The sequence below is a fragment of the Xanthobacter tagetidis genome, from assembly GCF_003667445.1.
GTDB classification, from domain to species: Bacteria; Pseudomonadota; Alphaproteobacteria; order Rhizobiales; family Xanthobacteraceae; genus Xanthobacter; species Xanthobacter tagetidis.
The window spans coordinates 53,723-109,781 of sequence record NZ_RCTF01000014.1 but is presented as its reverse complement, the minus strand read 5'-3'; the positions used below and the strand labels follow the sequence as shown (position 1 = coordinate 109,781).

The window sequence follows — 56,059 nt, the reverse complement described above, 5'->3', positions numbered from 1 at the left end:
CTGCGCGAGATCGGCGTCGAGACCGGCGGCTCGAACGTGCAGTTCGCCGTGAACCCCGAGGACGGCCGGCTCATCGTCATCGAGATGAACCCGCGCGTGTCGCGCTCCTCGGCGCTGGCGTCCAAGGCCACCGGCTTCCCCATCGCCAAGGTCGCGGCCCGCCTCGCGGTGGGCTACACGCTGGACGAGATCGAGAACGACATCACCGGCGGCGCCACCCCGGCCTCCTTCGAGCCCACCATCGATTATGTGGTGACGAAGGTGCCGCGCTTCGCCTTCGAGAAGTTCCCCGGCGCCGATCCGGTGCTCACCACCGCCATGAAGTCGGTGGGCGAGGCCATGGCCATCGGCCGCACGTTCCAGGAATCGCTTCAGAAGGCGCTGCGCTCGCTGGAGACCGGGCTTTCCGGCCTCGACGAGATCGAGATCGAGGGCCTGCACCAGGGCGACGACAAGAACGCCATCCGCGCCGCGCTGGGCACGCCCACGCCCGATCGCCTGCTCTATGTGGCCCAGGCCATGCGCCTCGGCCTCACCGACGAGCAGATCCATTCCGCCTGCCGGATCGACCCGTGGTTCCTCGCCGAGATCCGCGGCATCGTCGAGATGGAGCAGAAGGTGCGCCGGCTCGGCCTGCCGGGCACCGCCGGCCAGTTCCGCCGGCTGAAGGCCATGGGCTTCTCGGACGCGCGCCTCGCCACCCTCGCCGGCCTCACCGAGGCCCAGGTGCGCGCGCGGCGCCACGCGCTCGACGTGCGCCCGGCCTACAAGCGCATCGACACCTGCGCGGCCGAGTTCGCCTCGCCCACCGCCTACATGTACTCCACCTACGAGACGCCGTTCGCCGGCGCCCTCGCCGACGAGGCGCAGCCCTCCGACCGCGAGAAGGTCATCATTCTCGGCGGCGGGCCGAACCGCATCGGCCAGGGCATCGAGTTCGACTATTGCTGCTGCCATGCCGCCTTCGCGCTGAAGGATGCCGGCTATGAAGCCATCATGGTCAACTGCAACCCGGAGACCGTCTCCACCGACTACGACACCTCCGACCGGCTCTATTTCGAGCCGCTCACCGCCGAGGACGTGCTGGAGCTGATCGACCGCGAGAAGACCAACGGCACGCTCAAGGGCGTGATCGTGCAGTTCGGCGGCCAGACCCCGCTGAAGCTCGCCAAGGCGCTGGAGGACGCGGACGTGCCGATCCTCGGCACCTCGCCGGACGCCATCGACCTCGCCGAGGACCGCGACCGCTTCAAGAACCTGCTGGAGCGCCTGAAGATCCGCCAGCCGGCCAACGGCATCGCCTACAGCGTGGAGCAGGCGCGGCTGGTGGCCGGCGAGCTCGGCTACCCCATGGTGGTGCGCCCCTCTTATGTGCTGGGCGGCCGGGCCATGCAGATCATCCGCGAGGAGCGCGAGCTGGGCGACTATCTGCTGGAGACCCTGCCCGGCCTCGTGCCGCAGGAGATCAAGGCGCGCTACCCCAACGACAAGACCGGCCAGATCAACACGGTGCTGGGCAAGAACCCGCTGCTGTTCGACCGCTACCTGTCCGACGCCATCGAGGTGGACGTGGACGCCCTGTGCGACGGCAAGGACGTGTTCGTCGCCGGCATCATGGAGCACATCGAGGAGGCGGGCATCCATTCCGGTGACAGCGCCTGCTCGCTGCCGCCGCACTCGCTCTCGCCCGAGACCCTCGCCGCGCTGGAGAAGCAGACCGCCGCCATGGCGCTGGCGCTCGGCGTCGGCGGGCTCATGAACGTGCAGTACGCCATCAAGGGCGATGACATCTACGTGCTGGAGGTGAACCCGCGGGCCTCGCGCACCGTGCCCTTCGTCGCCAAAGTGATCGGCACGCCGATCGCCAAGATCGCGGCGCGGGTGATGGCGGGCGAGAAGATCGCGAGCTTCGGCCTCACCCCGGCGCGCATCGAGCATATCGCGGTGAAGGAGGCGGTGTTCCCCTTCGCCCGCTTCCCGGGCGTCGACACGGTGCTCGGGCCGGAGATGCGCTCCACCGGCGAGGTCATGGGCCTCGATACCGACTATGGCGTCGCCTTCGCCAAGAGCCAGCTGGGCGGCGGCACCAAGGTGCCGAAGTCCGGCACGGTGTTCGTCTCGGTGCGCGACGAGGACAAGGCGCGCATCCTGCCGAGCATCAAGATGCTGCAATCCCTCGGCTTCAAGGTGATCGCCACCTCGGGCACCCTGCGCTTCCTGGAGGAGAACGGGGTCGCCGCCGCCAAGATCAACAAGGTGCTGGAAGGCCGTCCGCACATCGTCGACGCCATCAAGAACGGCGAGGTGCAATTGGTGTTCAACACCACCGAGGGCGCGCAGGCGCTTGCGGACAGCCGGTCGCTCCGGCGGGCGGCCCTCTTGCAGAAAGTGCCGTATTACACCACGCTGTCCGGTGCCATCGCAGCGGCGCAGGGGATCAAGGCCTATGTGGGCGGAGACCTGAAGGTGCGCCCGCTGCAGGGCTATTTCGATGCCGACGGGCACGCCGCGCGGGGTAAGGCTTCCGCGGGGTGAGCCGTCGGCTTTTTCGGCGGGCGCGGGCGGGATCAAATCCGGCCGCGCGCGCCTTCATATGTGCCGGGCCTCTCCGGCGGATCCGGAGCGCGGATGGCCCTCAGGGCGCGGCTGCGGACGGCACCGGGAGGCATGACGGCATGGCGGCGGTCCGGCGCAACGCGGCGGACCGGCGCGACAGTCCGGACGGCGCCGCCCCAGCGGGCGGACCGACGGCCACAGGTTCAGGAGGTCTGGAAAGGACCCATGGAGAAGATCCCCATGACGGCGGCAGGCTATGCCGCCCTCGAAAAAGAGCTGAAGCAGCGTCAGCAGGTGGAGCGCCCGCGCATCATCACGGCCATCTCCGAGGCGCGCGCCCATGGCGACCTCTCCGAGAATGCCGAATACCACGCCGCCAAGGAGCAGCAGTCGCTCAATGAGGGCCGCATCGCGGAACTCGAGGACAAGCTCTCCCGCGCCGAGGTGATCGACGTCTCCAAACTCTCCGGCGACGTGGTCAAGTTCGGCGCCACCGTGACGCTGGTGGACGAGGACACCGAGGAAGAGAAGGTCTGGCAGATCGTCGGCGACAGCGAAGCCGACGCCAAGGCCGGCCGCATCTCCATCTCCTCCCCCATGGCGCGGGCCCTGATCGGCAAGCAGAAGGGCGCGACCGTCGAGGTGGTCACGCCCAAGGGCGCACGCTCGTTCGAGATCGTCGGCGTGCGCTGGGGGTGAGCGGGCACCGCCCCCGCCCGCCCCATCAGGCGCGGCGGCGGGCGGAGCGCCTTTCCGGCCTTGCGCAAAAGCGTGCGCAGAACCTCGCTTGAGCCGCCCCGGCCCCGGCCGCCTTATCCTGCATGCGCGCTGCCGATCAGCAGCACCAGCATGGTCGCGATGCCGATGGGCGACCAGTATTGCATGGGCACGCCCAGCAGCGCGTGCGGGTTCTGCTCCAGCCGAAGCTGCCCGGTGCGGAGATCGACCCGCACGCGCGCTTTCTCCGGTGCATTGAGGCCGCGCCCGACCACCCAGTTTGCGATCGAGGCCGCCAGCAGGCCGGTGGCCAGACGCAGATTGTCCTCGACGCCGAGCAGCGGCCCGAGCATGGGCGACACGACGAGGCAGAGCGCGAACGTCGCCGCGGTAACGAAGCCGTAGCCCGACCAGATCGCCATGCCCACCCCCGTGACGGCGGCCAGCCGCCGGGCACCGAAGGGCCGGCCCGGCACTGGACGGGCAACGCTAGCGGCGATCGCGGCGCGCCCGCATCCTCCAATTGAGGGATGGGCGGCGCGCGTTACCGGTAGAGCACCCAGAACAGGCCGACGGTGGGATTGGCGGCGCGCACGGCGGCGTCCGACGAGGAGAAGAATTTCGGTCCCGCCACCCGGCCCTGGACCTGGTCCGAGAGGGTCGCCGGCAGCGCCAGTTGCAGGCCGAGCCGGCAGCCCGAGCCGAGATTGGCGAGCCGGCCGCCCTGCCAGTCCGCCACCACGCCGCCCGCCGGGCCGCTGAAGCCCTGGATGCGGAACGGGCGGCCGTTGGCCTTCTCCACGTCGGCGAGGCTCGCGCCGATGCCGATGCCGTTCACGCTCCAGGCGGTCGCCTCGGTGAAGGCGACGCGGCGCGGGTTGGTCATGCCGATGGCGTCGCCCCAGGCGATGTCGAGGCGCAGCGCCGGATCGCCCGGCAGCAGCACCGTGCCGTTCGCCACCGAGCCGTCCGGCTCCATCACCGGCGCGGAGATCACGTTGGCCTGGCCGAAATCGGCGGCGATGTTGATGGCGGTGGTATTGGGTGCGAACGGGCCCTGGCACACGAACTGGCGCGGACCGGCGGTGGGCTTGGGGACCGAGACCACCGTCTCGGCATAGTCGCCGAACCCGTCCGTCTCCTTCACGACGCCGGTACCCCAGCTGTCGGGCGAGCCCTGGCAGGCGGCGAGCGCCACGGCGAGCAAGGCCGCCGCCGACGCGGCGCACGCCGAGCGCGTAAGGGAACGGGTGACGCGACGCTCGGACATGGGTTTCTCCCGCAACTTCGCCGTCTTACCGGTTTCGCGCCGGCCTCGCCAGAGGGGCGGGCCTTTACACGGCCGTCATCCTCTCCGGCGCATAGTCCGCGCGAACGGAGACAAGGCCTATGGCAGCGCTGCATGGACCCGCGCGGGATGAGGCGCAACTCGGCCAGGGCGCCCCCGTTCCGGCCGCGCCGCCGCAGGGCCGCTCGGTGCAGGACGGTATGGACGAGGCGCCGACCTGACGCTAGGGCACCAGGCGCGCCTTTATCCCCATGACGGGCGTGCAATGGCGCATCTGGTGGCGGCGGCCGGGGCGCGCAGGATGCGCCTTGGACCCTCCGGCCAAGCCGGAGGGCGCCAGCGTGTGGCGCGTCAGCCGAAGCGCTCGGAGACGTAGGCCCAGTTCATGCGGTCGTCGAGCACCGCCTTTACGTGGGCGGTGCGGCGGTTCTCCCAGTCGAGATAGTAAGCGTGCTCCCACACGTCGACGCCGGCGAGCACGGTCTTGCCGTCCGGCAGCGGGTTGATGGCGTCCTTCAGGCCCACCACCTCCAGCTTGTCGCCGTTCTTCACCAGCCACACCCAGCCGGTGCCGAACACGCCGTCGCCGGTGTCGGTCATGGCCTTCTTGAGGCCGGCGAGATCGCCGAAGTCGCGCTTCACCGCATCGGCGAAGGCGCCCTTGGGCGCGGCCGGGCCGCCCTTGAACTCCATCCAGTAGAGGTCGTGGTTCCAGGCCTGGGCGGCATTGTTGAACACCGGCGCGTCGTTCGCCTTGCGCGCGGCGACCACCACCTCCTCCAGCGTCATGTCGGCATAGGGCTTGCCGACGACGAGGGTGTTGAGCTTGTCGTAATAGCCCTTGTGGTGCTTGCCGTAGTGCAGGCCCACGGTGCGCGCCGAGATGGTGGGCGCGAGCGCGCTCTCCTCATAAGGCAGCGGCGGCTGCTGGAACGGCGCCGCGGCGCGGGCGATGCGCGGCATGGCGAAGGTCGCGGCGGCGGCGCCCGCCATCACCAGCGCGTCGCGCCGGCTGACCAGAAAGGGGGCGGCGGCAAGGGCGCGGGCGGTCATGGCGTTTCCTCCCATTGGAGTTTCCTCAACCCCCATCAACGCGCCGCCGCGGCTCCGGTTCCGCTTGCGCGGCCGCCGCACGCGAAAAAAACCCGGCCTCAGCGCGTCGCCCGCTCCGCCGTGTCGAGCGCGGCCTCGGTGTCGCCCGAGAGGTCGGCCTTCAGGAAGGCGGCGGTCTCCGGCATGGCGAGGCGGAAGTCGTCGAGCCGCTCCATCTGAAGGCCGATGCCCGCCCCGGCGCAGCCGAGCACATGGCCGCCGCGGCTGAAGTCGGCGCTGATGAAATGCAGGTGCCAGCCGGGAATGCCGATGCCGCGCGCATAAGGCGGCGTGTAGAAGCCCACCATGGTGCCTTCCACGTCGGCGTGGCGAAATTCAGCCTGATGGCTGGTCGCCTCCACCAGCGTCTCGTGATCGCCCGCCTTGCAGGCGACGCGGTCGTGCACCAGCGAGAAGCGGCCGGAGAGGCGCACGGCATAGAAGATGTTGTCGCTGTCGCGCCGCGCATCGAGCAGGGCGAGAAGCGCGTCCATGGAGGCGAACGGCGCGAGCGTGCCCGCATCCGCGCCCGCGAAATGGGTGACGAGCGCGAACGGCACCTGCATCGCGTCGGTGGCGCGGTGGATGCTGCCGTCGGAGCGCATCTGGAAGTAGGCGCCGTCGAGCGCGATCATCTCGCCGTCGAGGCCGGCGAAGGTGCCGAGGCCGAAATCGCCGTGCTCGCGCAGGGTGCCCACCGACACCACGCCGCCGAACAGGCCCTCGACGATGGCGCCCGAGGTGGAGACCTGGAACAGCGTGCCGTGGTCCACCTGGAGCGCATCGGCGAGCGCGCGGGAGACGATGTGGTCGCGGCTCTCCCCGCTCTCGGCGGCGGCGCGGTCGAGCGCGTCGAGAAGCGAGGCGGAGACCTCGCAGGTGAGCTTCGGCATGGCGGCTCCGGGCGTTCAGATTCGCGCCGCAGCTTACCGGAGGCCGGCGGATCGGCGAAGCCGGGTGCGATGCCGGGGTCAGTCGGCCAGCGCTTCGGCCACGTTCCACCACGCATCCACCGCGTCGAGGCGGGCCGGGACGATGTGCGCAAGGTCGCCGACGAACGTCTCCCATTGCCCGCGCACGGTGGGCGAGACCGAGGTGAGCACGCGCAGGTCCGCCGCCACGGCGGCGTGGAAGGCGCTGGTGAGCCCCTGCCCGTCCGCCTCCTGGCGGCCGAACTTCGAGAGCACCACCACGGTGTCGGAGAGGTCGCCGCCCTCGGCGAGGCGCGCGGCGATGGCGCGCTCGACGCCGGCGGAAGCCGCCGCAAGGCCCGCGGGGTCGAGGCTGCAGCCGGCGGCGCCGGGGCCGAGGTCCTGGTGCAGGCGGTTGGTCTCGCCGGAGACGAGGTCGACCAGCAACACGTCCTCGTGGCCGCCGCCCTCGGGCAGATGCTCGATGACGCCGATCACCCGCGCGCCGGAGGACGCGAGGCGGCGCGCGGCCTGCGCCAGCAGCGCCTGGATCACCTCGCGGTCGGCGCCCTGAACGGCGAGGATCATGGAACGTTCGAGCGACATCTGCGTCCTTCACCGGCCATGCGGCACGCCCCGTCTGCGCGGGACGGATAGCCCATCGATCGCGCGTATTATGCGCGGTGCAGCAATCCTGTCAGCTTGGGAATATCCCGGGGCCGGAACGGCCGGTCATCGAGGGCCGGGGCGGTCACACATCCAGCGCCGCCCCACCCGTTCGCGTCCCCTCTCCCGCGAGGTGAGAGGGAGGAGCGGCAGGGATTGTGGGGGAAATTGAGCGGCTCAGCGCCAGCGCCGGGATGACCCTTCAAGCGGCGACGCGCTGGAGCGCGTCGATGACCGAATCCACCACCGTCTCCACCAGTTCGCGGTCCTCGCCCTCGCCCATGACGCGGATCACCGGCTCGGTGCCCGAGGGGCGGATGAGGAGGCGGCCGGTGTTGGACAGGCGCTGCTCGCCGTGGGCGATGGCCTTCTTCACCGCCTCGTTCTCCAGCGGCTTGCCGGAGCCGTAGCGCACATTCTTCAGGATCTGCGGCATGGGCTCGAAGCGGTGGCAGACCTCGGACACCGGCTTGCCGCTGCGCGCCACCACGGCCAGCACCTGGAGCGCGGCCACCAGCCCGTCGCCGGTGGTGGAATAGTCGGACAGGATGAGGTGGCCCGACTGCTCGCCGCCCACATTGTACCCGCCCTGGCGCATGCGTTCGAGCACGTAGCGGTCGCCCACCGCGGTGCGCGCCAGCTCGATGCCCTCGCCCGCCAGATAGCGCTCAAGCCCAAGGTTCGACATCACTGTGGCGACGATGCCGTTGCGCGAAAGCCGGCCGTCCACCTTGAAGCTCTCTGCGACGACGGCCATCAGCTGGTCGCCGTCCACCACATGGCCCTTCTCGTCGATGAGGATGACGCGGTCGGCGTCGCCGTCGAGGGCGATGCCGATGTCGGCCCGGACCTCGCGCACCTTGGCCGAGAGCGCGGCGGTGGCGGTGGAGCCCACGTCGCGGTTGATGTTGAGGCCGTCCGGCTCGACGCCGATGGAGATCACGTCCGCGCCCAGCTCCCACAGGGCCTCGGGGGCGACGCGGTAGGCGGCGCCATGGGCGCAGTCCACCACCACGCGCATGCCCTCGAACGACTGGTTCCGCGGCAGCGTGCCCTTGGCATATTCGATGTAGCGCGCATGCACGCCCTCAAGGCGCTTGGCGCGGCCGATCTCGGCGGGCTTGGCGAGCTTCTTCGAGAGGTTCTGCCCGACCAGACTCTCGATTTCCCGCTCCACCTCGTCGGAGAGCTTGTAGCCGTCCGGCCCGAACAGCTTGATGCCGTTGTCGTCGAACGGGTTGTGCGAGGCGGAGATCATCACGCCGAGGTCAGCGCGCATGGAGCGCGTCAGCATGCCCACCGCCGGCGTCGGCATCGGCCCGAGCAGGAACACGTCCATGCCCACGGAGGTGAAGCCGGCGACCAGCGCGGTCTCCAGCATGTAGCCGGACAGGCGCGTGTCCTTGCCGATCACCACCCGGTGGCGGTGCTCGCCGCGGCTGAACACGAGGCCCGCCGCCATGCCGACCCGCAGAGCGAGATCCGCCGTGAGCGTGGCGTTGGCGCGACCGCGCACGCCATCGGTTCCGAAATACCTGCGAGACATGGGACCCTCGTGCGAATGCTCGGCACTCTTGCCGCCATTTACCACTCGCTGCGAGGCCCCGCCATCCTTCTGCGTCAAGTCTGGGAACGGCATACCGCCGCTGCGGTCCGCGCCCGGCTCCCAGCGCGCCGCCGCGGCCGCGGGGGCCTCGTCGACGCGGGGGCTCATCTGATGGGCCTGTCTGTCATGCAGGCCGGTGTCCAGGCCGCCGCCCGCGGCGCCGGGACCCGCCTCGGCCAGCGCCGCCACGAGGCGCTCGAACGAGGCGACCGACTGGCGCACCTCCTCCGGGCTCAGGTCCCAGATCGATTGCCCGCGGGGCGGCTCCGGCGCCCGATGGCCGATGCGCTCAAGAAGCTCGCGCATGCTCTGCGCGACGGCGGACATGGCGCCCCAGCCCCCGCGCCCGTCGCGCATCTCCCCAGCCGCGAAACCAGAGGCCAGATCCGTCACCGATCGTTCTCCTCGTGGAACCCTGCGTGACCGCGCACGCCCCGGCGGCCCGGAAGGCCGCGATCGCGTCCGCTCCGGCACCCGCCGCGTGCGGCCGCCCAGCCTCGCCGCACGCCTCTTATTCTACCGGTAAAGGTTAAGACTGCTTGCACGACAAAGCCTCGGCGTGCACAAGACCGGCGATTCCACCGGAGACCACCCCGCCGTGACCAGCCCCAGCCTCGACGTGCTCGCCATCGGAAACGCCATCGTCGACGTGCTCGCGCGCGCGGAGGAGGACTTCCTCGCCAGCCACGGCATGGCCAAGGGCGGCATGACGCTGATCGACGAGGCGCGGGCGGAGGCGGTCTACGGCGCCATGGGGCCGGGCACCGAGGCCTCCGGCGGCTCCGCCGCCAACACCGCCGCCGGCATCGCCTCGCTGGGCGGCAAGGCCGGCTTCATCGGCAAGGTCAGGGACGACCTGCTCGGCAGCGTGTTTGGCCACGACATCCGCGCCGCAGGCGTCGCCTATGCCACCCCCGCCGCCACCGACGGCCCGGCCACCGCCCGCTGCCTGATCCTGGTGACGGCGGACGGCGAGCGCACCATGAACACCTATCTCGGCGCGGCGCAGAACCTCACCACGGCAGAGATCGACGCCGCCATGGTGCAATGCGCCAAGGTGACCTATCTCGAAGGCTACCTCTGGGACCCGCCGGCGGCGAAGGCCGCCTTCCTCGAAGCCGCCCGCATCGCCCACGGCGCCGGCCGCGAGGTGGCGCTCACGCTCTCCGACGCCTTCTGCGTCGACCGCTACCGCGCCGAGTTCCTGGACCTGATCCGCTCCGGCACCGTGGACCTCGTGTTCTGCAACGAGGCGGAGCTGAAGTCGCTCTACGAGACCGCCGACTTCGACGCCGCGCTGGTCGCCCTGCGCAAGGATGCCAAGCAGGCCGTGGTGACACGCTCGGAGAAGGGCGCCTCCTTCGTCACCCCCGGCGCCGTGGTCTCGGTGCCGGCGCGGCCGGTGGCGCGCGTGGTGGACACCACCGGCGCCGGCGACCTGTTCGCCGCCGGCTTCCTGGTGGGCCATGCGCGCGGGCTCGACCCGGCCACCTCGCTGCGCCTCGGCGCGCTGGCGGCGGGGGAGATCATCTCGCAGATGGGCGCCCGCCCGCAGCGCAGCCTCCTCGACCTCGCCCGCGAGGCGGGGCTGATCGCCTGAGCGGGGCCTTGACCGGCGCCGGCGGCGAGATCGAACCCGCGGCGGGCGAACCCGCGGACGGCGACGCCCAGTCTGCCCGCGCGCTCGCCGCCATCGACCGCGGCGCGCGGGTGGTGATGGTGCTGGGCGGGGCCGGCACCGGCAAGACCACCTTCCTGCACCGCCTGCGCCGCGAACCACGCGGGCGGCAGGTGTTCCTCGCCCCCACCGGCGTCGCCGCGCTCCAGGTGGGCGGGCAGACCATCCATTCCTTCTTCGGCATTCCGCCGCGCCTGCAGAACCCGGACGAGGTGAAGCCGCGCGTCCAGGTGCGCCGGCTGCTCAAGAAGCTCGACCGGGTGGTGATCGACGAGATCTCCATGGTGCGCGCCGACCTGCTCGACGCGGTGGACATCTCGCTGCGCATCGCGCGCGACAGTTCCGAGCCGTTCGGCGGCGTGCAGATGGTGCTGGTGGGCGACTTCCTGCAATTGCCGCCAGTGGTGCCCATGGCCGAGCAGGAGATGCTCGGCCGCATGGGATACGAGGGTCCCTTCGCCTTCCAGTCCAAGGCGCTGGCGGAACAGGAAACGGACGGCGTGCCGTTCACCCACGTGCACCGCCAGACCGACCGCGGCTTCATCGCGATGCTGGACGCGCTGCGCCGCGGGCGCGGGGCACGCGAGGCGGCCGAGGCGCTCAACGCCGCCTGCGTGCGGCCGCACCGCGACGGCGCGCAGCCGGTGCTGCTCACCCCCACCAATGCCCGCGCCGACGCCTACAACGCCCGCGGCCTCGCCGCGCTGCCGGGCGAGGGGCGCGCCTTCGGCGGCCTCGTCAAGGGCGAGTTCGGCCTCGACGGCGACCGCCTTCCGGTGCCCGAGCAATTGGTGCTGAAGCCCGGCGCCCGCGTGATGGCGCTGCGTAACGATCCGGCCCGGCGCTGGGTCAACGGCTCGGTGGGGACGGTGCTAGGCCTCGGGGCCCACAGCGCGGTGGTGAAGCTCGACACCGGGCCGATCGTCGAGATCGAGGCGTTCACCTGGGAGCGCATCCGCTACGGCTGGGACGAGCCAAGCGGACGCCTGGAGACGCAGGTGGTGGGCACCTTCACCCAGCTTCCCCTCGCCCCGGCCTGGGCGCTCACCATGCACAAGGCGCAGGGCCTGACGCTGGACGACGTGCGCATCGACTTCGGCGACGGCGCCTTCGCCCCCGGCCAGGCCTATGTGGCGCTCTCCCGCGCCCGCTCGCTGGAGGGCCTGTCCCTGGTGCGCGAGATTCGCGGCACCGACGTGCGGGTGAACCGCAAGGTCGCGGCCTTCATGGAGGCGTTCGAGCAGGGAGCGTGAGGGCGAGATTGCTTGACCGCTCCTGTTCATCTGCTGTGTAATCAAATTCCTAAGGGGGAGAATCGTCAATTGTCCCCTCCGTAGCTCGGCAGGGGAGCAGACGGTGAGCAATTCTCTAGCCCAACCGGAGAGAGACACATCATTGATGTGCATGGGGCGCTTAGATGCGCTCGCGCTGTTTATATTTTATATGCTCATCTTGTGTTACAGTATATACTATTTAATCCCCGCAATCTCAGAAGGCAGCACCTCCCCAATAAACAGTGAACTAGATGGAGTATATGTTTTAGTTTTTTCTTCATTTTGCGGTTCTACAATTTTTTATTCAAGAAAGCTATATAAAGCGGGAATTAACTACGAATATAATTTCCATCCAGATGGATTTACGATAGAACGAATATCGACCATTGCTTTTTTTATATTGCGCATTCCGTCATCTGCTATTTTTTCAATTATATTGTATGCAATTTGGCGACTGACAATATCAGTCTCTGGCGAAAATAGCTTCCAGTTTACCACTTCTTTGAAATATCTACTTATTTCGATGGGATTTTTTTCGGGATTTTCGGCTGGTCGTATCATAGCTTATTTCGAAAAAGACGGTTTCAGTCTAGCTCGAAATGGAGGCAGAGTGGATGGCTGACGCTGAGACATCTCGCCGAATTAATGACCTCGAACGGCTTGCCTCCAAGGTTCTGGAATTAAAGCGACGCGTCCGGCCACGGCGGCCAATTGTAATTGAATTTGCAGGATCGCCAAAAGCTGGAAAAACATCCGCGCTAAACTCTCTTGATATTTTCCTACGGCGCAATGGATTTCGTACTCGAATCTTAACGGAAAGAGCTAGCGTCTGTCCAATACCAAATAAGTTTGACCCTGTATTCAATGTATGGACAGGCTGCGCCGCCTTGAATCAACTATTAGATACTATTTCAAATAATGCATTGAAAATTGATGTTATAATTATGGATCGGGGATTTTTCGACGCCATATGTTGGTTTGAATGGCAAGCCCATAAAGGATTATTGAGATCAAACGATTTCGATAATTTTGTAAATTTTTTCTTGTCCCCTAGATTTAGAATGCTTATTGACTTAATTGTCGCATTCGAATCCGACCCTGAAACATCTATAGAAAGAGAATATCGCAATTTACTGACTCGAAAGGAAGGAAGCGTCATGAGAAAAGACGTGTTAGAATCCTATCGAGATGTCGTAAGTAAATGCATTCTGAAGTACGAAAAATTGTTTAGAGATGCCATATCTCTCAATACTAATAAAAAGAAGCAAGCAGAAGTTGGATATGAAGTTACACAATTTACACTTAAAAAATTGATGGAAATTGCCAATGAAAAAATTGGCTACATTCCATTATCATCTATTCCAAGTAACATGGAAAGCGTATTTGATTACAAAGTCATTTCAAACTTGGTTGAAAATGATCTATCATTTGAGGATAGAAATTTAGTTGAAAATAATAAAAATCTAATTCAAATTATTCCTATTGCTGTTATTAAGCAAAAGAACGAGATGCAGTTTGTAGTTGCAAGAAAATCGGAAAAAGCTCTTTCATCAAGATCTCCCGAGCGTAGAAAAGTTTTAACTTGGTTCGGCGGCCACATACGTCAAGAGGACTCTAATTTTCTTCCCAACTCAAGTTCACTTGAGGTTATAAAGCAGTGTCTTTATCGAGAGGTTAAAGAAGAAATTGATGTAGATATCAATCCAACTGAGACTAACCCTAAATGTATCTGGGTAAGAGACGGAACGCGATCCGAATGTCATTTGGCAATTGTATTTATTATTGAATGTGACTTAAAAACAACAAAGATAACCGTTGATGGTGAAGAGTTAGTTAAATATGAAAAAAAGAAAATGACAGGAACTGGCGAAATACTTACTGCGAGAGAAATTTTGAGCAAAGAGAAAATTGATAGTTGGTCTGAAATAATTATTAAAAATATTATCGGCTTCCAGAATATAGACGCCGATAGACAGACAAAGTTTAGCTTGTAACTTACAGAGTGTTTCTTATATTGGTATCTTCAAATTCGTTTGACTTTTCCGTGTGTCGCTGGGGTCAAAGGGCGTTTAATTTTATCCCCCCTCCGGCGCCACGCCCATCCTTCGCTCCGGCTCGGCGAAGCCCTCCGGCGCCGGGCCGGCCTCGAAGGGGGTGTCCACCTCCACGAAGGTGTCGGGATAGAAGCCGTTGAAGCGCGTGCGCAGCGACAGCGAGTAGGCGCCGATATGGCCGATCTCGATCCAGTCGCCGGTGTCCACGCTCTCCGGCAGGAAGAACGGGCGCGAGAGCACGTCCACGCTGTCGCAGGTGGCGCCGTAGATGCGGAACGGCTCGATCTTGTCCGCCCGCCCCGCGCGGCGGCGCCGCGCCGGGTCGGGGATGTGGCGCACCGGCAGGACGATCTTGCCGGTCCAGGAATCCGACAGCGACGCCCAGATGCCGTCATTGATGTAGAGCCGCTGCCCCTTCTTCAGCAGCACCCGGGCGATCACCGAGAAGGCGCGCGCGACGATCACCCGCCCCGGCTCGGCCACCAGCGGCGTGCCGGCAAAGCCGCCGCGCTCCACCGCGCCCATCAGGCGGGCGATGATGTCGGCGAGCGGCGGCATGGGGGGCTGCGGGCGGCGCGGGTCGGCCGCATAGGCGGCGGGAAAGCCGCCGCCCACGTCGAGCGCCGAGATCGGCACGCGCGCGGCGTCGCGCACCTCGGCGGCGGTGGCCACCGCCCGCTCATAGGTGGCGGCGTCCTCCACCTGGCTGCCCACGTGGAAACAGATGCCGCACCTTATGCCGAGCCCGTCGATGCGCTGGAGCAGTTCCGCCGCGTGCCCGGGCGCGGCGCCGAACTTCTTCGACAGCTCGTACGCTGCCTCGCCCTTGGAGGCGATGCGCACGAACAGGGTCAGGTCCTCAGGATCGAGGTCGAGCGCACGCACGATGCGCACAATCTTCGCCACCTCGTCCTCGTGGTCGAGGGCGGTGGCGCGGATGCGGTAGTGCTCCAGAGCGAGGCGGATGTCGGCCTGCGCCTTCACCGGGTGCATGTAGAGCAGCTCGGCCTCGGGCGCGACGGCGCGCACGGCGGCGAACTCGTGCGGGCTCGCCACGTCGAAGGCGGTGATGCCGGCGCGGGCCAGAGTCTCCAGCACCATGGGCTCGTCATTGGTCTTCACCGCATAGGCGGTGCGGCCGGGAAAGGCGTCGAGGAAGGCGCGCGCGTCGGCCGCGAGCACCGAGGGGCGGAAGCAGTAGACCGGATGGTCCGGCCGCAGCTCCAGCGCCGCCTCCCGACCGGAGGCAAAGCGCGGCAGCCGCCGGGCCGCGGCCTCGGTGCGGCGGCTGTCGGGAGCGGAGCGGAACGAGGTCATGGTGGTCTTCCCTGCGGTCATTGCTCCCGCCGGCCGGCGACGGCGGCGGCGCCATCATGCCTCATGGACGGGCATTCGGGCGACGGCGCGGCACGCCCGCGGGAAAACCTGCGCGCTTTTCTTTCCCGGTGTGTCCCGCCTGCGCTTGACGGACCCTTGACGCCCGCCCCATCGTCCGGCCGGAGCGGGGTGCGTGCGGGCGCCCCATTGGCGTTGGCGCGCCGCGGCGCGCCTTCTGGACGAAGGGATGCCGCGCGCGGCGCGCTCCCGCCATTTGGGTGGAGACGATCAATGGCCGATCGGGTGCGCGGTTCAGTTCCGGCGACCGCGGGCATGCGCCGCCAAGGGCTGCTTGGCAAAGGTCTTCTTGGCATGATGGCCGCCGCCGTCGCGGTGCTGGCCGTGCTCGCCGTCGCCGCGCCGCACGCGCGCGCCGCGAGCCTGCTGGAGAAGAACTTCTGGCTCTCGGGCCCCAACTACAGCGGCATCGTGCCCGCGTGCGACGAGCGGGAGGCGCTGAACCTCATCTCCATGCGCTTCTCGGAGACCGAGCGCATGTACTGGAACTCGAACCTCGCCATCACCGGGCTCGACAAGATCAGCGAGATCGCCTTCCGCCCCTGGGGTCCCGAATACCAGCCGCGCCGCTATTGCAGCGCCCGCGTGTACACCAACGACAACAAGCAGCGCGCCATCTACTACTCCATCATCGAGGACGGCGGCCTGATCGGCGCCTCCTGGGGCGTGGAGTGGTGCATCGTCGGGCTCGACCGCAACTACGCCTACGCACCCTCCTGCAAGATGGCGCGCCCGTGAGCCTTGAGGGCGCGCGCCGCCTCGCCGCGGCGCTCCTCGGCGCGCTGCTCCTCGCCGGCCTCCTGCCGGCAGGGGCCTCGGCCCAGCAGGACGTTCCGGGCCGGTTCGACTTCTATGTATTCTCGCTCTCCTGGTCGCCCAGCTGGTGCGAGACCCAGGGCGCGGAGGCGGACCGCGAGCCGCAATGCTCCCGCGCCCGGCCCTTCGCCTTCGTGGTGCATGGCCTGTGGCCGCAATATGCCCGCGGCTTCCCGCAATATTGCGTGCGCCCGGCGCCGTTCGTGCCCAATGACCTCTTGCGCTCCATGACCGAGGTGATGCCGAGCCGCGGCCTCGTGCTGCACCAGTGGCGCAAGCACGGCACCTGTTCCGGCCTCGGCGCCCAGGGCTATTTCGACCTGGTGCGGCGCGCCAAGGCCAAAGTGGCGATCCCGGCCGAGTTCCAGCGCCTCAACACCTACCGCATGGTCGCGCCGGCCGAGGTGGAGGCCGCGTTCCGCGCCGCCAATCCAGGGCTCGCGCCGGACATGATCTCGGTCGACTGCGACAGCCGGCGCCTGCGCGAAGTGCGCATCTGCATGAGCCGCGACCTTGCCTTCACGCCCTGTCCCGAGGTGGACCGGCGCGCCTGCCGCCTCGACAAGGTGGTGATGCCGCCGGTGCGCGGCGGCTGAGGCCGCGATGAACTACCAGCACGCCTTCCATGCGGGCAACGGCGCCGACGTGGTGAAGCACGCCGCGCTGGCGCTGATCCTGTCCTACCTCAACCGCAAGGACGCGCCCTACCGGGTGCTCGACACCCATGCCGGCGCCGGGCTCTACGACCTCGGCGGCGCCAACGCCCAGCGCACCAAAGAGGCGGAGGACGGCATCGAGAAGGTGCTCGCCGCCGATCTGCCCGCGCGCGCCGCGACGCTGCTCGCCCCCTATCTCGACGCCGTGCGAACGCTCCGGGCGGACGGCAGCCGCCGCTATCCCGGCTCGCCGGCACTCGCCTTGGCGCTCGGGCGGCCACAGGACCGCTTCCTGTTCTGCGAGACCAATCGCGAGGAGCGCGCGAAGCTTGAGAAGCGCGTGGGCGCCGACCCGCGCGCCAAGATCCTGCCGCAGGACGGCTGGCAGGCGATCACCGCCCACCTGCCGCCGCGGGAGCGGCGCGGCCTGGTGCTGGTGGACCCGCCGTTCGAGGAGCCGGGCGAGTTCCAGCGCCTCGCGGAGGGCCTCGCCGCCGCCCACCAGCGTTTCGCCACAGGCATTGTCATGCTGTGGTACCCGATTAAGGACCTCAAGGCGGTGGACGCGTTCCGCCGCGAGGTGGCGCGGGCGCGGCTGCCGAAGACCCTGAAGGTGGAGGTGGACTTCGCCGAGGTGCGCCGGCTCGACACCCTGTCCGGGTCGGGGCAGATCATCGTCAATCCGCCCTTCACGCTGGCGGACGACCTGCGAAGCGTTCTCAGCGCATTGGCGCCGATCATCGCGCGAGACGGCAAGGGGCGCGTGCGGGTATCCTGGCTCACCGGCGAAGCGTGAAAAGGGGATGCACATGGTGCTGGCATGTTTGCGGCGCGCGGTTCTCGCGGGCGGTCTTGCCGCCGCTTTGGCGGGACCGGCGTTGGCAGCCTGGGCGCCGACGCCGTTCACGCCCGAGGTCGGCAGCCGCTGGCTGGTGCTGGTCGAGGACAGCTCCGTGGACGCCGCCAGATCCACCACGCGGACCGCCACCTACAAGTTCGACCTCAAATACACCGCGCGCGAGGGCGACGGCTTCCGGATCTCCTACATGCTGATGGATGCGGGCCTGACGGGAAATGCCCCGTCGGTGATGGTGGCGCGCGGGGCGGTCGAGGCGCTGCGCGGCGTCATCGTGCGCGCCGTCACCGATGCGGCCGGCCGCCCCCTGCGGGTGGAAAACGAGGAGGCCGTGCGCAACTCCATGCGCGGGCTCAGCTCGCGCTTCCTCATCCCCTATCGCGGCAACCCGCAGCTCACGCAAATCCTGAACCAGATGTTCGATCAGCTCACCAGCGCAACCGGGCCGGCAGCGGTAGAGGCGTTTCTCGATCCCCTGCCGCTGCTCTCCGGCGCGCAGAACACCGCGCTCCAGCCCGGCGAGGTGCGCAGCGTCAAGAGCGAGCTGCCAAGCCCGTTCGGCGGAACCATCGCCAGCCTAAAGGTGACGCGGCTCGGCGCCGATCCCAAGCCCGAGGATTACACGGTGGTGGAGACCGAGACGTTCGACGCGGCCTCGGTCAAGGCCGCCGTCGCCGCGCTCTCGGAGCGCCTCGCGCCGGCCGCAGAGCCGAGCGGCGCCGACATCCGGGCGAAGCTGCCCGAGATCAAGCTTTCCGTGACGAAGACGCGCACCGTCGAGGTCAAGGACGGCATCGCCCGCGCCGCCCAGACCGAGGAGACGACGCGCGGCAATGCGGGGACCGTGAGCGTCGATAGCACCCGCACGATCCATGTCACGGTCATTCCCATTCCCTGAGATAATCGCGCGCGAAAAGGCGGCGACAGCGATGGCAGGTGGCGCGCGATCGCCTTATGCTGCGCCGCCCCCGCCTCACCGGCCGCCCGCCGGCCGCCAACGATCGACAGGAAACGCCCCCCGATGCTGCTGCGTCTGTCCCCCACTTCGCCTTTCGCCCGCAAGGTCAGCCTCGCCGCTGCGATTCTCGACATTCCGCTCGAGACCCGCATGGCCGACACCGCCGACACTTCCGACAGCCTCAGGACCGAGAACCCGCTCGGCAAGGTTCCGACCCTCATCACCGATGACGGCGAGAGCTATTACGACAGCCGGGTGATCCTGGCCTATCTCGACCACGTCGCCGGCGGCGGGCGGATTGTCCCGTCTGACCCCAAGGCGCGGCTCGACGCCATGCGGCTGGAGGCGCTGGCCGACGGGCTCATGGATGCCGGCGTGCTGGTGCTCTATGAGAGCCGCTTCCGCCCCGAGGAAAAGCATGAGCCGCGCTGGCTCGAGCACCAGAAGGGCAAGATGGCGCGCGCCATCGCCGCCCTGGAGAAGCTCGTGCCTGCCGGCGCGGAGATGAACAACGGCACCATCACCCTGGCCTGCGCCCTGGGCTTCCTCGACTTCCGCTTCGGCGGGGACTGGCGCAAGGCGCATCCGCGCCTCGTGGCCTTCCAGGATGCATTCTCGGCCGCGTGCCCGCGCTTCGAAGAGACCAAGCCCAAGGCCTGAAGCCTTTAGCGCCGACACAAAAGGACACGCCCGCGGCGGCGGTCAGATCGACCGCGCCGCGGGCGCGCCCCGCGCCCACCCGGCGGCGCGCTGGGGAGGGCCGCACGCCGGCCGGTTTCGGGCGACAGCCCTCACCGCCGTCAGTTGACGATGTAGACCACCTTGCGGGTGCCAGGCTCCACGATCACCCGCTGGTCGTTGACCACCGAGTATTCGTACTGGCTGTTGGGGATGTTGTAGAGCACCACCTGCCGCGGCAGGGGTCGGCCCACCACCACCTCCTCGCTCACCCGAACCGAGGGACGGCGCTCCTGAACCACGTAGGACCGCACCTCGGCAGGCGGCTCGGCAGCAGCGCCCACGGTCGCACCCACCGCGCCGCCGACCACGGCGCCCACGGGACCGCCGACCACCGCGCCCACAGCGGCGCCGCCGACCGCGCCGGTGGCGGTGGAAGCCTGGGCAAACGCGAGGCTGGGCGCCATCACGGCGAGCGCAGCCGCGCCGACAAGCATCTTGCGCATCATATGTCGTCTCCTCGTCCACTAATCACACGAGGAAGAACGAAGATGCGCGGAAGTCGTTCCAGCGTGGCCGTATCGCCTTGTTTCGGGCACAAGTGGTCTACGGCACAGCTTACGGAAGAATTCGCCGCCATAATACCTTCGGCCTTGGCCATATGCTTTGGCTTAAGCGCAGGCGCGATCGGCCGATGGGGAAGATCACCTTTGACGCCGCCGTGAGACTGGCGCCGCCGTGAAACAGCCCGGCGACGGCGCGCCATGGCGCGCCGTCCGGTCCTGTTGCGGGCGGCGGGTCAGGCGCGTGCCGGCACGCGCGGCACGGGCACCACCAGGCCCCGGCTGAGCAGCTCCGCATGGGTCAGGTCCAGCACGCGCCAGGCGGTGGCGACCAGTTCGTCCGCTTCCTCGTAGGACAGGGTGAAGGGCGGGGCGAGGATCATGCCGTCGCGCACCGCGCGCATCACCAGCCCCTCGCGGAAAGAGAAGTCGCGGCAGATCAGGCCCACCGTGCCCTCCTCCGCCGCGAAGGCAGCGCGCGTCGCCTTCTGCGGGGTCAGCTCGATGGCGCCGATGAGGCCGACCATGCGCGCCTCGCCCACGAGGGGATGCTCGGCGAGCTTGAGCCAGCGCTCCTGCAGATAGGGGCCGATATCGGTCCGCACCCGGTCCACCAGCTTTTCCTCGTGCATGATCTTGAGGTTGGCCAGCGCCGCGGCGCAGCCGCCGGGATGGCCGGAATAGGTGTAGCCGTGGTTGAAGTCGCCGCCGTGCGCGATGAAGCCTTCGGCGAAATGATCGCCGACAATCACGCCGCCCAGCGGGAAATAGCCCGAGGTCACGCCCTTGGCGAAGGTGATGAGGTCCGGCTTCACGCCCATGTACTGGCAGCCGAACCAGTGGCCGGTGCGCCCGAAGCCGCAGATCACCTCGTCGCAGACGAGAAGCACGTCGCGCTCGCGGCAGATCTTCTCCACCTCGGGCCAGTAATTGGCGGGCGGGATGATGACGCCGCCGGCCCCCTGGATCGGCTCGCCGATGAAGGCCGCGACGTTCTCCGGCCCCGCCGCGTCGATGGCGCGGGCCACTTCGCGCGCGGCGTAGAGGCCGAAATCCTCGCGGCTCATCTCGCCGCCCTCGGCCCACCAATAGGGCTGGGCCACGTGGATGATGCCGGGAATGGGCAGCCCGCCCTGCGCGTGCATGGGCTTCATGCCGCCCAGCGAGGCGCCGCCCATGGTGGAGCCGTGATAGCCGTTGCGGCGCGAGATGAAGATATGCTTCTCGGGCTTGCCGAGCGAGGCCCAATAGTGGCGCACCATGCGCAGCACCGTGTCCACCGCCTCCGAGCCGCCGGAGGTGAAGAACACGCGGTTCATGTGCGCCGGCGCCACCTGCGCGATGGCGGCGGCCAGCTCGGCGACGGCGGGATGGGTGGTCTTGAAGAAGGTGTTGTAATAATCGAGCTCGCGCAGCTGCCGGGCGATGGCGTCGACGATGGCGTGGCGCCCGTGGCCCACCTGCGAGCACCACAGGCCCGACATGCCGTCGAGGATGCGGTTGCCCTCGCTGTCATACACATAGACCCCTTCCGCACGCGTGATGACGCGCACGCCCTCGGCGTTGAGCGCCTTGGTGTCCGAGAACGGGTGGAGGTGGTGCGCGGCGTCGAGGGCACGCCAGTGGGCCGTGGAGTTGGACAAGGGGGCCGAAGCCGACGTCACGATGGAATGCTCCCGCAAGGCTGCATGATGGCGCCGCGGCCCGCTGGCGCCGAAGAGGCTGCGGCCCATGGCGGCCGCCCCCTCCCGGACGGCGAGTGCGGCGTTCCAAGTCCAGGAACCGTGCCCCCGAGACCGGTCTCGGCCAAGCTCGCGCGCCGCCTTGCGGCCGTCAAGGGCTGTTGCCGCGGCACATCGGTAGCACACCGGATGATGGCGCGGCCGCCAAATGCAGCTTTCCGATGATACCGCCCGCCGTCAAATGCGTTAACCTTATGGCAAGGGATGACGGGGACGGGGACGGGCACATGATTCGCGGAGCATTCCTCGCCTCGGCGTGCGCATTCGCCTGCCTTCTGGCGCCGGCGAATGCGCACGCCGCCGACATGGCGCCCGCGGCACCGCCGCCCACCGCGCCGGGAAGCTGGACCGGCTTCTATCTCGGTGCCTATGCCGGTTCCGCCGTGGTGGACACCTGGTGGGGCAAGGGGGACGGCGTGCTGACGCCGCGCTCCGACCAGATCCTGCCGGTGCTCGGCAGCGCCACGGCGGCCGTGGTGGGCGGGCAGATCGGCTACAACCAGCAGGTCGGCCAGATGGTGCTGGGGATCGAGGCAGACCTTGGCACAGGGTCGCTCCACGGCACCGCGCGCTGCGGCTTCGACTGGACCTCGGCGTGCACCTCGGACACCGACCTGATCGGCACGCTCGCGGCCCGCGCCGGCATCGCCTTCGGCAGCGTTCTGCTCTACGGCAAGGCGGGCCTCGCCTTAGCCCACACTGCGTTCTCCGCTTCAGGCAAAAGCTACCAAGGCGAGATCTCCGCATCTCAGACGGCCACCGGCTGGACCGCCGGCGGCGGCGTCGAGCTGGCGCTCACGCCTTCGGTGTCGGTCAAGGCGGAATATGCCTTTCTGGACTTCGGCAGCACCACGCCGACGCTGGCTGACGCAACCGGGCGGAGCAATCTCGACATCACCCAGTCGGCGCAGTTGGTGAAGCTCGGCGTGAACGTGCGCCCCGGCGGCGCGCCGCTGCCGGGCACGCGCGCCCAGCCGGGCGGCGCGGGCCAGGGCGCGACCCACGACTGGTCCGGCCTCTATGTGGGCGCCCATGCCGGCGGCGCCTGGGGCCGGGACGAATGGACCGACGCCACCGGCTTCCTCGCGGCCACGGTGAAGACCGGCACCATTCCGGGCGGTGGCGACAGCATGGGCATGTTCGGCGGCGTCCAGGGCGGGTTCAACCTCCAGGCGGGCGCGTGGGTCGCCGGCATCGATGCCAGCGCCAGCGCCGCGACCATCGGCGCCTATGCCAAGTGCCTGAGCGACAACGTCACCTTCGCCAGCTTTGCCTGCCGCACCACGGCGAAGAGCCTCGGCACCGTCGCCGGCCGGCTCGGCTACGGCTTCGGCGACGCGCTGGTCTACGGCAAGGCGGGCGCGGCGTGGGTGTCCGGCACCGTGGACCTGCACAACGCCTATAAGGGTCCCCTCTACGCCACGGACGCCACCCGCTGGGGCTGGCTGCTGGGGGCCGGCGTCGAATATGCGCTGACGGACCGCGTCTCCGCCTTCGTCGAATACGACCACATGGACTTCGGCACGAGCGACATCGCCATCACCGACGGGCGCCGCTCCGCCACCGTGAGCCTCGACCAGAGCCTCGATCTGGTGCGCATGGGCGTGAACTACCGCTTCGGCCCGGCCTCGCCCACCGCCGGCCCGGCCGCTCCCGCCGCCCCGGCGGGCTGGAGCCTTGAGGCCGGCGCGCGCTATTTCCTGAGCACGGGGCATGGCTCGCTCGACCTGTTCAGCCCCATGGACCGCAACCAGCTCAATTCCCGCCTGTCCTATGGCGACACCACCGGCCAGGCGCCGGAAACCTTTTTCCGCCTCGACCACGAGAGCGGCGTGTTCCTCAAGGGCTATGGCGGCATCGGCACGCTGTCGGGCGGCAAGTTCATCGACGAGGACTTTCCGCCCGGCGAGATACCCTATTCGAGCACGCGCAGCCTGCTGAAGGCCGGCAGCCTCGCTTATGGCGGCATCGATCTCGGCTACGATTTCATCCGCGGCCCGTCGGGCACGCTCGGCGCCTATGTGGGCTATCGCGGCTCGTACGATAAGGTCCTGGCCTATGGCTGCTGGCAGGTTGCCGGCAACCCGGACGTCTGCGCCGATACGAAATCGGGCAAGCGGCCGGTCCAGCTCGTGCTCGGCGAGACCGGCTCCTGGCAGGCCTTGGCGCTCGGCCTCAACGGGCGCCTCGCCCTCGCCCCGCGCATCGCACTGGAGCTGGACGCCGCCTATCTGCCCTATGCGCTGCGCGCCGGCTACGACAATCACTGGTGGCGCGGCGACATCAACCCGCAGCCGGAGACCGGCAGCGGCTGGGGGACGATGGCGCAGGCGGTGCTCACCTATGCGGTCAGCGACCGGTTCGACCTCGGCATCGGCGCGCGGTACGAGTTCCTCGCCACCACCACCGCCTCCACCCAGTTCCCGGCCGACGTTCCGCGCTCGCCCGAGACCGTCTACAGCGAGCGCTACGGGGCGTTCGTCCAGGCCTCCTACCGCTTCGGCGACATCGCCCCCGAGAGCGCGCCGCAAGCCGCCGCGCCGGTCAAGGCGGCGACGGCCCCGGCGGCCGACTGGACCGGCCTCTATGCCGGCGCCGCGCTCGGCGCGGGCAAGGGGCACACCACCTATGCCTCGCCCTTCGCGACGCCCGTGAACGGCGACGCGGTGGACCTGGGCGGCGCGCTCATCGGCGGGCAGATCGGCGCCGATGCCCAGATCGGCGCGCTGGTCGTCGGCGCGGAGCTGTCGGGCGCCTGGACCCGCATGGTGGGCACCAATACCTGCTTCGCCAGCGCGCCGGCGCCGGCGGGGTTCAATTGCGGCACCGGCGTGGAGGCGCTCTCGGCGCTCACCGCGCGGCTCGGCTACGCCTTCGGCCGCTCGCTCATCTATGCCCGCGGCGGCGCCGCCTGGGCCCGGCAGAACGATGCCTTCAACACCCACCCGCCCCATCCCCAGCGCCTGAGCGCGGTCGGCACCAACACCGGATGGACCGCCGGCGCCGGTATCGAATACGCGCTGCTGCCGGACCTCTCGGTGGGCCTCGAATACCGGCACTATGCGTTCGGCGCGAGCGACGCGGTCGAGGCCCCGGCGACGCCCACCCTGGCCGGCGTGAGCGTCGCGCCGGACACGCTGCGGCTGGACACCGTGGCGCTGACGCTGAACTATCGCTTCGGCACCGGCGGCGGGCGCTGAGCCCGGCCGCGTGCGGCGGGGAGAAAGCGAGCAGGATGGACGCGGATTTCTGGCACGCGCGATGGACCGCCAACCAGATCGGCTTCCACGAAGGCAAGCCGAACGTCCATCTGGAAGCGCACCTCGATCGCCTCGGCCTCGCCGCGGGCGCGCGCCTGTTCCTGCCCTTGTGCGGCAAGACGCGGGACATCGGCTGGCTGCTCGCGCGCGGCTTCCGGGTCGCCGGCGCGGAGCTGAGCCCGCTCGCGGTGGCGCAGCTTTTCGACGAGCTGGGCGTTGCGCCGGAGATCGTGCCGGCCGGGCCGCTGGAGCTGCACCGCGCCCCAAGCCTCGACATCTTCGTGGGCGACATCTTCACGCTGTCGGCGGACCGGCTCGGGGCGGTGGATGCGGTCTATGACCGGGCGGCGCTGGTCGCCCTGCCCGCGCCCATGCGCCGGCTCTATGCCGCGCACCTTGCCGCCATGACCGCCCGCGCGCCGCAATTGCTCGTCTGCTTCACCTACGACCAGACGCTGGCGGAGGGGCCGCCCTTCTCGGTCGCCGCCGAGGAGGTGCGCGCGCTCTACGGCACGGCCTACCGGGTGGACCGGCTCGACACTGGCCCCGTCCCCGGCGGGCTCAGGGGCAAGGTGCCGGCCCAGGAGGACGTGTGGCTGCTGTCGCGCGCGTGACGGTCGCCCGCGGACGGGCGCTCACAGCCGCGTCCAGACTGTCTTGAGGTCGGAATACTTCTCCAGCGCGTGCAAGGACTTGTCGCGCCCGAAGCCGGACTGCTTCACGCCGCCGAACGGGGTGGTGATGTCGTCGGCGTCGAAGCAGTTCACATAGACCACGCCGGCCTTGAAGCGCCGGGCCACCTTGTGGGCGGCGCCGAGGTCTGCGCTCCACACCGAGGCGCCGAGGCCATAGACGGTGCCGTTGGCGATCTCCACCGCCTCGTCGAGCCCGTCGAAGCCGATCACCGAGAGCACCGGCCCGAAGATTTCCTGCTGCGCCAGGGACGAGGACGGCGCCACGTCGTCGAACACGGTGGGGGCGACGAAGGCGCCGCCGCTGTCCTCGCGCACCGCCGTGCCGCCCGCCACCAGCCGGGCGCCCTCCTTCAGGCCGCCGTCGATGGCTTTCAGAATGCGCTGCTGGTGCTCGCGGCTCACCACCGCGCCTGCGGGCGCGGACGGGTCGAGCGGATCGGCCGGCATCCAGCGCGGCGCCAGAGCGGCGACGCGGGCCACGAGGTCGGCGCGGATGCGGTTGTCCACCAGCAGGCGCGAGGCGGCGGTGCACATTTCGCCCTGGTTGAAGAAGATGCCGCCGGCCACCGCCTCGGCCACCGCGTCGAGGTCGCTCACGTCGTGCGCCACCACGAAGGCGGTCTTGCCGCCGAGCTCCAGATAGACGCGCTTCAGGTTGCTGTCGGCGGAATAGCGCATGAAATAGCGCCCCACCTCGGTGGAGCCGGTGAAGGCGATGGCGTCCACGTCCATGTGGAGGCCCAGCGCCTTGCCGGCCTCCGTGCCGAGGCCCGGCACCACGTTGAACACGCCGTCCGGAATGCCGGCCTCCTGCGCCAGCTCGGCGAGGCGCAGCGCGGTGAGCGGGCTTTCCTCGGCCGGCTTCAGCACCACCGAATTGCCCATGGCGAGGGCCGGCGCCACCTTCCAGGCGGCCATGATCATGGGGAAGTTCCAGGGCACCACGGCGCCCACCACGCCGATCGCCTCGCGCAGGATCAGCGCCAGATTCTCCAGCGTGGTGGGCGCCACCTCGCCATAGACCTTGTCGGCGCACTCGCCGTAATAGGCGAAGCAGTCTGCGGCCGCGCGCGCGTCGATGGCGCGGGCATCCGAGATCGGCTTGCCCATGTTGAGCGTCTCGGTGAGCGCCAGTTCCTCGCGGTTGGCGCGGATCAGCTCGGCGAAGCGCTGAAGCGTGCGCTTGCGGTCGAGCGGCCTGAGGCCCGCCCAGCGGCGATCCTCGAACGCGCGGCGCGCCGCCTTCACCGCCCGGTCCACGTCCTGCGCATCGCACGCGGCGACCTCGGCCAGCACCTTGCCGTTGGCCGGGTTCACGGCGGAGAAGGTGCGCCCGGAGGCCGCCGGCACGAACGCGCCGTCGATGAAGGCCTCGGTCCGGAACGCGGGGTTGAGGTCCGCCGCCCGTTCAGCCACCGCCATGATGAGACGCTCCCAAAACCGAAGTACGCGCAACCTCGCGCAGCGCCACCGAGCGCGTCAAGCCGGCGCGCGGCGGAAACGCCAGCACGCGCATGGCGCGAAATATGGCGGAAATGCGATTTCTGGGTTCCTGTGCGGCAGCTTTCCGGTCTGATATAGAGGTATCTGTACACAGGGCAGGGTTTGCGATCATGATTCTCCGGCGTCGACTGATGACCTCCACCAGCCTCGCCGCATTCCTGATCGGCATCGCCGGCCTGCCGGCCGCGGCGGCCGACCTCGCCCCCAAGGCGCAGGCGGCGCCGGCCCCGGCCGGCACCTGGACCGGCTTCTATCTCGGCACCTATGTGGGCGCCGGCATCGCCGACAACTACTGGCTCGGCGCCAGCCCGCCGCTCGCCACCGCGCTGACCCAGCAGCCGACGCTCCATGTCCCGGGCTCGGGAGCGCTCATCGGCACGCAGGTGGGCTACAACTACCAGACCGGCCCGCTCGTCCTCGGCGTGGAAGGCGATATCGGCACGGGGTTCCAGAACGCGACCGTGCGGTGCATGACCAAGTGGGACCCGACCTGCTCCACCGACACCGACTTCCTCGGCACGCTCGCCGCCCGCGTCGGCTACGCGTTCGACAACGTGCTGCTCTACGGCAAGGCCGGCGCGGCGCTGACGCACCAGAGCTATGCCGTGCGGGCCAGCAAGCTCGGGGGCGAATTCACCGCGTCGCAGACCCGCTCCGGCTGGACGGTGGGCGGCGGCGTGGAGCTGGCGCTCACGCCGCAATTCTCCGCCAAGGCGGAATACGCCTATCTCGACTTCGGCGACAGCGACCTGACCCTGACCAAGGGCACGCAGACGCTCGCGACTGAGACCTCCGCCTCGGCGCAAATCGTGAAGCTCGGGCTCAACTACCGGCCGTTCGGCGCGCCCCTTCCGGGCACCGGCCCGGCGCCGGCCTCGCCCGGCCGCGACTGGAGCGGCCTCTATCTCGGCGCCTTCGCCGGCGGCGCCTTCGGCTGGACCGAGTGGGACGACCCCAGCGGCGTCCTGGCGCGGGCCTCGGCGGCCGGCAGCTTCCCCGGCGCGGGCGAGGCACAGGGCCTCGTCGGCGGCGTGCAGGGGGGCTTCAACATGCAGATGGGCGCCTGGGTGGCGGGCCTGGAGGCCAGCGCCGGCGCGTCGACGCTCGGCGGCTACGCACCATGCGCCTACGGCAAGAACGCCGGCACCAGCTTCGCCTGCCGCGACATCATCAAGAGCATCGGCACGCTCACCGGGCAGCTCGGACGCAGCTTCGGCGACGCGCTGGTCTACGGCAAGGCCGGCGCCGCCTGGGCGTTCGGCGAGGGCAACGTGCACGACACGAACCGGGGGCCGGTCTATTCCGACAGCGGCGTGCGCTGGGGCTGGCTCCTGGGCGGCGGCCTCGCTTATGCGCTCACCGACAACGTCTCGGCCTTCATCGAGTACAATTACATCGACTTCGGCAGCCAGGACCGCACCTTCACCGGCGGCGGCACATCGGGGGGCGCGAGCGTCACCCAGCAGCTCGACCTGGTGCGCGCGGGCGTGAACTACCGCTTCGCCGAGCCCCGTCCGGGCGCCGCGCCGGCGGCGCCCGCCTTGCCCGTCGGCTGGAGCGCGGAGATCGGCGCGCGCTATTTCGCCAGCACCGGCCGCTCGCAGAAGGACCTCTATATCCCGGTCACGCAGCAGCAGATGGTCTCGCGCCTGATCTACGACGACACCACCGGCCAGGCGGCCGAGGCCTTCTTCCGGCTGCAGAACCACAACGGCCTGTTCCTGAAGGGCTATGCCGGCCTCGGCACGCTCGCCGGCGGCAGCCTCAACGACGAGGACTTCCCGGCGGAGGTCCGCTATTCCAACACCCTGACGGAGCTCGGCGACGGCCACCTGTCCTACGGCGCGCTGGACATCGGCTACGACTTCCTGCGCCAGGGGCAGAACAGCCTCGGCGCCTTCGTCGGCTATCGCGGCATGTATACCCGCGTGAACGGCTATGGCTGCCGCCAGATCGCCAAGGACGAGGTCTGCGACGATCCGGCGGATCGTTCCAATTGGAGGGGCCTCGGCCTGAGCGAGACCGAGACGTGGCAGGGCGTGGCGCTGGGTCTCAATGCACGGCTCCAGCTTTCCGACCGCATGCGCCTCGAACTGGACGCCGCCTATCTGCCCTACGCCACCATGACCGGCTTCGACAATCACTGGTCGCGGCCCGACATCAACCCGCTGCCGCAGAGCGGCCGGGGCACCGGCGTGCAGCTCGAAGCCATCCTCAGCTATGCCGTGACCGACCGGCTCGACGTGGGCGTCGGCGCGCGCTACTGGGCGTTCCACACCAGCAACGCCTACGCCCAGTTCGACGATCCCAAGCCCCAGGCCATGAGCTTCTTCGCCGAGCGCTATGGCGGCTTCGTCCAGGCCTCCTACCGCTTCGGCGACGTGCCGCCGCTGGAGGGCCGGGCCGGCGCGATGCCGACGAAGGCGCCCGCTGCACCGCACGACTGGACCGGCGTCTATGCCGGCGGCACGCTCGGCGGCGGCAAGGGCCACACCACCTATGCCTCGCCCTTCGCGACGCCGGTGCGGGGCGACGCGGCGGACCTCGGCGGCGCCATGGCGGGGCTGCAGATCGGCGGCGACTACCAGTTCGGCGCGCTGGTCGTGGGCGCGGAGGCGAGCGGCGCCTGGGCCGACGTGATCGGCACCAACACCTGCTTCTCCACCGCCCCGGCGGGCCGGCATTCCGGCTTCAACTGCGGCAGCCGCGTCACCGCCCTCGGCACCGCGACCGCCCGCCTCGGCTACGCGTTCGACCGCTCCCTGCTCTATCTGCGCGGCGGCTTCGCCTGGAACCGGCAGGACGACAGCTTCAACACCGCCTGGTTCGACAAGCGGGTCGCCGTGAACGGCGCGGCCAATTCCGGCTGGACCATCGGCGCCGGCATCGAATACGCGCTGATGTCCAACCTGTCGGTGGCGCTCGAATACAAGCACTTCGAGTTCGGCGCCTCGGAGCCCTTCACCACCAGCGCGGTGCCGGCGCTGGCGGGGGTGAACCTCGCCCCCGACAGCCTCAGGCTCGACATGGTGGGCATGAGCGTGAACTACCGCTTCGCCGGCTTCGGCGGGCGCTGAGGGCGAGCTGGGGCGCTACCGCTCCGCTGGCCCGCTCTCGCCGTCCTCGTCCTCCTCCGGCGCGCCGGGGATGGCGTAGGCGCCGGAGAGCCAGCGGTTGAGGTCCACGTCGGCGCAGCGCTTGGAGCAGAACGGGCGGTATTTCTCCACGGCCGGCTTGCCGCAGATCGGGCAGGGCCGTGCCTGAGGCGCCTTCTGCGGCGCGTCCGCCCCGCTCACGCGGCGCGCTCCACCCAGCCGGCGCGCACGTCGTAGCCCTCGCCCGCGAGCAGGCCCACCGTCTCGGCGAGCGGCAGCCCCACCACGTTGGTGTAGGAGCCCACGAGCTTCAGCACGAACGCCCCGGCGATGCCCTGGATGGCATAGCCGCCCGCCTTGCCGCGCCACTCGCCGCAGGCGAGATAGTCCGCCACATCGTCGCGCGAGAGGCGCTTGAAGCGCACCCGCGTCTCGACCAGTCGCGTGTGGGCGCGTCGCTTCCTGTCCATGACGCAGATGCCGGTATAGACCCGGTGGGTGCGGCCGGAGAGCAGGCGCAGGCAGGCGTCGGCCTCGGCGGTCAATTCAGGCTTCGGCAGGATGCGCCGGCCCACCGCCACCACGGTGTCGGCGGCGAGGATGAGCGCCTCGATGCCCGCCTCGCGGGCGCGCCCCGCCACCAGCCGCGCCTTCTCCTCGGCGAGGCGCTGGGCGAGGCGGCGCGGCAGCTCGCCCCGCTCGGGGGTCTCGTCCAGCTCCGCCGGCATGAGCAGGTCCGGCTCGATGCCGGCCTGGTTGAGGAGCGCGAGCCGGCGCGGCGAGCCGGACGCAAGGACGAGCTTCACCTTGTCTTCCACGGGACGGGCAACCTTTCCGCGCTGTGCGCCGGGACCTTGCCGGGCGCCGGGCGCCCGCGGCCGGCACGCTAATGGAAAGGACCGCCGCTGTGAACGGGGCAGTTGCGCGCCGGTGCCGTCCCCACCACTGGACCCGCTTGGCGGGGCGTGCTATCGCCCGCCGCTCATCCCCACGAGGATCATGCGCCATGGCGCTCAGGCTGCGACGACGAGAGGGTGGACCGCGCGCGAGCGCGCCCCTTCGCCTGCCCGCCTGACCGCGCCCCGGAGAGCATTCCGGCGCCGGATCGCCGGGTGACAGCGCCTGCCGATCCGAAGAAGACCCATGACCGAGCTTCCCCTTCTCCTCGCCCTTGAGCGGCCCCAGGACGCGCCCGCCATCGAGCGGCTGCACGAACGCACCTTCGGCCCCGGCCGGTTCGCGCGCACCGCCTTCCGCATCCGCGAGCAGGCGCCGCACGCGCCGGACCTCTCCTTCACCGCCCGCGTCGGCACCATGCTGGTGGGCTCGGTGCGGCTGACTGAGGTGTCGATCGGCGCCCATCCCGCGCTGCTGCTCGGCCCGCTCACCGTGGAGCCGCCGTTCCAGTCGGTGGGCATCGGCGCGCGGCTGATGGAGGTGGCGCTGGAGGCGGCTCGCGCCGGCGGCCACCGCCTCGTGATCCTGGTGGGGGACGAGCCCTATTACGCCCGCTTCGGCTTCCGCCGGGTGCCGGCCGGCCGCGTCACCCTGCCCGGCCCGGTGGACCCGGCGCGGCTGCTGGTGTGCGAGCTCCAGCCCGGCGCCTTCGAGGGCGTCGCCGGGGCGGTCACGGCCTGACGGCGCGCGCCCTCAGCCGAGGTGCTGGCCGGCATCAAGCGCCAGCATCTGCCCGGTGAGCGAGGGCGTCTCCACGAAATAGCGGATGGTGCGGCCGAAGTCGGCGAGGTGCGGTGCGTGGCGCAGCGGCGTCGCGGCCACCTCGCGCGCGAAGTCCTCCGGCGCGAGGCCATCGTGGGGCAGCACCGGGCCGGGACCGATGCCGAGCACCCGCACGCGCGGGGCGAGCCGCGCCGCCAGCATCCGCGTCGCCGCCCACAGCGCGGATTTCGAGACGCCGTACGAGAAATGGTCCGGCGTGAGGCGCAGCACGCGCTGGTCGAGGATGTTCACCACCACCCCGTCCGCACCCTCCGGCAGATCGGCCGCGAACCGGTCGGCCAGCAGGACCGGTGCCAGCGTGTTGACGCGGAAATGCCGCTCCATGGCGGCGGCATCCACCGCCGCGCCGTCGTCCTCGAACAAAGCCGCGCAATTCACCAGAACGCCCAGCGGGCCGAGCGCGGACGCGGCGTCGGCCACCAAACCCGGCAGGCGGCCGGTGTCGGCCAGATCGGCCCGCACCACCGCGGCGCGCCCGCCTTCGGCCGCGATCTCGGCAGCGAGCGCCGCGGCGGCCTCAGCCGAGCGGTTGGCGTGCAGCGCCACGCCGTAGCCGTGGGCCGCAAGATCGCGGGCGATGGCGCGGCCGATCCGGTAGGCGGCGCCGGTGACGAGCGCGGTCCTCGGAACGCTCTGGGGCTGTCGCATGGTCGCCTCCGCTGTGGCGGCCTCGGGCGGCCGCCCAGGGCCGTGTGTCACATCTCGTGCGGCAAATGAAGGGGGCGCGTGCGCAGGCATCGCGCCGCGCGGCCCGCGCCACCGCTGGGGCGTGCCCCCCTCTCCCCGCCGGGGAGAGGGGCGCCATGCAACCGATGCCTGCGCAGCCGGGCGGGCGCGCACCGAAGGACGGGCGCCCGGGAGGGGCGGCGGGCGCCCGCTTTATCGCCGGACGATCCGGGGCTAGGCTTTGGCCGTATCTGCGTCGCGGTCGCACGACGCCGCAGGGATCGGGAAACCGGCCGGGAGCCGACGGATCAGGGCATGAAGCAGGACGAGATGACCCATTCTCCCGCCGCGGCCGCCATGGCGCGCGCGCCGTTCGATGCCGGGGCGAGCCACCAGAAGATCATCGTCCGCGGCATGAAGACCGACATCAATGTGGGCCTGCACCCGTGGGAGACCCACCCCGAGCATCCCACCCGCGTGATCGTCGACGTGGAGATGTATGCGCGCTGCGAGCGGCTCGGCGACAGCCTGTCCGCCATCATCGACTACGACCCGATCCGCGCGCTGGTGACGCGCGACTGGCCGAAGCGCCCCCACACCCCGCTGCTGGAAACCTGGGTGGAGGAACTGGTGGCCTTCTGCTTCGCCGACCCGCGCATCGACGCCTGCCGGGTGTCGATCGTGAAGCCCTACATCTTCCCGGAAACCGAGGCGGTGGGCGTCGAGGTGTTCCGCCTGCGCCCGCCCGACGCCTGACCCGCCGCCCTCAGAGCAGGGTCGCGGCGACCAGCAGGCCGAGCACGGCCGCCATGCCGAGGTCGGAGATCATGGCGATCTGCTCCTTCGCATTGCCGCCGCCGCGCGCGGCGTGCTGCACCCCGGCCAGCGCCAGGAACACACCTGCGGTCACCGCCGCCGGCACCAGGAAGGACGGGAACGGCAGCGAGAGCAGGCCGAGGAGGCCGATCGAGAGATTGCCGAAGCCCAGTTCGCGCACCAGCACGGCGGCCTTGGGGTCCGGCACCCCGAGCAGGCTCTGGGAGGTGAAGAGCGGGTCCTTCACCTGCTTCACCCCGGCGGCGAACAGGCGCGCGCCGGCGGCCCAGAACACGAACCACTTCAGCGCCAGCGCGGCGAGCGCGCCGCCATGGAGGGCCCATTCGGCGCCGAGCGAACCGAGCGGCAGCACCACCATCAGCAGCACGATCGAGGCGAGATACATGGAGGACCTCCGGCGAGAGCGTTGCCGTCTTCTTTACTGCGGCCCCCCGGGCCGGGCCAGAGCCGGCCCCAGCCGTCCCGGGGGAGCAGCAAGGGCGGAACGGCAACGATGATCTGCCGGCTTGACTTGCCTCCGGGCGGCTCGGCAAATGCCTCATCTTTTTGGCCCAGGACAACGGGTTGGACCTCTTCTCGATGCGGAAGGCGCGAAGCCGACGAGAGAGCGGGCCGCATGGCGATGGCTGGAGGTGGTCGATGGTCGCACTCCCTCTCATGAGGGCGCCGCGCGGGAACAAACCTGCGGGGACCGCGTCGTGACCGCCCCGGCGCGCGCAGCCACGGCCGATCCGACCGCAGCACCGGCGCCGGACGCAGCGTCCTGCCCGTTCAATACGGCGTCGTATGCGGGGGGATTCGCGCGCATGGGCGCGGTGGAGGTGAGCCCCCACGGGCGCCTCGCCATTCTGCGCCGGCCGATCGGCGAGACGCCGTTCGTGGACGGGATCAGCCCGTTTCCCTATCTCTGGCTCGCCGGCCCCGACGACGAGGCCAGCCTGTTCGAGGACTTCCGCCACCTTGTCACGCTGACGGTGATCACGCAGCCGGGCTATGTGCCCAGCGCGCATGCCGGCGCGGCGCGGCTTTTCAAGCACCATTTCTCCTTCGATCCGCGGCGCCCGGCGCCGCCGCTCAGCGCCCGTGCCCGGCGCCGGCTCTCCCGCTGCGCCGAAGTCGCCGGCTTCGAGGAGGTGACCGCGTTCGGCGAGCGGATGGCCATGGCCGGCCTCTATGCGTCCCTGGTGGAGCGGCGGGGACTGGCAAGCGGGTTCTTCGACATGGACGCGGCCCATTTCGCGAGCATCGCGCGGCTCGACTGCGCCCGCTTCTTCCGCGTGGCGCGCGACGGCGCAATCGGCGCCATGGCCTGCGCCGTCGTCTTCGGCGGCATCCTCCAGGTGCTGCACACCTGCCCTTCCCTGGATGGGCTGCGGTGGAATGCCTCTTACCTCCTGATGCACGGTCTCCAGGCCTATGCGACGACGCACGACATCCGCATGCTCACGGGCGGGCTGCCGCAGGGCAGCCGGGAGGGTCTGCACACCTTCAAGTCCCGCTGGGCCAATGGTTCAGAGCCGGTCTACATGCTCAAGATCGTGAACGACCCCGCGCTCTATGCCCGCCTCTCCGCCGGACGCGAGGATGCGGGCTTCTTCCCGGCCTACCGCGCCCCGTGAGGACGGCAATGTTCCCCGCGCGCCGTGCGCCGACGTTTCTCATCTGGACGGTGCCCTTCACCCACCGCAGTTCGGGGGTGCGCGCATTGTTCCGCCTCTGCCACCACCTGAACGCGCGCGGCCACCGCGCCGCCATGGCACCCGCCATCGCCGATCCGCGCGCGCTGAAGGCCTATGCTCTGCGTGCTCGGCTCAACCGGCTCGGCCTAAGCGCGCTGGCGGGCGTCGCGCCGGACGGCCTGCCCCCGCGCGGCTGGCGCACGCCGATCCATGACGGACCGGTGGGCGATGCCATCGTCATCTATCCCGAGATCGTCACCGGGAACCCCCTCGGCGCGCGCAGGGTGATCCGCTGGGCGCTGAACGATCCAGGACTGATCGGCGGCGAGACGCACTATCCGGACGACGACCTCGTCTTTGTCTACGACCCGCTCAAGCTTGAAGTGATCAGCGCGATCATCGGCCGTCCGCTCGGCCCGCAGCATGTGCTGTGGACGGGGCTGGTGGACCCGGCGGTGATCTATCCGGACCCGCGCGTGCCGAAGACCATGGATTGCGTCTTCACCTACAAGGGGCGTGCGCTGCGCGAGAGGTTCCCCCTGCCGGCCGGGGTCGAGGCCCGCGAGATCGAGCAGATCACGCCCACCGCTGCCGCCCTGGGCGACGTCCTGCGGCGCACGCGCACCCTCTATTCCTACGACCACTACAGCAACATCCTGAGGGAGGCCGATATCTGCGGCTGCGACATCCGCACGGTGGACGCGGAAGGCCGCTGGCACGATCCGCGCGGATGCGGCTGCGTGCCCAACATCCTGTGGTACGACGACCTTCAGGCGACCTACGCAGACAAGTTCGCGGATTCACGCTTCGTCGAGCGCTTCGTCGCCGAGGTCCGCAGGCACTGGGATCTGGGGGCCAAAGATCTGGGGCACTGAGCACAAGCAAACGGCGGCCCCGTCATCCGGAGCCGCCGCTTGCAGATTTCGTCCCTATCAAGGGGGCCGCTGATCACTCAGCCGCCACCACCCCGTGCCTTCCGTGGTCGCGGCGGATCACTCCGCCGCAACCACCTTGCACCTTTTGTGGTTTCGGCGGATCACTCCGCCGCAACCACTTGCGGGCGGCCGCGGGCGAGGCGCTCGCGCTTGAGCAGTTCGGCCACCAGGAAGGCGGTCTCGATCGCCTGCTCGGCGTTGAGGCGCGGGTCGCAATAGGTGTGGTAGCGGTCGCGCAGGTCCTCGTCCGAGATGGCGCGGGCGCCGCCGGTGCACTCGGTGACGTTCTTGCCCGTCATCTCCAGGTGCACGCCGCCGGCGAAGGTGCCCTCGGCCGCATGGATATCGAAGAACGAACGGATCTCCGACTGGATGCGCTCGAACGGCCGGGTCTTGTAGCCCGACGCAGCCTTGATGGTGTTGCCGTGCATGGGATCGCACGACCACACCACCGCGCGGCCCTCCTTCTCCACCGCCCGGATCAGGCCGGGCAGATGCTCGCCCACCTTGTCCGCGCCGAAGCGGCAGATCAGGGTGATGCGGCCCGCCTCGTTGTCGGGCTGGAGGATGTCGAGCAGGCGGATGAGGCCCTCGCCCGAGAGCGAGGGGCCGCACTTGATGCCGATCGGGTTGCGGATGCCGCGGAAGAACTCCACGTGCGCATGGTCCGCCTGGCGGGTGCGGTCGCCGATCCACAAAAGGTGGCCGGAGGTGTCGTACCAGTCGCCGGAGGTGGAATCGACGCGCGTCATGGCCTGCTCGTAGCCGAGCAGCAGCGCCTCGTGGCTGGTGAAGAAGTCGGTGGTCCGCATCTCCGGGTGGCTCTGCGGGTTGATCCCGCAGGCGCGCATGAAGTCGAGCGCCTGGGTGATGCGGTCCGCCAGCTCCTGGTAGCGCGAGGACTGGGGACTGTCCTTCACGAAGCCCAGCATCCACTGGTGCGCGTTCTCAAGGTTGGCGTAGCCGCCATTGGCGAACGCTCGCAGCAGGTTGAGGGTCGCCGCCGACTGGCGGTAGGCCTCGATCTGCCGGCGCGGGTCCGGCACGCGGGCCGCTTCCGTGAAGGCGATGTCGTTGACGATGTCGCCGCGGTAGCTGGGCAGCGTCACGCCGTCCACCGTCTCCGTGTCGGCGGAGCGGGGCTTGGCGAACTGGCCGGCGATGCGGCCCACCTTCACCACCGGCGAGCCGCCGGCGAACGTCATCACCACCGCCATCTGCAGGAAGACGCGGAAGAAATCGCGGATGTTGTCGGCCGAATGCTCGTCGAAGCTCTCGGCGCAGTCGCCGCCCTGGAGCAGAAACGCTTCGCCCTTGGCGACGCGCGCAAGCTCGGCCTTGAGCCGGCGGGCCTCGCCGGCGAACACCAGCGGCGGGTAGGAGGCGAGCTTGGTCTCCACCTCGGCGAGCGCGCCCTTGTCCGGATAATCGGGCATCTGCAGGCCGGGATAAAATCGCCAGCTATCCGGACGCCAGCCTTCGGCGCGGCGGGAAGCCTCGGCGCCAGGGACGGATGCGGATTGCGGGCGGGTTACCATGTCACTCTCCTGAAGATGAGTTCCAGCACGCCTTCGTGCCGGGACCGGCCCGTGCCGCGTTCCTCTTGTGTTCGCGCCCTGGACCGGAAGGCGGGCTTATACACGAGGAACGCGCCCCCCGAAAGATGACGCGCGCCGCGCCGAACGGCCCGGCGCGCCACGGCCAAGCCTACGCCAGGTTGCAGCGCGGCGGGCGCACGCCGTTGTGATCCGTGCGCGCCAGACGCGCCCCAATCCGGGCGCCGATGGTGTCATTATGTCCTCCCCCCGGCAGGCGCTTCGGCGCGCCGGACCCACGGACAGGGAAAGCCGCATGACCTTCGCCCGTCTCGTCGTCACCGCCGGCACGCTGTTCGGCGTCGTCGCCGCCGGCGATGCCCTCGCCCATCATGGATGGGGCAGCTACGATACCGAGAAGGCGTTCACCATCACCGCGCCGGTCGAGCACCTGGAATGGGCCAATCCCCACGCCCACCTGATGCTGAAGCATGACGGCGCCACCTGGGAGGCGACGCTGGCGCCGCTCTCGCGCATGCAGGCGCGCGGCCTCAGCGAAGACATGCTGAAGCCCGGCGTCACCGTGAGCGTGTTCGGCTATCCGTCCACCCGCACCCCGAACGAGATGCGCGCGGAACGCATCGTCGTGGATGGCAAAACCGTCGAACTGCGCTGAGGCCGGCGCATGGACCTGATGCTCGCCCTGGCCGCGCTCGCGGAAGGCTCCGCGCTCGGACGCATGGCACGCGCCAGCGTCTGGCTCTACCCGGCCGCGAACCTCGCCCATGTGCTCGGCGCCGCCTTGATGGTGGGCGCCATCGCCACCTTCGACATCGCCGTTCTGCGGCGGATGCCGGCGGCGCGCGCCGTCGTGCGGGCCGGAATTCCGGTGGCGTCGACCGGCCTCGTGCTGCTGGTCGCCTCCGGCATCGTTCTGTTCGTGGCCGAGGCCGGGCCGCTGGTGCGCAACGTGGTGTTCCTGTCGAAGCTCGGCTTCATCGCCCTCGGCATCCTGAACCTCGCCCTGTTCCACCTCGCCTTCTCCGGCGCCCTGCGGCGCGGGGAGATGCCGAAGGGAGCGCGGACCTATGCCGTCCTTTCGCTGGCCGCGTGGACCGCGACCCTTCTCCTCGGCCGCGGCATCGCCTATGTGTGAGCCGCGGTCGCGCTGCATCGCGGCATCGACCTCCCGTCCGCCCTGCCGCGGCCGACCGCCCCGCCCCACCGTCCGTGTCTGTTGCGGGACACGCGTCCATCCGAGTGATCGATGCCCAAGTCCCGCGGGCCCGCCCGCCCCCTGAAGCCGTCTTTCCCCGAGTTCGTCGCCCTCATCGCCTTGATGATGGGCATGACGGCGTTCTCCATCGACAACCTTCTGCCCGCCTTCGGCGCGATCCGGGCCGACTTCGCCTTGCCCGACCCGAACGACGTGCAGACGCTGGTCTACGCCTATCTCATCGGCATCGCCGTGGCGCAGATCTTCTACGGCACGCTCTCCGACGTGGTGGGGCGCCGGCCGGCGCTGCTGGCGGGGCTCGCGGTCTACACCGCCGGCAGCCTGCTGGCGCTCGTCACCGACAGCTTCTCCCTGCTCATCGTCGCCCGCGTGATCCAGGGGGTCGGCGCGTCGGCGGGGCGGGTGATGGCGGTCGCCATCGTGCGCGACCGCTTCGAGGGACGCGAGATGGCGCGCATCATGTCGCTGGTGATGATGGTGTTCCTCACCGTGCCCATCGTCGCCCCCGCGCTCGGCAGCCTGATCCTGGCGTTCGGCTCCTGGCACCTGATCTTCGTCGCCATGTTGGCGCTCGGCCTCATCGTCGCCGCGTGGTTCGCGCTGCGCATGCCGGAGACGCTGCACCCCGAATACCGCATGCCGTTCTCGGTGCGCGCCATCGGCGCCGGCATGATGCTGACCGTCACCAACCGCCGCGCCTTCGGCTACGCCACCGGCATGGGGCTGATGATGGGCGCGCTGATGGCCTATGTGGGCTCGGCCTCGCAGGTGTTCGACACCGACATCTACCGGCTCGGCCACCTGTTCCCGGTGGTGTTCGCGGTGGTGGCGGCGATCATGGCGGCCGCCTCCTTCCTCAACGCCTCGCTGGTGCGGCGGCTCGGCATGCGGCGCCTGTCCCATGGCGGGGTGATCGGCTTCGTCGTCGCCGCGCTCGGCATGGTGGCGGCGGCGCTCGTCTATGACGGGCGCCCGCCTCTGCTGCTGTTCTGCGCCCTGGTGGCGGCGGCGCAGTTCCTGTTCGCGCTCACGGTGCCGAACTTCAACTCCACCGCCATGGAGCCGCTCGGGGCGGTGGCCGGCACCGCCTCCTCCTTCATCGGCTTCTACACCACGCTGATGGCGGCGCTGATCGGCTTCGGCGTGGGGCGCGCCTTCGACGGCACGGTGCTGCCGATCTCGCTCGGCTATGCCGGCCTCGGCATCCTCGCCCTTCTCGCCGTGCTGTGGGCGGAGAAGGGCAAGCTGTTCCACCACGCCTGAGCGGCGACCGCTCAGGCCGGGTCAGGCCGACTTGGTGCGCTCAGGCCGACTTGGTGCGCAGCGTGACCAGTTCCTCGGCGGCGGTGGGGTGCACAGCCACGGTGCGGTCGAAATCCGCCTTGCGGGCGCCCATGCCGATGGCCACCGCGGCAAGCTGGATCATCTCGGACGCGCCCTCGCCGACGATGTGGCAGCCCACCACCCGGTCGTCGGTGGCGTCCACCACCAGCTTCATGAGCACGCGGGTGTCCCGGCCGGAGAGCGTCGCCTTCAGCGGCCGGAACGTGGTCTTGTAGATGTCCACCCTCGGGCACGCGGCCCGCGCACCCTCTTCGGTCAGTCCCACCGTGCCGATCTCCGGCTCGGAGAACACCGCCGAAGCGATGCCGGAATGGTCGACGCTCCAGGCCTTGCCGCCGAACACCGTGTCGGCGAAGGCGTGGCCCTCGCGGATGGCGACCGGCGTCAGGTTCACCCGGTTGGTCACGTCGCCCACCGCATAGATGGACGGCACGGACGTGCGCGACGCCGCGTCCACCTCCACCGCGCCGATCTTGTCGAGCGTGACGCCCACGGCTTCGAGGCCGAGGCCGGCGGTGTTGGGGTTGCGGCCGATGGCCAGCATCACCTCGTCCACCTCCACCGTGGCGCCGCCGGAGAGCGTCACCGTCTTGCCGCCGGCGATGGCCTCGATCCGGGACAGGGTGACGCCGGGATGCAGGTGGATGCCGGCCTTGGTCATCTCCGCGGCAAGATGCGCCCGCACGTCGTCATCAAAGCCGCGCAGGATCTGGTCGCCGCGATAGACGAGGTGGGTCTCGGCGCCCAGCGCCCGGAACAGGCCGGCGAACTCGACGGCGATGTAGCCCGCGCCCTGCACCAGCACCCGCTCGGGGAAGCGCTTCAGGTGGAACGCCTCGTTGGAGGTGATGGCGAGCTCGCGGCCGGGAATGTCCGGCCCCAGCGCCGGCTTCGCGCCGGTGGCGACGAGGATATGGCGCGCGCTGATCTCCTCGCCGGTCGAGGGAATGCGCACCGTGTTCGGCCCCGCCACCACGGCGCGGGCCGCGACGATCTCGACGCCGGCCTTCTCCGCATTGGTGCGGTAGATCGCTTCGAGGCGCGCGATCTCCTTGTCCTTGTTGGCGACCAGGGTCAGCCAGTCGAACTCGGCGCCGGACACGCGCCAGCCGAAGCCGGCCATGTCCTCCAGATCGTGGGCGTAGCGGCCGGCATGGACGAACAGCTTCTTCGGCACGCAGCCGCGGATCACGCAGGTGCCGCCCATGCGGTATTCCTCGGCCATCATGACCTTGGCGCCATGCTGGGCGGCGATGCGCGCCGCCCTGACCCCGCCCGAGCCGCCGCCGATGACGAACAGATCCACTTGCTTCGACGACATCGGGCTCGACCTTTCGCGGCTGCCGGGAGGGGGACAAACAAGTCCGAGCGCCGCGCCGCGTCAAGCGGTCGGAGGATCGGGCGGCGTCTGCGTCTGAATTCCCGGTGACGAGCCTGGCGCCACGTGGAACCCTCTCCCGCCTGCGGGGGAGGGCAGGGAGGGGGCATTCCTCGCCAAGCGGCCAAGCGCCGCTGGTGGTGCCCCCCGGGCCGCCCCCTCCCCCACCCTCTCCCCGCCGGCAGCGGCTTTCACACGGACGGCGGCGCCCCTCACCCTGCCCTCTCCCCGCCGGGGCGAGGGTCGCCTTGCGGTTGCCGTGCGCCAGCGGACCAACTGCCACCCCCGCCGGCGCTTGCCTCGCGGCTTCAAGGAGTGGTTTAAGGCGGGCACGCGATCGGATCAGCAGATATGGCGAACGAGATTGCCCCCTTCCCCCTCAAGGGCGGCGCATGGGTGGCGGACGGACGACGGTTTCACCTGCCGCTGCTGGTGCGGCTTGCGAGCCTGCGCCAGGGCACCGTCGTCATGCTCGCCGTGTCGGGCGTCTCGGAGCCGGTGGAGATCGCCATCGAGGGCACCGAGCGCCGCGTCACCGTGCAGCCCGGCGCGCTGGAGCCGGTGGAGGTGCCCCCCGGCGCCGCCCGCCTGGTGCTGAAGGGCGAGCGGGCCGCGATCGGCGCGGCGCGGGTGGCCTATTTCCCGGTGCGCGGCCAGTTTCCGCTGGGGCGTGTCATCCTCAAGCTGCACTCGTTCTTGCAGGGCTTCCGCAATGCCGGCGAACCGGGGGCGGACCTCAGGCAGCGCTGGATCGCGGCCTCGGACGCCGCCCGGCATCTCGGCTTCCAGATGGCGGCGCGGCTCGCCAGTTCCCCGCTGCAGCGCCAGCTCTGGCTGCCGGTCTATGGGAAGTATCGCGCGCAGTTCGTCGGCGACTTCGCGCAGGTGGTCCCGGCGGAGGCCGCGCCGCTTCTGCTGCTGGCGAGCCCGGTCGGCGCGAGCGTCCCGAGCGATGCCGACCTTGAGGCCTGCGCCGCCGCCTTGCGGGCGCAGACGGATCCGGCCTTCGACTGGCTCGTCGCGGTGGATCCCGCGCGCCTGGAGCGCGACGGCGCGCGCCTTGCCACGCTGGTCAAAGGCATCGGCCGCCTGGTGCCCGCCATCGGCGACGGCGAGACCTCGGCGCTCGCGGCGGCGCTGGCTGAACCCGAGGCCGCCGACCGCCTCGTCGGCGTGCTCGACCCGCGCGGCGCGCCGACCCGCGATGCGGTGGCCATGATCCGCGCCACCTTCGCCGACCGGCCCGGCCTGATGCTGCTCTATACCGACGCGGAGCGCCGCGACGCGGCGGGCGCGCCGGTGGAGGGCGTGTTCAAGCCGGCCTTCAACCGCCATCTGCTGGAATCCTGGCCCTATTTCGGCGCGCTCACCGTGGTGCGCGGCGCCCGGGCGCGCGCCGTGGGGCTGCGCCCCGCATTCGCCGGCGCCGCGCCCTACGATTTCCTGCTGCGCTATCTGGAGGGGCTCGACGCCGAGGCGGTGCGACATCTGCCGCGCATCGCCTATAGCGGCCCGGATCTGCCGGCCGGCTTCGCGGATGCGGAGACCGGTGCGCACGCCGCCGCGGCGCTGTCGGAGAGCCTCGGATTGCCGGTGGAGACCACCGAAGGCGGGCGCTTCCTGCGCCCGCTGTTCCCGGTGCCGCAGGACCGGCCGCTAGTGTCCATCGTCGTGCCGACGCGCGACCGCGCGGAGCTGCTGGGCATGACCCTGCGCACGCTGATCGCGCAGACGCACTACCGCAATTTCGAGATCGTCATCGTCGACAACGGCTCGGTCCAGCCGGAGACGTTCGCCTTGTTCGACGAGGTCAAGGGCCTGTGGCCGGCGACGCAGATCGTGCGCGACGGCGGCAATTTCAACTTCTCGCGCATCTGCAACAACGGCGTCGCGGCGACATCGGGCGCGCTGATCCTGCTGCTCAACAACGACATCGAGGTGATCGACGGCGCCTGGCTCGACGAGATGGTGGCGCTGATCGCGCGCCGCGACCACGGGGTCGATACCGGCGTCGTGGGGGCGAAGCTGCTCTATCCGGACCGCACCATCCAGCATGGCGGCGTCATCGTCGGCCTGTTCGACTATGCCTCGCACTGGTTCGCGTCGTGCCAGCCGGAGGCGGAGGGCCAGGAAGGCCGGCTGCTGGTGCGCCAGGACCTGAGCGCCGTCACCGGCGCCTGCCTGCTGATCCGCCGGGACGTGTGGGACGCGGTCGGCGGGCTCGACCCCGAGCGCTTCCCGGAGGACTGCAACGACATCGATTTGTGCATGCGCGTGCGCCGCGCCGGCTACAATGTGGTGTGGACCCCGCACGCGCTGATGATCCACCACGAATCGGCCTCGCGCGGACGCCACCGCACCGCCGAGCACCGCGCGCGCCTAAGGCAGCAGCACGCGCATTTCGAGGCGCTGTGGGCGTCGCACGTGTTCGTGGACCCCCACTACAATCCCAACCTCAGCCGGGTGAACCTGTTCGCCTCAGTGGGCAAGGCCCCGGAGGACGCGCGCGCGGCGCGCGGCCCGGAGGTCCGGGGCGCCGGCTGAAGCAGCCGCAGGTGACGCTGTAGGTACAGCCCGGCGCGCAAGGCGCGGGAGATACAGGGGAAACCCGGCGCGCAAAGCGCGCCGGGGGGCGCCGGCTTAGAGGTCGTAGCCGCGCTTCTTCATCTCGGCGCGCACGCGCTCCAGCACCTCGGCATTGACCTGGGCGCCCCACACCTGGATGCCCTGCACCGTCTGCTGGACGATGGCGGGGCGGTCGGTGACCAGCTTCTTGCCGGTGGCGGTCTTGTAGAAGGCCAGCGCCTCCTTCAGCTCCGCCTCGCTGAAGCGCGTCGCGTAGGCGGCGGCCAGGATCTGCACCACCTCGCCCTGGCGCTTCTCGAACTCGGTCCGGAGCGTCTGGGCGACCTCGGAAAGCGGCTTGGCGAGATCCGGATTGGTCGGCACGAAGGACCGGGCGGCGCCGTTGACGATCTCGGAGATCACGCCCTCGAAGGCGCGCGCCTCGCCGTTCGCCACCACCAGTTCCCGCGCCACGGCGATCACGGCGGGGGAGGGCTGCGCCGCCGCCTGCTGGGCGCGGGCGGCCGGCACCGCGAGGGGGGCGAGGCCGAGCGGGGCGGTGAAGGCGAGCGTCGCCAGGAGGCCGAGGCCCGCACGGCGGGCGAAAGTCATGTCGCGCATGGAAATCTCCGCAAAAGATGTGTCGCGCTCCGGAGGCGGGACCGCCCGGGGATCATCCGGCCGGCCATGCGCCTCCAACGATGGAACCGGGCCGCGGCCCTTTCAGAAGCTGGTGCGGTCGAGCACCACGATGCCGTCCGTGCCGGCGAGCACGGCGCGGCTCGCGAGCCCGAGGAACAGCCCGTGCTCCACCACGCCGGGAACCTGCGCGACCGCCTGGGCGAGAAGCACGGGATCGGCGATGCGGCCGAGATGGGCGTCGATGATGAGGTGCCCCTGATCGGTGACGAAAGCATGTCCGTCGCCGTCGCGGCGCAGCGCCAGCGGGCCGGCGCACCCGGCCTCGCGGATGGCGTCGGCGAGGCTGCGCTCGATGCTGGAGACGCCGAAGTCCACCACCTCCACCGGCAGCGGGAAGCGGCCGAGCACCGCCACCTTCTTGGAGGCGTCGGCGATCACCACCATCTCGCGCGCGGCGCGGGCGACGATCTTCTCGCGCAGCAGCGCGCCGCCGCCGCCCTTGATGAGGGCGAGGCCCGGCCCCACCTCGTCGGCGCCGTCGATGCACAGGTCGAGCGGGCCGGCCTCGTCGAGGGTGGCGATCGGCACGCCGAGGTCCACCGCCTGCTGCAGCGTCTGCTCGGAGGTGGGCACGCAGAGCACGTTCAGCCCCTCGCGCACCCGCTCCGCCAGAAGTTCGACGAAATGGCGCGCGGTGGAGCCGGTGCCGAGGCCGAGGCGCATGCCGTCGGTCACGAATTCGAGGGCGCGGGCGGCGGCGCGGCGCTTCAGGTCTTCGGCGGGGGCCATGGACGCTTCCGTTCTGGTTCGGTGGGAGCCGCGCCGGGCCGGCTGGCCCGGCGGCGGGTCCGGACCTCGCCTCTAGCCTCGATCGCGGGCGCGGACAAGGGACGCGACGCCCCATCCGTGCATTTGCCTCCGTTGCGCGCGCCCCGCGGCGCGCGCTACGGCCGCCGCCCTCATTTGGCCGGCGGCGTGCAGAGCAGGATGGGATCGTTCTTGCCGCCCGCCTGGGGCGCGTCGCGCACGTAGCAGATGCTCATCTCGCCGGTGTCGCGGTTGACCCGGAAGATGCCGGTCTCGCCCGCAAAGCGCGTGGGCACGAGGTCGTAATTGCCGTCCGCCTGGGCGCCGGCGCCGTCGCCCCGGGTGAAGCAGCGGGTGATGCCGGCGAAGCTGCCGGCCGGGCGCTCGAACTGGCACACCGACATCTCGCCGGTCTTGTGGTTCACCCCATAGACGCGGTTTGCCTCCGCCGACGGCGGCGAGGCGAAGCTGTAGCCGGCGGGCGCCTGGGCCGCCGCGGGCCCGGCCAGCGCCGCACCCAGCATCAGGGCGCCGATCGCGCCTGCCCCCGCCTGTCCGATCCGCCCGAAGCCCCAAGCCGCATCGAGAGCCATCCGCATCGCCAAACCTCCTCGTTCGCACGCCACAGGCGAGAGAGCCCCGCCGCGCGGCTGCGCTGCCGGGCCGCAGGACGCTGGCGCCAAAAAGCGGCAGGATTTAAGGCAAAGGGCAGCGATGACACGCCCCCGCACCACACGCCCCCTTCAAGAACGCCCAAGGAAGCCCAAGGAAGCCCGATGCCCCAGACGCCCGTGATCGCCTTCGACCTCGACGGAACGCTGGTCGACACCGCGCCCGACCTGCTCGACACGCTCGACGTGGTGCTCGCCGCCCACAAGATCCCGAAGGTGGACCGGGCCGCCGCCCGCAACATGATCGGCGGCGGCGCGCGCATGCTGATCCGCCGGGCGCTGGCGAGCGAGGGCCTCGCGCTGCCGGCGGAGGAGATCGAGGCGCTGAACACCCAGTTCCTCACCTATTATGCCGACCACATCGCCGATGGCTCGCGCCCCTTCCCCGGCCTCCTGGAGGCGCTGGACCGGCTCGAAGCGCGCGGCGCGCGGCTCGCGGTGTGCACCAACAAGCTCGAATATCTCGCCCGGCTCCTGCTCGACCGGCTCGACCTGACGGGGCGCTTCGCCGTGATCACCGGCGCCGACACCTATGCCAAGCCGAAACCCGACCCGCTGCCGCTCCTCTCCACCATCGCCGCCGCCGGCGGCAGCGCCGGGCGCGCCGTGATGGTCGGCGACAGCATCACCGACATCAGCACCGCCCGCGCCGCCGGCGTGCCGGCCATCGCGGTGTCCTTCGGCTACACCGAGACGCCGGCCCACGCGCTGGGCGCCGACCGGCTGATCGACCATTTCGACCAGTTGGAGGCCGCGGTGCTCGCCGTACTGGCCCGCGAGACGGCGTAGGGCGGCGCGGGGCGGGACACCGGGCGCAGCCCTCTGCGCGCCGTTCCATGGAGCTGGGGAAACCGGAGGCCGCCCCTTGACAGTCGGGGGCCTCCCGCCCTACATCGCCCGTCTCGCGACTGGTGCGGGCGATTAGCTCAGCGGGAGAGCACTCCCTTCACACGGGAGGGGTCGCAGGTTCAATCCCTGCATCGCCCACCATTCTCTATTGAAATTATTAGGAAATTTCCCCGTTGTCGTGGTCATAACCCACGATGACCCACGGTTTGGCGCCGAACGATTGGCGGTACATAGAACAAACAGAGAACAAGATCGTTGCACCCCTCTTTGCACTCTCATAGGTTGCGCTTATGGCGCACGTTAGCGCTAGAGAGCGAAGGGATCGACTATGACCGTGAAGATCGAGAAGGTGCGCACCGGTCGGGCTCTGCCCAGCCTGAAGGACGCCGCGCCGGCCGAGGCGCCTGCGAAGGCCAAGGGCGAGTCGGCGGCCACAACTGCCAAGCATAAGGCCGACGCGGCCCGCGAGGCGCAGTTCAAGGCCATCACCGGCCTTGTCCGCCGGGAGCAGAACGGCATCAAGGAGCCCACCGCCGGGGGCCTGTGCTGGCTCGCGTGGCAGGCGTGCGACAAGGCCATGGCCGACCTCGGGCGCACCCCTACCTCTGGCGAGGTTGCCGTCAGCAAGTACGCAGCGGGGCTCAACGCCACCAACGTCAAGGTTGAGTATTCCTACTGGCGTCGGTTTCACGGATACCCCCGCGCCGCGCTGCCGCCTATCGGCCTCGTCACGAAGGCCGACAAGCGGACGGCGGTGCAGGAGGGCAAGGAAGCCTGACGGCCGCTGCGCTTGTGGTCATCGAGCGCGGCGCCTTGTGGCGCCCTATTGGTACCGTCCCCAAAACTTCCAAAAAGATGGAACAGGACCATCCTTGACTAGAGAAGCGGCGTATCATCCGACAAAACCGCCTTGGCTTCCGCCTGCCTCACGCGGGTCTTTTCGACCCACCCTGCTACTATGGCCGGCAAACGCTCTTCGATTTCAGTGCCGAATAGAATCTCGTCAACATAGCCCATATGAAGCATATCGATCATCCGGCACAGATAAGAACGCCCACACTCCCACCAAGTATAATGTGCATCAGCAATGAGAAGGTGCTCGACGTCAATTCCTGTTTCGAGCCTCATCTCCTCCAACTCCATTCCATCAAGCAATGTTTCATACACACCATCGGCTACTCGGCTTCCAAAAGTTGTGGTATGATAGTATTCTTTTATTTCCCATACAGCTACAGGATTGACCGCAGATGGAAACGCTCCATCAATACGGCGCGCCAACGTTCTAAGCGGTCGCCCATCGCGAGTTACGGTAGTTAGCTGACGCGGGTCGTGGTCGTATTCGATGCCGTCAGCATTGGCTTCGATGAGCATATTGACCATTGCAGTTAGATAGGCAACCTGCTTCTTCTCGCCCTTTTGCTTGTTCATCGCCGCTGCGACCTTGTATTCACGAACCGTCAAAAGCCGTTCATACATGGCTTTTGCCGAGTCCTTATCCATCAACTGATGTTGCACGGTGTTGTTTAGGGTTTCAGCTCTGTACGCAAAATAAGCTATCAGGGTATCGGCAAATTTTGTGGGGGCGCCATTCTTGATGAGGTGATCGTTTAGAAGCCTTAGCTGCTTCATCCCCAACAAAATTTCTTCAAACGATGGCACCTTAATTGTGCCCGTCCCCCGAGCCGTGTAGCCTAGCGTTTGAGATAGAGAGCGAACATGCGCCCAAAAACCCTTTTCGAGCCCCTTGAAAGCATCGTTAGCGCGCACGATTCCCCCCACCATGCGAATCAGGTTGGAGGATATCGATACACTCAAGGGATGCTGCCCCTCAACGGGGGCGGTGAGATGTTGCCTTCCCTGAAGGGGCAGCTACTGAAATGGATCGGCAACAAGCAAAAATTTGCCAAAGAGATAATTTCATATCTTCCAACGGACTACGGCACGTATTATGAGCCATTCCTCGGAAGCGGAGCCGTGTTGGCCCATCTGGCGCCGCAAAGAGCCGTTGCGTCGGATGCCTTCAAGCCCCTAATTGAAATATGGCAACAGCTTCGTGAGGACCCCGACGGTCTCGTCCGCTGGTATTCTCAGCGCCACTCTCTTATCGCGAGTATGGGGAAAGAGGGGGCGTACGAGACCATAAAGGCATCATATAACGCATCGCCGAACGGGGCCGACCTCTTGTTTCTCTCCCGCGTCTGCTACGGCGGCGTGGTCAGATTCCGAAAAGCTGATGGCTACATGAGCACGCCATGCGGACCGCATCAGCCGATGCATCCAGACAGCTTTGCAGAAAGGGCTCGCATTTGGGCTGCCCGTACTCGCGCTGCTAAGTTTGTACACGCCGATTTTGAGGACGTTATGCGGCTCGCAGGCCGTGGAGACGTTTGTTACTTGGACCCTCCGTATGTGGATAGTCAGGCCATACTTTACGGGGCTCAGAGGTTTAGTCTTTCTCGGCTATTCAATGTGATCCGTGAGAGTAAATCTCGCGGTGTGCGCATCGCGCTGAGCATCGACGGCACAAAGAAGTCCGGCGATAAAAAAGTAGACGTCTCTATTCCCGACGGACTGTTTGAGCGCGAGGAGTATATTCATATCGGGCGATCAATGCTCCGGCGGTTCCAGATGGACGGTCAGACACTTGAATCGGAGCATGTTTCTGATCGACTACTATTAACTTATTGAATCATTTTTCTCTTCACCATATGACTGGATATATGGCTGGGTATGAGATTCGATGGACTTAGCTCATCCTCAGTAAATCAACATTGGGCGCCCCACCGGGCGCCCTTCTTATTGCCGGAAGAATCGTCAGGGAAAGCCTTGGACTCGCGATGACCACATGGGGGCTGGGCTGTGCTGGCCGTGCGGTCATAGCGAGCCAGCGCCCACCCCAACGCGACGGCCCGGCCGTCAGGCCGACTCTGGGTACTTCCACGCGTTGGCGAGGTCGGCGACGTACTGCTCGCGAGACCGGGGCGTGTCGGGCCGGGCATCACCACCGCGCCATTCGTCCGCGAGCATGGCGTCACGGGCAGCATAGAAGCCGGCGCGGCGTTGGTCGGCAGCCGTGGTGCCTGTGGCGAGCAAGCGACCATAGGCGTCCCGAAAGAAGCCGGCCGGCGCGGCGTTGGCCGTGCTGCCGTCCCTGATGAAAGTCGCGAGCGCGGCATCGCCCATGCGGCGGGAGCGCGCGGGGTTGTGCAGCTCATCCATGGGGACGTATGCCGACTCGCCCTCCTGAAGGACGTAGCCGGCCGGCACTTCCTTGGGGCGACCGAAGCGGTCAAGAATCGTCATCCGATGTCCTTTCTGTTGCTCGGCGGGGGCGGTGTCGTGTGCTGTGGCCACATTGGTGCCATCAGCCCTTGCCCCCGCGTGTGTGTGGGCGGCACCGGTAGGAACCGAACCGCGCATTGATGCCGGGCCGCAGCTTCAGCGGCGCCCCGGTTTCGGAATTGTGGGCACCACCGGGGACGGTTCGGGATGCGGGACAGGGGGAACCGCATCCCTTTTCCTCTCGCGCCGAGTCGTCACAAGCGCGCCCGGTGGTGCCTGTGCTCAACCTCGGCGATGGCGAACGCCGAGGGAGCAACCTGTGTCCTCACGCGGCCCGCGCCGCTCGGCCAGCCTCGACCCGGATGCCAAGAATGGCGAGCGGGTCCGCGTCGGCGCGGCGGGTGCCGCCGTCGCGTTGGAGGAGCGCTTCTTCCAAAAGTTCGACCTCGAACAAGCTGGCGCGGAGGGTTGTCAGTGCTGCCGCCTTCTCGGCCGCCGATAGGGAGCCTCCCTCGCGCAAGGCGCCGTCTTCCACCATGCGGGCGAACACACCTTCCGGGTTGAGCCAGCACGCCACCGCGAGCGCCGCAGCCTGTGCTGTGGCAGTGGCATCGGTCTTCAGCCGGCCCGTGCGGTCCATGCGCGGCCGTCCGGCTTCCCCTCGCTTTGCGATGGCAGCCCGCAACGTGGCTTCTTGCTCTTCGGTGGTCGGAGCGCTGCTTTCCAGCGCATGGATGTCGCGCTTCAGGCCGGCGATGGTTTCGCGGACGGCGATGAGCGTGTCGGCCTTCTTCGGCGCCGAGGACTCGACAGCGACGAAGCGGGCATTGGGAGGCAGGGCTTCGAGCGCACGCTGAATGGCGCTGAACGCCGCGCCGGTTGAGATACGTTCGGCATTGAACCGGCTGAACAGTTCCTCCGCGTGTTCGAGTTCCGGCGTAAGCTCCTCCAGAAGCGCGATGTTGGCGGGATGGGGGGTGGTGCTCTGCGCCACAGCCTGCCGAAGTGCGGAGATCGGGCGGAGTTTTTCGTCGCGCTTCGCCCGCGCGGCACCTGCCGCCGCCTCGGCCGCGAAGGCCGCCTCCTCGAACTGGCGGAACTTGGCGGCAGCGCTCTGGGGCAGTTTGGCCACGGTGGCGGCGATGGCTGCTGCGGCTTCGCGAACGTAGGCCGGGGCGAATTCTTGCACCCGGTGATTCAGCCGTGGATCGGTGGTCATTTCAGTGATCTCCCTGTTCGGTGGCGGCGTCCTCGTAAGCCGTGTCCGGCCATGCGTCCGCCGGGTGCAGCGGCTCGTCGTGCTCTAGGTGTAGGGCGGCGATCAGGCGGCCGAGCTCTACTTCCTGCCGCCGCGCGAATTCATGGTCCGCGCCCCAAAGCGCCGCCGTCACCTCGGCTTCGATCTGCTTCGCGGCGATGCGTTCGGCAATTTCCTTCACCGTGGGCGTATGTCTGCCCGGCAAGCGGCTCAGGTAGCTCTCGCGAATCTGGGTCAGCCGAACCTCGGTCGGATTGACCGGCGCGCGATCTTCCAAGAATAACTTCCGAGGGCGGCCCCGAATCGGCTCTAGATCTTCGGCCGGAATCCGCTTGAGCAAGGGGAACATTGGCGAGGTATCCTTTTAGACGGTGAAGGGGACGAGGACGGGGGAAGGCGCGAACTGCGGCGGCGCAGGGGGCGGCGGCTCCACCCCAAGCCCAAAAACCCTGCGGCTCATGCCGATCCGGTAGAACGCCCGCAGCGCCAGCCCGTGGCATTCATCCCAAAGCGCGCCTGCGTGGTCCGCCTCGTTCTGGCTGGCGAAGGCGACCTCCGCGCCTTGGAGCGTCATGGCCTCGCGCTCGAAGGCGTTCAACGCGGCGTGGAGGCGATGCTCGCCGCTGCGCTCATTGGCAAGCAGAAACTTGCCTCGCAGGGTCACAAGTCGTTTGACCAGGGCTCCACCAGTAATCGCTTTCATAACTTGCACTCCACCTGCGCGGTCCGGCCCTTCTATTGGTGTAATGGGGTCTTGTTCTTGCGCTTAACAATAATGTCGCCTTTTGGGAATGGCTGGTATAAATTGCTGAACGTACCGCCGTATGCTATGGTTGAAGAAAGCATTCAAAGTAATGGATCGTCTTTCATGGCAAACCCGTACAAATCGGCACTGAAGAAATACGCATCAAGGGAGCGTCTGCCGAAAGCGGTTCGGGACAATATAGACGCCTTGGAGGCGTATTACGCAGAGAAGTATATAGACATTAATAAGTATAACCCGGTTGTCTGCGACCTGATTGTTGATCTTATGTCGCAAGGCTTCTCAATCACCGCAGCATGTGGTGAAATCGGACTCAGCCGGGATACGGTTTACCAGTGGGCGAACGCCCATGAAGCGCTCGCCTATGCCCTGAAGCATGGGCAGGCAAAACGTGTCCTCTACCTTGAGCGCTCGCTGCACGCGGCAGCGGCCGAGGGCAATGCGGCCGGCGTCAGGGCCGCCGAGTCCGCGCTACGTGGCGCGGATCCCATTTGGAACCCGCACATTCGGCAACAGGTGGATGCCGTGGTGACGCATGCGCCAACCGAGCTCAACGAGGAACTACGAGGCGCGTTGGATGCGGTGGCCGCCAAGCTCGCCGGCAACTTCACGCAGCCTGTCCCGGCGCTGGCGTCCGCTGAGTGCGACGAGGACGATGGGCAGTAGCCACATGGGCGGCGATGCGCCGGGTCTCCGGGGGCTGGCCTCGGGGTGGGTTCCGCATCACACTGAAATGCCGGGTGATGTCAAAGGGCGAAGGTGGCTGTGCAGGGAACCTAACCCCTTTAGATGTTTGCATGAAGCGTGGCCATATGCCATGCTGCGCGCTTGCCGCCGAAAGGCGGCGCCGGGATTAGGGAAAGTCCGGTACAACCTCCCACTCATGCGAAAGCCGCCCGTTGGACGCGGACGGCTTTCAGATACTGGGATGGATGTACTGGAACTACAAAAGCACTGGCAAGCTTTTGTAGCACAGCTGGCGCATACCCGCAAGCTGTTCCGGTACATCTGGCCCGTATGGGAAGATGTACTATGACGGATGAGTTTGAAGACCTTGCGCTCCTGAACGCGGCATATGCGGATGACGAAGCGAAGCGCCTCGATGCGCGTTTCGCCAAGCTCCTGAATATCCCGGCGGAGCTGCGCGCCATCCCCCAATGGATGTTCGCAGGCGCCGACAAGGCACCCCACACGCTGCGCGACGGCAGGACGGTTCACGGCAGCGTCTCCAAGCCTGACGACTGGATGACATTCGATGCAGCCGTAGCCGCCGCGAGGGTGTGCAACGGCTACGTGGGGTTCGTCTTCACGAAGGGGTGCGGCTTCACCGTCCTCGACGTGGACGTAAAGAACTCCACCACGCACCCCGACGAGCCGAGGCGTTGGACGCCACCGGACGTGATGGACAGCCTATGGAGCTACGTTCAGAAGGTGAGCAGCTACACCGAGCGCTCCCGTTCCGGGTGGGGCCTGCATGTGCTGGTGCGCGGCGACATTGGCCCCGGCATCCATAGTCAGTTCCTCGAAGTCTACTCCCAAGACCGTTTCATGATCTGCACCGGCAATAGGCTACAGGAGTTGCCGGAAGCCATCGAAGACCGCGACGACGAAGTGAAGCGGATCGCAGAGGAGTACCGGAAGCGTACGGGCGCCCTGAAGCTGGTGGACCTGCCTCCTTGCACCGTCGAACGGCGCACAGACAGCGAGGTGATGGATTGGCTTCGCTCGTGGAGCAACGCGGCGCAGTTCGAGCGTCTGTGGGCGGGCGACATCCCCGGATATCCGTCGCAGTCGGAAGCCGACGCCGCACTCATGAACTTCCTATGGAAGGCCACGGAGGACAAGGAGCAGGTGTTCCGGTTATTCCGCGAGTCCAAGCTCGGGGGGTGGGACATTCGGCGGAGCAGCCCTCGGTTCAAGGCGCACCGGAATGACGACTATCTGAATCGCACCCTTACCTTCGTGGTGTCCAAGCTGGTGGAGGAAGCTGAGACGCTGGCCAAAATCCAAATTGGAAAGTCGCTCACCTATGAAGCAGCGCAGGCAGATCGGGCGGCAGAGCCCGCCCCAAGTGAGCCTATGTTCTGTCCCCCGCCGGGACGGACGGGGAGGCTCATGCACGAGTTCTACTGCAACAGCAAGCGGCCGAACCCCGAGGTTGCGACAATGGGCGCCTTTGGCTGGTTGGCTGGCCTATGTGGGCGGGCGTGCGAGACCTACACGGGCGCGGACTTGGCGCTCTACCTCCTGTTGGTCGCGAAGTCCCGGTTTGGCAAAGACGCGCTGCACGATTTTCCGGAGCAATTCCTGCAATCCTTGAAGGTGCCAGTGATCCCCGGCGTGCCGCTCGCCAGCACTCGACTGCGGTCGCTGAACTTTTCCTCTGGTACCGCACTGCTCCGCGAAGTCGCCAAAGATCCCGGCTTCTGCGTCTTTGTCCGGGAATTTGGCGTCACCCTTGAAGCCATGGCGACGGCTCGTCCGGGGGATGCCATGGCGTCCCTTCGAGGCGAGATCACAACCCTTTACAACATCAAGAAGATGGGCGGGAAGGCTTACGCGGACCGAGCGGATAACATTCCCGAAACAACCCGCCCCGCGCTGTCCATCATTGGCGAAACGACTCCGGGGCGCTTTGAAGGCGCGCTCACGCGCAACATGATGGAAGAAGGGTTCATGGCCCGATTCCTATGTCGCTACGTGACAACGCCGCGCGGCGATGAGAATAACTGGCGCGGCAACGCAATGCCGCAGGAAGATCGGGACTATTTCACATCCCTCGCAGCCCACATGATGGAGCTTAACGCCCGTGTCACTCGGGGAGAACAGCCTCAAAAGGTCATTGCTGACGCCGAGGCGGAAGCGGCATTGAGGGAGCACCTTAAGCTCTGCGACGCGAAATATAACGAGGAGCAGGATTCCGGCATCGCGGCCATCTGGGGCGATACGCATCTCAAGGTGTTGAAACTCACCGCGTTGCAGGCAGTGGTTGAATACTATGGATTCCCGATTATGACGTTGCCACAGGTGCAGTGGTCCATTTGGTTTGTTCATGAAAGCAACAGACTCTTCCTCGAGAAATTCGATACCGGCGACATTGGGCAGGGTGATGCAGACCGCGAGAAGAAGGTTATCCACGTCTGTCACAAGTATCTGAATTTGGATGACAAGGACGTTCCGCAGCAATTCCGCAAACTTGAACACCTGCGAAAGGCTGGAATCATTCCGAAATCATACATCCGGCAGAATACGAGGACTGATGCTTTCACTAAGCACAGGTCGGGGGACAAGGCCGCTCTTGACATTGCAATCAAGGTGGCCATTGAAAACCAGAGCCTGATGGAAATTCCCAAACTCACCTTAAGCAGCGAGTTCAAGTATGACGGGCCAGCCTTCCGTTTGACGGCCTGAACCTGGATGTCAATTGAAGTCGATCCGCCCCGGTGTCACCACATGGTGCCGGGGCTTCTTTTGCCCAAAATGGTTTGCAGCTTTGCAGCCGTTTGCAGCGCGAGCTGCAAACGAACAAGTGACTGAAAAATAATAAGTTATATACAATTCTTCTACACGTTTGCAGCTTTGCATTAGGGTACACTCCCCGGCTCGGCAGGTAGGGGGGGGCTATAAGCTGCAAACTGCAAAGCTGCAAACGGGACCACAGCCGTGCGCTGTGAATTATGGGCCGTCGGGTGCCCAGTCGTGGGCTACCTAATTCTCACCCAAATACCTCCATTGAGGTCAGCGGCATTCAATGCCTGCCAGTGCCGCCGAACATTGCGAGGATGGCGCGCGGCCGGCATGGTGCTGGCCTC

General features: G+C 68.1%; 50 protein-coding genes and 1 tRNA gene (1 of these 51 only partly in view). 28 read left to right on the top strand and 23 right to left on the bottom strand.

What is annotated here, in order from left to right:
* Nucleotides 1–2,535, top strand: the 3' portion of a protein-coding gene (carB, locus tag D9R14_RS16460) for a carbamoyl-phosphate synthase large subunit (RefSeq protein ID WP_121624435.1). Its footprint begins 828 nt before the window's first position; 2,535 of the gene's 3,363 nt are visible here — the last part of the coding sequence; its start codon lies beyond the left edge, outside the window; its stop codon occupies nucleotides 2,533–2,535.
* A gap of 246 nt (nucleotides 2,536–2,781) precedes the next feature.
* A complete protein-coding gene (greA, locus tag D9R14_RS16455; protein WP_121624434.1) occupies nucleotides 2,782–3,255 on the top strand; it encodes a transcription elongation factor GreA in 474 nt (157 codons plus the stop codon).
* A gap of 113 nt (nucleotides 3,256–3,368) precedes the next feature.
* Here the strand turns inward: greA and D9R14_RS16450 are convergent, their stop codons facing one another.
* The 6 genes from D9R14_RS16450 to glmM form a co-directional block, all read right to left on the bottom strand.
* A complete protein-coding gene (locus D9R14_RS16450) occupies nucleotides 3,369–3,695 on the bottom strand; it encodes a hypothetical protein (RefSeq protein ID WP_121624433.1) in 327 nt (108 codons plus the stop codon).
* A gap of 122 nt (nucleotides 3,696–3,817) precedes the next feature.
* Nucleotides 3,818–4,543: a hypothetical protein gene (locus D9R14_RS16445; RefSeq protein ID WP_121624432.1), complete on the bottom strand. Its 726-nt coding sequence runs from the start codon at nucleotides 4,541–4,543 to the stop codon at nucleotides 3,818–3,820.
* A gap of 369 nt (nucleotides 4,544–4,912) precedes the next feature.
* Nucleotides 4,913–5,614: a superoxide dismutase gene (locus D9R14_RS16440; RefSeq protein ID WP_121624431.1), complete on the bottom strand. Its 702-nt coding sequence runs from the start codon at nucleotides 5,612–5,614 to the stop codon at nucleotides 4,913–4,915.
* 98 nt (nucleotides 5,615–5,712) lie between these two features.
* Complete coding sequence (gene budA / locus D9R14_RS16435) at nucleotides 5,713–6,546, bottom strand: acetolactate decarboxylase (protein ID WP_121624430.1); 834 nt, start codon at nucleotides 6,544–6,546, stop codon at nucleotides 5,713–5,715.
* 78 nt (nucleotides 6,547–6,624) lie between these two features.
* Nucleotides 6,625–7,170, bottom strand: a complete 546-nt coding sequence (locus D9R14_RS16430; protein WP_121624429.1) for a DUF2478 domain-containing protein — start codon at nucleotides 7,168–7,170, stop codon at nucleotides 6,625–6,627.
* Nucleotides 7,171–7,432: 262 nt separating this feature from the next.
* Nucleotides 7,433–8,776: a phosphoglucosamine mutase gene (glmM, locus tag D9R14_RS16425; RefSeq protein ID WP_121624459.1), complete on the bottom strand. Its 1,344-nt coding sequence runs from the start codon at nucleotides 8,774–8,776 to the stop codon at nucleotides 7,433–7,435.
* 658 nt (nucleotides 8,777–9,434) lie between these two features.
* Here glmM and D9R14_RS16420 point away from each other — a divergent pair.
* The 4 genes from D9R14_RS16420 (at nucleotide 9,435) to D9R14_RS22945 (ending at nucleotide 13,782) form a co-directional block, all read left to right on the top strand.
* Nucleotides 9,435–10,436 carry an adenosine kinase gene (locus tag D9R14_RS16420; protein WP_121624458.1) on the top strand — a complete coding sequence of 334 codons (1,002 nt, stop codon included), beginning with the start codon at nucleotides 9,435–9,437 and terminating at the stop codon, nucleotides 10,434–10,436.
* An 8-nt stretch (nucleotides 10,437–10,444) separates the two neighbouring features.
* Nucleotides 10,445–11,767 (top strand): ATP-dependent DNA helicase, encoded by a 1,323-nt coding sequence (locus D9R14_RS16415; RefSeq protein ID WP_210313830.1) that lies wholly within the window; start codon nucleotides 10,445–10,447, stop codon nucleotides 11,765–11,767.
* 103 nt (nucleotides 11,768–11,870) lie between these two features.
* A complete protein-coding gene (locus D9R14_RS22950) occupies nucleotides 11,871–12,410 on the top strand; it encodes a hypothetical protein (protein ID WP_147453050.1) in 540 nt (179 codons plus the stop codon).
* Nucleotides 12,403–13,782: an NUDIX hydrolase gene (locus D9R14_RS22945; RefSeq protein ID WP_147453049.1), complete on the top strand. Its 1,380-nt coding sequence runs from the start codon at nucleotides 12,403–12,405 to the stop codon at nucleotides 13,780–13,782. The genes D9R14_RS22950 and D9R14_RS22945 overlap by 8 nt, the downstream gene beginning before the upstream one ends.
* Before the next feature lie 81 nt (nucleotides 13,783–13,863).
* Here the strand turns inward: D9R14_RS22945 and D9R14_RS16410 are convergent, their stop codons facing one another.
* On the bottom strand, nucleotides 13,864–15,180 hold the full coding sequence (locus tag D9R14_RS16410; RefSeq protein ID WP_394010640.1) for an alanine racemase: 1,317 nt from the start codon (nucleotides 15,178–15,180) through the stop codon (nucleotides 13,864–13,866).
* A gap of 351 nt (nucleotides 15,181–15,531) precedes the next feature.
* Here D9R14_RS16410 and D9R14_RS16405 point away from each other — a divergent pair, with 351 nt between their 5' ends.
* From D9R14_RS16405 to D9R14_RS16385, 5 genes are all read left to right on the top strand, one after another.
* The gene (locus D9R14_RS16405; RefSeq protein ID WP_121624428.1) at nucleotides 15,532–15,975 is read left to right on the top strand and encodes a hypothetical protein; all 444 of its coding nucleotides are present in this window, start codon (nucleotides 15,532–15,534) and stop codon (nucleotides 15,973–15,975) included.
* The gene (locus D9R14_RS16400; protein ID WP_121624427.1) at nucleotides 15,972–16,649 is read left to right on the top strand and encodes a ribonuclease T2 family protein; all 678 of its coding nucleotides are present in this window, start codon (nucleotides 15,972–15,974) and stop codon (nucleotides 16,647–16,649) included. Before D9R14_RS16405 ends, D9R14_RS16400 begins: the two co-directional genes overlap by 4 nt.
* Nucleotides 16,650–16,656: 7 nt before the next feature.
* Nucleotides 16,657–17,505 carry a 23S rRNA (adenine(2030)-N(6))-methyltransferase RlmJ gene (locus D9R14_RS16395; protein ID WP_121624426.1) on the top strand — a complete coding sequence of 283 codons (849 nt, stop codon included), beginning with the start codon at nucleotides 16,657–16,659 and terminating at the stop codon, nucleotides 17,503–17,505.
* Between the two features lie 13 nt (nucleotides 17,506–17,518).
* Nucleotides 17,519–18,463, top strand: coding sequence for a hypothetical protein (locus D9R14_RS16390; RefSeq protein WP_147453048.1), 945 nt, complete (start codon nucleotides 17,519–17,521; stop codon nucleotides 18,461–18,463).
* A gap of 123 nt (nucleotides 18,464–18,586) precedes the next feature.
* A complete protein-coding gene (locus D9R14_RS16385) occupies nucleotides 18,587–19,183 on the top strand; it encodes a glutathione S-transferase N-terminal domain-containing protein (protein WP_121624424.1) in 597 nt (198 codons plus the stop codon).
* A 140-nt stretch (nucleotides 19,184–19,323) separates the two neighbouring features.
* Here the strand turns inward: D9R14_RS16385 and D9R14_RS16380 are convergent, their stop codons facing one another.
* The gene (locus tag D9R14_RS16380; RefSeq protein ID WP_121624423.1) at nucleotides 19,324–19,710 is read right to left on the bottom strand and encodes a DUF1236 domain-containing protein; all 387 of its coding nucleotides are present in this window, start codon (nucleotides 19,708–19,710) and stop codon (nucleotides 19,324–19,326) included.
* A 290-nt stretch (nucleotides 19,711–20,000) separates the two neighbouring features.
* Nucleotides 20,001–21,428 carry an aspartate aminotransferase family protein gene (locus D9R14_RS16375; RefSeq protein WP_245420846.1) on the bottom strand — a complete coding sequence of 476 codons (1,428 nt, stop codon included), beginning with the start codon at nucleotides 21,426–21,428 and terminating at the stop codon, nucleotides 20,001–20,003.
* Nucleotides 21,429–21,733: 305 nt separating this feature from the next.
* Between D9R14_RS16375 and D9R14_RS16370 the strand changes: the two genes are divergently transcribed.
* Together D9R14_RS16370 and tmpT are read left to right on the top strand one after the other, a co-directional pair.
* Entirely contained in the window at nucleotides 21,734–24,706 is a 2,973-nt protein-coding gene (locus D9R14_RS16370) for an outer membrane protein (protein ID WP_170168645.1), read from the top strand.
* A gap of 35 nt (nucleotides 24,707–24,741) precedes the next feature.
* Nucleotides 24,742–25,380 carry a thiopurine S-methyltransferase gene (gene tmpT, locus D9R14_RS16365; protein WP_121624421.1) on the top strand — a complete coding sequence of 213 codons (639 nt, stop codon included), beginning with the start codon at nucleotides 24,742–24,744 and terminating at the stop codon, nucleotides 25,378–25,380.
* Between the two features lie 21 nt (nucleotides 25,381–25,401).
* Here the strand turns inward: tmpT and D9R14_RS16360 are convergent, their stop codons facing one another.
* Nucleotides 25,402–26,883: an aldehyde dehydrogenase gene (locus tag D9R14_RS16360; RefSeq protein ID WP_121624420.1), complete on the bottom strand. Its 1,482-nt coding sequence runs from the start codon at nucleotides 26,881–26,883 to the stop codon at nucleotides 25,402–25,404.
* Nucleotides 26,884–27,095: 212 nt separating this feature from the next.
* Here D9R14_RS16360 and D9R14_RS16355 point away from each other — a divergent pair, with 212 nt between their 5' ends.
* The gene (locus D9R14_RS16355) at nucleotides 27,096–30,041 is read left to right on the top strand and encodes an outer membrane protein (RefSeq protein ID WP_170168644.1); all 2,946 of its coding nucleotides are present in this window, start codon (nucleotides 27,096–27,098) and stop codon (nucleotides 30,039–30,041) included.
* 15 nt (nucleotides 30,042–30,056) lie between these two features.
* Here the strand turns inward: D9R14_RS16355 and yacG are convergent, their stop codons facing one another.
* The gene (gene yacG, locus D9R14_RS16350; RefSeq protein ID WP_121624418.1) at nucleotides 30,057–30,260 is read right to left on the bottom strand and encodes a DNA gyrase inhibitor YacG; all 204 of its coding nucleotides are present in this window, start codon (nucleotides 30,258–30,260) and stop codon (nucleotides 30,057–30,059) included.
* Nucleotides 30,257–30,877: a Maf-like protein gene (locus tag D9R14_RS16345; protein ID WP_121624417.1), complete on the bottom strand. Its 621-nt coding sequence runs from the start codon at nucleotides 30,875–30,877 to the stop codon at nucleotides 30,257–30,259. The genes yacG and D9R14_RS16345 overlap by 4 nt, the downstream gene beginning before the upstream one ends.
* A gap of 325 nt (nucleotides 30,878–31,202) precedes the next feature.
* Here D9R14_RS16345 and D9R14_RS16340 point away from each other — a divergent pair, with 325 nt between their 5' ends.
* Nucleotides 31,203–31,697 carry a GNAT family N-acetyltransferase gene (locus D9R14_RS16340; RefSeq protein WP_121624416.1) on the top strand — a complete coding sequence of 165 codons (495 nt, stop codon included), beginning with the start codon at nucleotides 31,203–31,205 and terminating at the stop codon, nucleotides 31,695–31,697.
* Between the two features lie 12 nt (nucleotides 31,698–31,709).
* Here D9R14_RS16340 and D9R14_RS16335 read toward each other — a convergent pair whose 3' ends face one another.
* Nucleotides 31,710–32,447, bottom strand: coding sequence for an SDR family oxidoreductase (locus tag D9R14_RS16335; protein ID WP_121624415.1), 738 nt, complete (start codon nucleotides 32,445–32,447; stop codon nucleotides 31,710–31,712).
* A 333-nt stretch (nucleotides 32,448–32,780) separates the two neighbouring features.
* Between D9R14_RS16335 and D9R14_RS16330 the strand changes: the two genes are divergently transcribed.
* Nucleotides 32,781–33,221, top strand: coding sequence for a dihydroneopterin aldolase (locus tag D9R14_RS16330; protein WP_121624414.1), 441 nt, complete (start codon nucleotides 32,781–32,783; stop codon nucleotides 33,219–33,221).
* Between the two features lie 10 nt (nucleotides 33,222–33,231).
* Here the strand turns inward: D9R14_RS16330 and D9R14_RS16325 are convergent, their stop codons facing one another.
* Nucleotides 33,232–33,687: a hypothetical protein gene (locus D9R14_RS16325; RefSeq protein WP_121624413.1), complete on the bottom strand. Its 456-nt coding sequence runs from the start codon at nucleotides 33,685–33,687 to the stop codon at nucleotides 33,232–33,234.
* A 421-nt stretch (nucleotides 33,688–34,108) separates the two neighbouring features.
* Here D9R14_RS16325 and D9R14_RS16320 point away from each other — a divergent pair, with 421 nt between their 5' ends.
* Nucleotides 34,109–34,921: a hypothetical protein gene (locus D9R14_RS16320; protein ID WP_121624412.1), complete on the top strand. Its 813-nt coding sequence runs from the start codon at nucleotides 34,109–34,111 to the stop codon at nucleotides 34,919–34,921.
* A gap of 8 nt (nucleotides 34,922–34,929) precedes the next feature.
* Nucleotides 34,930–35,856 (top strand): hypothetical protein, encoded by a 927-nt coding sequence (locus D9R14_RS16315; RefSeq protein ID WP_121624411.1) that lies wholly within the window; start codon nucleotides 34,930–34,932, stop codon nucleotides 35,854–35,856.
* Nucleotides 35,857–36,017: 161 nt separating this feature from the next.
* Here D9R14_RS16315 and D9R14_RS16310 read toward each other — a convergent pair whose 3' ends face one another.
* Nucleotides 36,018–37,454, bottom strand: a complete 1,437-nt coding sequence (locus D9R14_RS16310) for a class II 3-deoxy-7-phosphoheptulonate synthase (RefSeq protein ID WP_121624410.1) — start codon at nucleotides 37,452–37,454, stop codon at nucleotides 36,018–36,020.
* Between the two features lie 313 nt (nucleotides 37,455–37,767).
* Here D9R14_RS16310 and D9R14_RS16305 point away from each other — a divergent pair, with 313 nt between their 5' ends.
* The 3 genes from D9R14_RS16305 (at nucleotide 37,768) to D9R14_RS16295 (ending at nucleotide 39,951) form a co-directional block, all read left to right on the top strand.
* A complete protein-coding gene (locus tag D9R14_RS16305; RefSeq protein ID WP_121624409.1) occupies nucleotides 37,768–38,127 on the top strand; it encodes a DUF6152 family protein in 360 nt (119 codons plus the stop codon).
* A gap of 9 nt (nucleotides 38,128–38,136) precedes the next feature.
* Nucleotides 38,137–38,607, top strand: a complete 471-nt coding sequence (locus D9R14_RS16300) for a hypothetical protein (protein WP_121624408.1) — start codon at nucleotides 38,137–38,139, stop codon at nucleotides 38,605–38,607.
* Nucleotides 38,608–38,718: 111 nt separating this feature from the next.
* Nucleotides 38,719–39,951, top strand: coding sequence for a multidrug effflux MFS transporter (locus D9R14_RS16295; RefSeq protein WP_121624407.1), 1,233 nt, complete (start codon nucleotides 38,719–38,721; stop codon nucleotides 39,949–39,951).
* A gap of 40 nt (nucleotides 39,952–39,991) precedes the next feature.
* On the opposite strand, the gene gor is transcribed toward D9R14_RS16295, so the two are convergent.
* Nucleotides 39,992–41,353, bottom strand: a complete 1,362-nt coding sequence (gene gor / locus D9R14_RS16290; protein WP_121624406.1) for a glutathione-disulfide reductase — start codon at nucleotides 41,351–41,353, stop codon at nucleotides 39,992–39,994.
* A gap of 408 nt (nucleotides 41,354–41,761) precedes the next feature.
* On the opposite strand from gor, the gene D9R14_RS16285 reads away from it, so the two are divergent.
* On the top strand, nucleotides 41,762–43,954 hold the full coding sequence (locus D9R14_RS16285; protein WP_121624405.1) for a glycosyltransferase family 2 protein: 2,193 nt from the start codon (nucleotides 41,762–41,764) through the stop codon (nucleotides 43,952–43,954).
* Between the two features lie 96 nt (nucleotides 43,955–44,050).
* Here the strand turns inward: D9R14_RS16285 and D9R14_RS16280 are convergent, their stop codons facing one another.
* The 3 genes from D9R14_RS16280 to D9R14_RS16270 form a co-directional block, all read right to left on the bottom strand.
* A complete protein-coding gene (locus D9R14_RS16280; protein ID WP_121624404.1) occupies nucleotides 44,051–44,596 on the bottom strand; it encodes a DUF2059 domain-containing protein in 546 nt (181 codons plus the stop codon).
* 102 nt (nucleotides 44,597–44,698) lie between these two features.
* Entirely contained in the window at nucleotides 44,699–45,406 is a 708-nt protein-coding gene (rpiA, locus tag D9R14_RS16275; protein WP_121624403.1) for a ribose-5-phosphate isomerase RpiA, read from the bottom strand.
* A gap of 170 nt (nucleotides 45,407–45,576) precedes the next feature.
* Entirely contained in the window at nucleotides 45,577–46,023 is a 447-nt protein-coding gene (locus D9R14_RS16270; RefSeq protein ID WP_121624402.1) for a hypothetical protein, read from the bottom strand.
* 177 nt (nucleotides 46,024–46,200) lie between these two features.
* Here D9R14_RS16270 and gph point away from each other — a divergent pair, with 177 nt between their 5' ends.
* The 3 genes from gph (at nucleotide 46,201) to D9R14_RS16255 (ending at nucleotide 47,722) form a co-directional block, all read left to right on the top strand.
* A complete protein-coding gene (gph, locus tag D9R14_RS16265; protein ID WP_121624401.1) occupies nucleotides 46,201–46,884 on the top strand; it encodes a phosphoglycolate phosphatase in 684 nt (227 codons plus the stop codon).
* Nucleotides 46,885–47,010: 126 nt separating this feature from the next.
* Nucleotides 47,011–47,085 (top strand) — tRNA-Val (locus D9R14_RS16260).
* A 187-nt stretch (nucleotides 47,086–47,272) separates the two neighbouring features.
* Entirely contained in the window at nucleotides 47,273–47,722 is a 450-nt protein-coding gene (locus D9R14_RS16255; RefSeq protein WP_121624400.1) for a hypothetical protein, read from the top strand.
* 98 nt (nucleotides 47,723–47,820) lie between these two features.
* Here D9R14_RS16255 and D9R14_RS16250 read toward each other — a convergent pair whose 3' ends face one another.
* The gene (locus D9R14_RS16250; RefSeq protein WP_210210866.1) at nucleotides 47,821–48,759 is read right to left on the bottom strand and encodes a DUF7687 domain-containing protein; all 939 of its coding nucleotides are present in this window, start codon (nucleotides 48,757–48,759) and stop codon (nucleotides 47,821–47,823) included.
* A 30-nt stretch (nucleotides 48,760–48,789) separates the two neighbouring features.
* Between D9R14_RS16250 and D9R14_RS16245 the strand changes: the two genes are divergently transcribed.
* On the top strand, nucleotides 48,790–49,632 hold the full coding sequence (locus D9R14_RS16245) for a DNA adenine methylase (protein WP_210210865.1): 843 nt from the start codon (nucleotides 48,790–48,792) through the stop codon (nucleotides 49,630–49,632).
* 228 nt (nucleotides 49,633–49,860) lie between these two features.
* On the opposite strand, the gene D9R14_RS16240 is transcribed toward D9R14_RS16245, so the two are convergent.
* From D9R14_RS16240 to D9R14_RS16230, 3 genes are all read right to left on the bottom strand, one after another.
* The gene (locus D9R14_RS16240; protein WP_121624397.1) at nucleotides 49,861–50,247 is read right to left on the bottom strand and encodes a hypothetical protein; all 387 of its coding nucleotides are present in this window, start codon (nucleotides 50,245–50,247) and stop codon (nucleotides 49,861–49,863) included.
* A 304-nt stretch (nucleotides 50,248–50,551) separates the two neighbouring features.
* Complete coding sequence (locus D9R14_RS16235; protein WP_121624396.1) at nucleotides 50,552–51,445, bottom strand: hypothetical protein; 894 nt, start codon at nucleotides 51,443–51,445, stop codon at nucleotides 50,552–50,554.
* Between the two features lies 1 nt (nucleotide 51,446).
* On the bottom strand, nucleotides 51,447–51,833 hold the full coding sequence (locus tag D9R14_RS16230; protein WP_121624395.1) for a hypothetical protein: 387 nt from the start codon (nucleotides 51,831–51,833) through the stop codon (nucleotides 51,447–51,449).
* Between the two features lie 144 nt (nucleotides 51,834–51,977).
* Between D9R14_RS16230 and D9R14_RS22940 the strand changes: the two genes are divergently transcribed.
* Together D9R14_RS22940 and D9R14_RS16215 are read left to right on the top strand one after the other, a co-directional pair.
* Nucleotides 51,978–52,913: a helix-turn-helix domain-containing protein gene (locus D9R14_RS22940; protein WP_147453047.1), complete on the top strand. Its 936-nt coding sequence runs from the start codon at nucleotides 51,978–51,980 to the stop codon at nucleotides 52,911–52,913.
* Between the two features lie 366 nt (nucleotides 52,914–53,279).
* Nucleotides 53,280–55,658, top strand: a complete 2,379-nt coding sequence (locus tag D9R14_RS16215) for a DUF3987 domain-containing protein (protein ID WP_170168643.1) — start codon at nucleotides 53,280–53,282, stop codon at nucleotides 55,656–55,658.
* Nucleotides 55,659–56,059 lie beyond the last annotated feature (401 nt).

Bases quoted from the DNA above. Each gene is read 5' to 3' on its own strand.
- greA (WP_121624434.1), top strand. From the start codon at position 2,782: ATGGAGAAGATCCCCATGACGGCGGCAGGCTATGCCGCCCTCGAAAAA.
- D9R14_RS16450 (WP_121624433.1), bottom strand. From the start codon at position 3,695: ATGGCGATCTGGTCGGGCTACGGCTTCGTTACCGCGGCGACGTTCGCG.
- D9R14_RS16445 (WP_121624432.1), bottom strand. From the start codon at position 4,543: ATGTCCGAGCGTCGCGTCACCCGTTCCCTTACGCGCTCGGCGTGCGCC.
- D9R14_RS16440 (WP_121624431.1), bottom strand. From the start codon at position 5,614: ATGACCGCCCGCGCCCTTGCCGCCGCCCCCTTTCTGGTCAGCCGGCGC.
- budA (WP_121624430.1), bottom strand. From the start codon at position 6,546: ATGCCGAAGCTCACCTGCGAGGTCTCCGCCTCGCTTCTCGACGCGCTC.
- D9R14_RS16430 (WP_121624429.1), bottom strand. From the start codon at position 7,170: ATGTCGCTCGAACGTTCCATGATCCTCGCCGTTCAGGGCGCCGACCGC.
- glmM (WP_121624459.1), bottom strand. From the start codon at position 8,776: ATGTCTCGCAGGTATTTCGGAACCGATGGCGTGCGCGGTCGCGCCAAC.
- D9R14_RS22945 (WP_147453049.1), top strand. From the start codon at position 12,403: ATGGCTGACGCTGAGACATCTCGCCGAATTAATGACCTCGAACGGCTT.
- D9R14_RS16410 (WP_394010640.1), bottom strand. From the start codon at position 15,180: ATGACCGCAGGGAAGACCACCATGACCTCGTTCCGCTCCGCTCCCGAC.
- D9R14_RS16405 (WP_121624428.1), top strand. From the start codon at position 15,532: ATGATGGCCGCCGCCGTCGCGGTGCTGGCCGTGCTCGCCGTCGCCGCG.
- D9R14_RS16395 (WP_121624426.1), top strand. From the start codon at position 16,657: ATGAACTACCAGCACGCCTTCCATGCGGGCAACGGCGCCGACGTGGTG.
- D9R14_RS16390 (WP_147453048.1), top strand. From the start codon at position 17,519: ATGGTGCTGGCATGTTTGCGGCGCGCGGTTCTCGCGGGCGGTCTTGCC.
- D9R14_RS16385 (WP_121624424.1), top strand. From the start codon at position 18,587: ATGCTGCTGCGTCTGTCCCCCACTTCGCCTTTCGCCCGCAAGGTCAGC.
- D9R14_RS16380 (WP_121624423.1), bottom strand. From the start codon at position 19,710: ATGATGCGCAAGATGCTTGTCGGCGCGGCTGCGCTCGCCGTGATGGCG.
- D9R14_RS16370 (WP_170168645.1), top strand. From the start codon at position 21,734: ATGATTCGCGGAGCATTCCTCGCCTCGGCGTGCGCATTCGCCTGCCTT.
- tmpT (WP_121624421.1), top strand. From the start codon at position 24,742: ATGGACGCGGATTTCTGGCACGCGCGATGGACCGCCAACCAGATCGGC.
- D9R14_RS16360 (WP_121624420.1), bottom strand. From the start codon at position 26,883: ATGGCGGTGGCTGAACGGGCGGCGGACCTCAACCCCGCGTTCCGGACC.
- D9R14_RS16355 (WP_170168644.1), top strand. From the start codon at position 27,096: ATGACCTCCACCAGCCTCGCCGCATTCCTGATCGGCATCGCCGGCCTG.
- D9R14_RS16340 (WP_121624416.1), top strand. From the start codon at position 31,203: ATGACCGAGCTTCCCCTTCTCCTCGCCCTTGAGCGGCCCCAGGACGCG.
- D9R14_RS16335 (WP_121624415.1), bottom strand. From the start codon at position 32,447: ATGCGACAGCCCCAGAGCGTTCCGAGGACCGCGCTCGTCACCGGCGCC.
- D9R14_RS16330 (WP_121624414.1), top strand. From the start codon at position 32,781: ATGAAGCAGGACGAGATGACCCATTCTCCCGCCGCGGCCGCCATGGCG.
- D9R14_RS16325 (WP_121624413.1), bottom strand. From the start codon at position 33,687: ATGTATCTCGCCTCGATCGTGCTGCTGATGGTGGTGCTGCCGCTCGGT.
- D9R14_RS16320 (WP_121624412.1), top strand. From the start codon at position 34,109: ATGGGCGCGGTGGAGGTGAGCCCCCACGGGCGCCTCGCCATTCTGCGC.
- D9R14_RS16315 (WP_121624411.1), top strand. From the start codon at position 34,930: ATGTTCCCCGCGCGCCGTGCGCCGACGTTTCTCATCTGGACGGTGCCC.
- D9R14_RS16310 (WP_121624410.1), bottom strand. From the start codon at position 37,454: ATGGTAACCCGCCCGCAATCCGCATCCGTCCCTGGCGCCGAGGCTTCC.
- D9R14_RS16305 (WP_121624409.1), top strand. From the start codon at position 37,768: ATGACCTTCGCCCGTCTCGTCGTCACCGCCGGCACGCTGTTCGGCGTC.
- D9R14_RS16300 (WP_121624408.1), top strand. From the start codon at position 38,137: ATGGACCTGATGCTCGCCCTGGCCGCGCTCGCGGAAGGCTCCGCGCTC.
- D9R14_RS16295 (WP_121624407.1), top strand. From the start codon at position 38,719: ATGCCCAAGTCCCGCGGGCCCGCCCGCCCCCTGAAGCCGTCTTTCCCC.
- gor (WP_121624406.1), bottom strand. From the start codon at position 41,353: ATGTCGTCGAAGCAAGTGGATCTGTTCGTCATCGGCGGCGGCTCGGGC.
- D9R14_RS16285 (WP_121624405.1), top strand. From the start codon at position 41,762: ATGGCGAACGAGATTGCCCCCTTCCCCCTCAAGGGCGGCGCATGGGTG.
- D9R14_RS16280 (WP_121624404.1), bottom strand. From the start codon at position 44,596: ATGCGCGACATGACTTTCGCCCGCCGTGCGGGCCTCGGCCTCCTGGCG.
- rpiA (WP_121624403.1), bottom strand. From the start codon at position 45,406: ATGGCCCCCGCCGAAGACCTGAAGCGCCGCGCCGCCGCCCGCGCCCTC.
- D9R14_RS16270 (WP_121624402.1), bottom strand. From the start codon at position 46,023: ATGCGGATGGCTCTCGATGCGGCTTGGGGCTTCGGGCGGATCGGACAG.
- gph (WP_121624401.1), top strand. From the start codon at position 46,201: ATGCCCCAGACGCCCGTGATCGCCTTCGACCTCGACGGAACGCTGGTC.
- D9R14_RS16255 (WP_121624400.1), top strand. From the start codon at position 47,273: ATGACCGTGAAGATCGAGAAGGTGCGCACCGGTCGGGCTCTGCCCAGC.
- D9R14_RS16245 (WP_210210865.1), top strand. From the start codon at position 48,790: ATGTTGCCTTCCCTGAAGGGGCAGCTACTGAAATGGATCGGCAACAAG.
- D9R14_RS16240 (WP_121624397.1), bottom strand. From the start codon at position 50,247: ATGACGATTCTTGACCGCTTCGGTCGCCCCAAGGAAGTGCCGGCCGGC.
- D9R14_RS16235 (WP_121624396.1), bottom strand. From the start codon at position 51,445: ATGACCACCGATCCACGGCTGAATCACCGGGTGCAAGAATTCGCCCCG.
- D9R14_RS16230 (WP_121624395.1), bottom strand. From the start codon at position 51,833: ATGTTCCCCTTGCTCAAGCGGATTCCGGCCGAAGATCTAGAGCCGATT.
- D9R14_RS16215 (WP_170168643.1), top strand. From the start codon at position 53,280: ATGACGGATGAGTTTGAAGACCTTGCGCTCCTGAACGCGGCATATGCG.